Below are 55,736 nucleotides of genomic sequence, written 5' to 3'. Positions count from 1 at the left end.
GGAAAAGACAATTGGACCGGTCCCGTCCCGGCCGGCATCGTTGGCGCACGGCAATCGCCGCGTCAGGCCGTCCGCTCCCCGCACGACGGCCTGCGGAAGGACGGACGGGCGCAGAATCCCCCCACCCCCGCGCCCGTCCGCACCCCCCGGCCTTGAGCGTTATCGCTCAAGTGTGATATCCATCGCTCATGAAGATGGTCACGCCCGAACAGATCCGCGCCGCCCGCGCGCTGCTCCGCCTCGAGCAGCGGGAGTTGGCGGCGCGTGCGCACGTCTCCGTCGCCACGCTGCGCCGGCTGGAGTCCGAGCATGGGATGTCGGCGGTCACCCCCTCGACCTTCGCCCAGGTTCGCGCGGCGCTGGAGGAGGCGGGCGTGGAGTTCATCTACGGCGGCGTCCGGCACCTGAAGAAGCGGAGCCCGGAGGAGGTGGCGGAGCGGCTGCGCTCCATCCGGGAAGCGGTCGACGAATTCAACAGGAAGTATCCGGTGGTCAATCCCGATTTCTCGGAAGACGACCTGTATGATGAGAACGGGCTGCCGGCGTGATTGTCATTGATACCTCAGCCCTGATCGCCATTCTGAGGGCAGAACCCGAAAAGGCGCACTTCGAACAGGTCATAGCCAATGCGAATGGCCGGCTCGTCTGTGCCGTGAGCGTGTTCGAAGCGGCTATGGTGACCATCGGGCGCAGTGCGACTGATACTGGCGACGGCCTTGATGCCGTTCTCGAGGCCATGGGCGTCGAGATCGCCCCCTTCGACGCCGATCTCGCCGCCATCGCCCGCGACGCCTTCATCCGCTTCGGCAAGGGCAGCCACCCCGCCGGCCTGAACATGGGCGACTGCGCCTCCTACGCGCTGGCCAAATCGTTGGACCTGCCGCTGCTGTTCAAGGGCGACGACTTCTCCCGCACCGACGTCACGCCGGCCCTCGCCTGAGGCCCTCGGGAACCCGCACCCATCGGGTTTGTTGCTCCTTCGCCGGACAAGCGGAGATTGGCATGACCGAGTGGCTGGTCGATGTGATGCACTCGATGGGGTACGTGGGGATCTTCCTGCTCCTGGTGCTGGCCCGCGTCGTGCCGCCGGTTCCGGCCGAGACGGTGATCCCGCTGGCCGGCCTGGGCGCCGCCACCGGCGAGTACAACCTGTTCGCCGTGGCGCTGGCCGGCGGGCTGGGCTCGGTGGCCGGGCAGCTGGTCTGGTACCTGCCCAGCCGGCTGATGCCGGCCGACAGGTTCGAGCGCTTCCTCAAGCGCTACGGCCACTGGCTGACCGTGCGGCCGAAGCAGGTGAAGCGCGCCACCGCGTGGTTCGCCAAGCGCGGCGACCTCGCCGTGCTGTTCTGCCAGCCCATCCCGGGCCTGCGCACGCTGATCTCCATCCCCGCCGGCGCCTGCAACATGCCGGTGTGGCGCTACGGCCTGGCCTCGGGCGTCGGGTCGGTCGCGTGGACCTTCGTGCTGGCGTGGAGCGGCTACATGCTGTCCACCTGGCCGCGCATCACCGACCTGGTGGGGTGGTTCACCATCGGCCTGGTGGTCCTGCTGGTCGGGATCTACGTGGTCCGGCTGGCGATGCACTTCCATGCGCTGCGCGGCGGCCGCCTGGGCGAGGAGATCTTCACCACCCAGCCGACCCAATGCCGGTGAACGCCGTCCCCAGCGCCCACAGGCCGAAGCACGCCAGTCCCACCCCGGTGCAGTGGTTGAGCACCGTCAGCCCGTGATCGGTGATGCGGTGGCGCACCGCCGCCACGCCGGACGACAGCGCCAGCCACCAGCTGCTCGCCCCCAGGAACACGCCCAGAACCATGGTGGCGGCGTCGAACTTGCCGAGGTTGGCGCCCAGCCCGAATCCGGCGAACACCGCGATGAAGGCCAGGATGGTCGCCGGGTTGGTCAGCGTCAGCGACAGCCCGGTGATGAAGCCGGCGATGGCGGTGCGGCTGTCCGGCACCTTGGAGACCTCCTGCTCCTCCGCCGACGGCTGCTGGCGGAAGGTGCGCACGGCCACGGCCAGCATGAAGACGCCGCCGACGATGCGGAACCAGAACTGGTGCCCCTCCAGGAAGGCCAGCGCCGCCGACACGCCGAACGCAGCGATGCCGCCGTAGATGGTGTCGGCCACCGCCGCCCCCATGCCGGTGGAGAAGCCCATGAAGACGCCGTGCTGGATGGTGCGGCGGATGCACAGCAGGCCGATGGGGCCGACGGGCGCTGCGATGGCGATGCCCAGCACGTATCCCTGCACCAGCACCACCAGCAGTTCCTGGACCACCAACGTCCTCCCCGAGGCTACAGGGTCCGCGCGGGCGGAACCGTGCCCGCGTGATATCCGCCCGATGGGGGCGAGTCAACCAACCGCGGTCACGCGCCCCCTGTCCCGGCGCCTCGGCCGCCGCTATTCTCTTCCTCAAACCGAGGAGGAACGGTTGTCATGACGCGGTTCACGCTGACGCTGGCGGCGCTGCTCGCCTGGATCCCCGCCGCCGCCGCGCAGGAGTTCGCGCCGGCCGTCGTCTACGACATGGGGGGCAAGTTCGACAAATCCTTCAACGAGGCGGCCTATGTCGGCGCCGAAAAGTTCAGGAAGGACACCGGCGTCGCCTACCGCGACTTCGAGGTGACCAACGAGGCGCAGCGCGAGCAGGCCCTGCGCACCATGGCGCGGCGCGGCGCGACCGTCGTGGTCGGCCTCGGCTTCGCCCAGGCGGCCCCCATGGAAAAGGTCGCGCGCGAGTTCCCCAACACCAAGTTCTGCCTGATCGACGAGAAGCTCGACGCCCCCAACGTGCAGTCCGTCACCTTCAAGGAGGAGGAGGGCTCGTTCCTCGTCGGCCTGCTGGCGGCGATGGCCTCGAAGACCGGCAAGGTCGGCTTCGTCGGCGGCATGGACGTGCCGCTGATCCGCAACTTCCTCACCGGCTACGAGCAGGGGGTGAGGCACGCCAACGCCAAGGCGGAGGTGTTCGTCAACATGACCGGCACCACGCCCGCCGCCTGGAACGACCCGACGCGCGGCGCCGAGCTGGCCAGGAGCCAGTTCGGCCGCGGCGCCGACGTGGTCTACGCCGCCGCTGGCGCCACCGGCCTGGGCGTGCTGCAGGCTGCCGCCGACGCCGGCAAGCTGGGCGTCGGCGTGGACTCCAACCAGAACCACCTGCATCCGGGCAAGGTGCTGACCTCCATGGTCAAGCGCGTGGACGGCGCGGTCTACGCCTGCTTCAAGGACGCCCGCGAGGGCACCTGGAAGCCGGGGCACCGCGTGCTCGGCCTCAAGGAGGACGGCGTGGCCTGGGCGCTCGACGACCACAACCGGGCGCTGATCACGCCGGAGATGCAGAAGGCGGTGGACGAGGCGCGGGCGCAGATCGTCGCCGGTTCGCTGGCCGTGAAGCCGTACAAGCCGTGATGCCGTTCGCCCCCTCCCTGACCCTCCCCCTCTTCGAGGTGGAGGGAACTCCGCCGTTGCGTCGGCAGCCCCCTCTCCCGCAAAGCTCTCGCGCAAGCTTCGCTTGCGCTGACGCGACAGGCGGATCTTCCGGATCCGCCGAGAGCGGGGGAGGGATGGGGAGGGGGCATCGCGCGTGACCGCCCCCGCCCTCGAAGTCCTCTCCATCGACAAATGGTTCGGCGCCAACCACGCCAACCGCGCGGTGTCGTTCGCGGTGGCGAAGGGGACGATCCACGGCATCGTCGGCGAGAACGGCGCCGGCAAGTCCACCATCATGAACATCGTCTACGGCACGCTGGCGCCCGACGCCGGCACGGTGCGCCTGGACGGCCGCGACGCCCGGCTGTCCAGCCCGCACGACGCCATCGCGCTGGGCGTCGGCATGGTGCACCAGCACTTCATGCTGGTGGAGCCCTTCACCGCGCTGGAGAACGTGCTGCTGGGCTTCGAGGGCGGCGCCACGCTCGCCCCCGGTCTTCGCCGCGCCCGCGCCGGGCTGGAGCGGCTGGCCCGCGAGTACGGCCTGGAGGTCGACCTCGACCGCCCGGTCGGCGAACTGCCGGTGGGGGCGCAGCAGCGCGTCGAGATCCTCAAGGCGCTGCACCGCGGCGCCGACCTGCTGATCCTCGACGAGCCGACCGGCGTGCTGACCCCGCAGGAGACCGCGCACCTCTTCCGCATCCTGCGGGCGCTGGCGGCGCAGGGCAAGACGGTGGTGATCATCACCCACAAGCTGCGCGAGATCATGGAGCTGACCGACGCGGTCACCGTGATGCGCCGCGGTGCGGTGGTCGCCACGCTCCCGACCTCCGAAACCGACGCCGCCGGCCTCGCCGAACGGATGGTCGGCCGCCCGGTGCTGCTGCGCGTCGACAAGCCTCCCGCCACCCCCGGCGCGCCGGTGCTGGAGGTCTCCGGCCTGCGCGTCGGCGGCGCGGTCAAGGGCGTGGACCTCGCCGTCCGCGCCGGCGAGATCGTCGGCATCGCCGGCGTCTCCGGCAACGGCCAGTCGGAGCTGCTGGAGGCGCTGGCCGGCACCCGCCCGTTCGAGGGCCGCGTGCGCCTGTCCGGCCGCGGCCTCGGCCACGTGCCGGAGGACCGCCAGAAGGTCGGCCTCGTCACCGGCTTCGCCGCCTACGAGAACGCCGTGCTCGGCCAGCAGTCCGACCCGGCGCTCACCCGCCGCGGCCTGTTCGACTGGCGCGAGGCCCGCGCCCGCTGTGTGCGCGCCATGGCCGCCTACGACATCCGCCCCGCCGACCCGGAGCTGCGCACCGCGGGCTTCTCCGGCGGCAACCAGCAGAAGCTGGTGCTGGCCCGCGAGATCGAGGGCGACCCCGACCTGCTGCTGGTCGGCCAGCCGACCCGCGGCGTCGACATCGGCGCCATCGAATTCATCCACCGCCGCCTCGTGGCGCTGCGCGACGCCGGCACGGCGATCCTGCTGGTCTCGGCCGAGCTGGACGAGATCCGCGCACTGTCCGACCGCGTCCTGGTGATGTGCGCCGGCCGCATCGTCGGCGAGGTGCCGCCCGACACCGACGAGCGCACGCTGGGCCTGATGATGGCGGGGGTTGACCCGAGCGGAGAACCCCACCCCTCCGATCGGTCGGCTTGACGTTTGCGTCACCCGCGACAGCTCCCTTACGGGCAACCGGGAGGCACGCATGCGGGCACTGCGGGAACGGCGGGTGGACCTGACCATCCAGACCAGCGGCTTGGCGGCCAGCATCGTGGCCGGGGCCATCCTGATCACCTGGACGGTCCAGGCCGGCAGCGCCGGGGCCGCGGTGGCCGTGGGGGTGTACGGGGCGTCGCTGGTGGCGATGTTCGCCTGCTCGACGCTGTACGCCGCGGCGACGGCGCCGCGCCGCAAGGCGGTGCTGCGCGTCTTCGACCATTCCGCCATCTTTCTGCTGATCGCCGGCACCTACACGCCGTTCTGCGCGCTGGTGGTCGGCGGCTGGCGCGGCTTCGGCCTGCTCGCGGCGATCTGGCTGGTCGCGGCGGCGGGCATCCTGCTGAAGATCCTGTTCCGCCACCGGCCGGAGGCGGTGACGGTGGCGCTCTACGTGGCGCTGGGCTGGGCTGGGGTGGTGCAGCTCGACGCCGTCATCGAGCGGCTGTCGCCGGGCGCGCTGACGCTGCTGATGGCCGGCGGGGTGATCTACACCGCCGGCGTGCCGGTGCACCTGCGCGACTCGATCCCCTACAACCAGGCTATCTGGCACGGCTGCGTCTTCGCCGCCGCCGCCTGCCACTACGCCGCGGTGGTGCTGGTGCTCTCCGCCGCCTGAGGAGTCCGCCGGCCGCGGCTCGCCGCTTGCCTTGTGCACCGCGGCGGGGCACCTTCCGGAGCGGGGACTTGGCCGTGGGGATGGCATGGTGGGCGAAGCGCGGGGGAGCGGCGGACGGCCGCCCGGCACGGTGCCGGGCTGGGTCGGCCATGCCCTGCTGCCGGGGCTGAACCTCGCCGCCGCGCTGCTGCTCTCCGGCCTCGTGGTCGCCGGCATCGGCGAGAGCCCGCTGGCGGCGCTGAAGGTGCTGGCCTACGGCGCCCTGGGCTATCCCGAGGCGGTCGGCTTCACCCTGTACTACGCCACCAACTTCATCTTCACCGGGCTGGCGGTGGCGGTCGCCTTCCACGCCGGGCTGTTCAACATTGGCGGCGAGGGGCAGGCGACGCTGGGCGGCCTCGGCGCCGGGCTGGTCGGGCTGGCGCTGACCGGCTGGCCGTGGCCGGTGGCGGCGCTGCTGGGCGTCGCCGCGTCGGCGGGGTTCGGCGCCGCCTGGGCGTTCCTGCCCGGCTGGCTGCAGGCGAAGCGCGGCAGCCACATCGTCATCACCACCATCATGTTCAACGTCATCGCCGCCTCGCTGATGACCTGGCTGATGGTCGATGTCCTCATCAAGCCCGGCCAGCAGAGCCCCGAATCGCGCGACTTCGCGCCCGAGACGTGGCTGCCCGCCATGGACGCGATGCTGGCCCCGCTCGGGCTGGCGCTGCCGTCCTCGCCGCTCAACCTGTCCTTCCCCTGGGCGCTGGTCTGCTGCGGGATCGTGTACGTCCTGGTCTGGCACACAAGCTGGGGCTTCGAGCTGCGCGTCGTCGGCCAGAACGAGCGCGCCGCGGTCTACGCCGGCATCCGGCCCGCCCGCATCGTCGTCACGGCGATGCTGCTGTCCGGCGCGCTGGCCGGCTTCGTCGGCCTCAACGAGATCCTCGGCGTGCAGCACCGCCTGCTGCTGAACTTCACCGGCGGCGTCGGCTTCGTCGGCATCGCGGTGGCGCTGATGGGGCGCAACCACCCGGTGGGCATCGTGTTGGCGGCGCTGCTGTTCGGCGCGCTGTACCAGGGCGGCACCGAGCTGTCCTTCGAGTTCCAGACCATCACGCGCGAGCTGGTGGTGGTCATCCAGGGCCTCGTCATCCTGTTCGCCGGCGCGCTGGAGCACCTGTTCCGCCGCCGCGCCGAGGCGCTGTTCCGCAGCCGGGCGGGCGCGGCATGAGCGAGGCCCTGACCCTGCTGCTGCTGCTGATCGATTCCACGGTCCGGCTGGCGACGCCGCTGGTGCTGGCGGCCTTCGCCGGTCTGTACTGCGAGCGCGCCGGGGTGGTGGACGTCGGCCTGGAGGGCAAGATGCTGGCCGGCGCCTTCGCCGCCGCCGCCGCCGCCTACGCCACCGGCAGCCCGTGGCTCGGCCTGCTCGCCGCCGTCGGCGCCGGGATCGCGCTGGCGCTGCTGCACGGCTTCGCCTGCGTGACGCACGCCGGCAACCAGGTGGTGTCCGGCATGGCGATCAACATCCTGGTCGCCGGCCTGGCGCCCACGCTGGCCTACGCGTGGTTCCGCCAGGGCGGGCAGACGCCGCTGCTCCCCGCCTCGGCCCGGCTGCCGGGCGTCCACCTGCCGGTGCCGCTGCTCGACGACCTCAACGTGCTGATCTGGCTGACCGCGGCCGTGGTGGCGTTCACCGCCTGGATGCTCCACCGCACCCGCTTCGGCCTGCGCCTGCGCGCGGTGGGGGAGAATCCGGCCGCGGTGGACAGCGCCGGCCTGTCGGTGGCCCGCCTGCGCTATCAGGCGCTGCTGGTCACCGGGGCGCTGACCGGCATGGCCGGGGCCTACCTGTCGATCGCGCACGGCGCCGGCTTCGTGCGCGACATGTCGGCGGGAAAGGGGTACCTCGCCTTGGCCGCGCTGGTGTTCGGCAAGTGGCGGCCCTGGCCGACGCTGGGCGCCTGCCTGCTGTTCGCCTTCACCGACGCCGTGCAGGTGCGCCTGCAGGGCGTCGCGCTGCCGCTGATCGGCACGATTCCGGTGCAGTTCATCCAGGCGCTGCCGTATGTCCTGACCGTGCTGCTGCTCGCCGGCTTCGTCGGCCGCGCGGTGGCGCCGAAGGCGAGCGGCGTTCCCTATCTGAAGGAGCGGTGATGACTCCACTGAACCGAGGGACCACCCTGTCCGTTCTTCCTCCACTGTCCCCCCTGAAGGACGCCCGCGCATGACCGCCGCCAAGGCCGCCGCCGAGATCCTGGCCCGCGCCCCCGGCGTGCGCCCGCGCGTCGGCATCGTGCTCGGCTCCGGCCTCGGCGGCGTCGCCGACCGGGTCGCGGGCGCCACCGCCGTCCCCTACGCCGAGCTGCCCGGCTTCCCCGTCCCGGCGGTGGAGGGCCACGCCGGCCGCCTCGTGCTCGGCACGCTGGCCGGCTGCCCGGTCGCCGTCATGCAGGGCCGCGTGCACGCCTACGAGGGCAGCGGCTTCGCCGCGCTGAAGACCGCCGTCCGCGCGCTCAAGCTCGCCGGCTGCGAGGCGCTGGTGCTGACCTGCGCCGCCGGCTCGCTGCGGCGCGACGTCGGCCCCGGCCGGCTGATGCTGATATCCGACCACATCAACCTGCTGGGGTCCAACCCGCTGGCCGGCCCGAACGACGACGCCTTCGGCCCGCGCTTTCCCAGCCTGACCGACGCCTGGGACCCCGCTCTCCGGGCCCGCCTCAAGGCCCGCGCCGCCGATCTCGGCATCCCGCTCGCCGAGGGAGTCTACGCCGCCTGCCTCGGCCCCAGCTTCGAGACGCCGGCCGAGGTGCGGATGTTGTCGGTCCTGGGGGCGGACGCCGTGGGCATGTCCACGGTTCCGGAGTGCATCGTGGCGCGGCATTGCGGGCTGCGGGTCGCCGGGGTGGCGGTGATCACCAACCTCGGCGTGGGCTTGAGCGACGAGCCGGTGGACCACGACCACACATTGCGCAACGCCGCATCCGCTGCGGCCGACCTGGAGCGGCTGTTGACGGCTTTTCTTGCCGATTTTTCGTCTAGGGGATGGACCGCAGGGGACGAGGCCCAGCCATGAAACTGCTTGCCGAATTGCAGCTTGCCGTCGACTCCGCCAAGGAGGCGAAGCCGACTCCCGCCCTGGCGCGCCGCGCCGTGGCGCTCCTCGACCTCACCAGCCTGAACGACGACGACACCGAGAAGTCGGTCGCCGCGCTGTGCAAGCGCGCGGTGACGCCGGCCGGCCCGGTGGCCGCGGTGTGCGTCTGGCCGCGCTTCGTGAAGACCGCGCGCAAGGCGCTGAAGGGCACGCCGGTGAAGGTCGCCACCGTGGTCAACTTCCCGGCGGGCGAGGACGACGGCGCCACCGTCGCCGCCGACACCCGCGCCGCGCTGAAGGCCGGGGCGGACGAGATCGACGTGGTGCTGCCCTACCGCTCCTTCATCGAGGGCGCGCGCACGATGCCGAACAAGATCCTGCACGCCTGCCGCGAGGCCTGCGGCGACGGCGTCACCATGAAGGTGATCCTGGAGTCCGGCGCCTTCCCCGACCCCGACCTGCTGGCCTGGGCCGGCCGCGACGCCATCGCCGCGGGGGCGGACTTCCTCAAGACCTCCACCGGCAAGACCAACCCGGCGGCGACGCTGGAAGCGGCGGCGCTGATGCTGCACACCATCGGGCAGACGGGGCGCCCGGTGGGCTTCAAGGCGGCCGGCGGCATCCGCGACGCCGCGACCGCGGCCACCTACCTGCACCTCGCCGACGCGCTGATGGGCAAGGGCTGGGCGAAGCCCGGCTGCTTCCGCTTCGGCGCGTCGGGCCTGCTCGACTCGCTGCTGGCCGAGTTGGGCGAGGCGCCCGCGGTGGCTCCTGCCGAAGGGTACTGAGCGCCGATGCTGCCGCAGGAGATCATCCGCCGCAAACGCGACGGCTATCCGCTGGACGACACCGAGATCTTCGCCTTCGTGCGGGGGCTCACCGACGGCACGGTCAGCGAGGGGCAGGCCGCCGCCTTCGCCATGGCGGTGTATTTCCGCGGCATGGGCCTGGGTGAGCGGGTGGCGCTGACCCGCGCCATGACGCGCTCCGGCCGGGTGCTCGACTGGAAGCCGCTGGACCTGCCCGGCCCGGTGCTCGACAAGCACTCCACCGGCGGCGTCGGCGACAAGGTCAGCCTGATCCTGGCGCCGGCGGTGGCGGCCTGCGGCGGCTTCGTGCCGATGGTGTCCGGGCGCGGCCTGGGGCACACCGGCGGCACGCTGGACAAGTGCGAGAGCATCCCCGGCTACACCGCCAAGCCCGACGTGGCGACGCTGCAGCGCGTGGTGCGCGAGGTCGGCTGCGCCGTGGTCGGCGCCACCGACGACGTGGCGCCCGCCGACCGCCGGCTCTACGCGGTGCGCGACGTGACGGCGACGGTCGAGTCGCTCGACCTCATCACCGCCTCGATCCTGTCGAAGAAGCTGGCCGCCGGGCTGGACGGGCTGGTGATGGACGTGAAGTGGGGCTCCGGCGCCTTCATGACGACGCTGGACGACGCCGAGGCCCTGGCCGAGAGCATCGTCACCGTGGCGACCGGCGCCGAGCTGGTGGCGCGCGCGCTGCTGACCGACATGAACGAGGTGCTCGGCCGCACCGCCGGCAACGCGCTGGAGGTGCGCGAGGCGCTGGCTTTCCTGCGCGGCGATCCGGTGGATCCGCGCCTGTACGGGGTCACCGCCGAACTGACCGCCGAACTCCTGAAGGTCGGCGACCTCGTGCCCGACGTGGCGGAGGGCCGCCGCCGCTTCGACGCGGCCATCCGCAGCGGCGGCGCCGCCGAGCGCTTCGCCCGCATGGTCCGCGCGCTGGGCGGTCCCGCCGACCTGCTGGAGGCGCCGGACCGGCACCTCGCCACGGCCCCGGTGGTGCGCGCCGTGCCGCCGCCTCGCCGCGGCGTGGTGGCCGCCATCGACACGCGCGCGCTGGGCGTCGCGGTCGTCGCGCTGGGCGGCGGCCGCACCCGCGTGACCGACCCGGTGGACCCGGCGGTCGGCCTGGACGGCGTCGCCGGCCTCGGCGACGCGGTGGACGCCGACCGCCCGCTCGCCGTCGTGCACGCCCGCACCGGCTCCGACGCCGACCGCGCCGCCGCCGCGGTCCAGGCCGCCTTCACCGTCGCCGACACCGCCCCGGAGCGCGGCCCGCTGGTGGCCATGAGGGTCTGACCGGTGTGGAAGGGCCTCAAAGCCCTCTCCCCTCTGGGGAGAGGGTTGGGTGAGGGGGCGCGCGGGGGACCGGAAGCGGACGCCACGCAGGACCCCCTCACCCGGCCCTCCGGGTCACCCTCTCCCCGGAGGGGAGAGGGAAACAACCTCCGCGGCATCGCGCTCATCGTCGTCGCCTTCGCGCTGTTCTCGCTGGTCGATGTGCTGATGAAGCACCTCACGGCCACCTATCCGCTGCCGCAGGCGCTGTTCTTCAACGCCTGCGTCTCGCTGATCCCGATCACCGGCTACGCGCTGGTCCGCGGCGGCCCGCGCATGCTGGCGACCGCGCGGCCGGGCATCCAGATCCTGCGCGGTCTCGTCGGCGCCACCGCCGGGGCCGGGGCGTTCTTCGCCTTCCAGCGCATGCCGATGGCCGACGTCTACGCCATCCTGTTCGCCGCCCCCCTGGTCATCACCGCGCTGGCCCGCCCGCTGCTCGGCGAACCGGTGTGCGCCCGGCGCTGGGCGGCGGTGCTGGCGGGGTTCGCCGGCGTGCTGTTCATGCTGCGCCCGACCGAGGCGGTGGTCGGCGTCGGCGCGCTGGGCGCGCTGCTCAGCGCCGTGTGCTTCGCGCTGTCGGCGGTGATCGTCCGCCGCTACGGCACCAGCGAGACGGCGCCGTCCTGGCCGTTCTACGGCAACCTGCTGGTCAGCGCGCTGCTGGCCCCGGTGCAGCCCTTCGTCTGGGTGACGCCGGCCTTGCCCGACCTGCCGCTGCTGCTGTCGGTGGGGCTGGTCGCCGGCACCGCGCTGCTCTGCCTGATCGCCGCCTTCCGCATGGCGCCGGGGCCGGTGGTGGCGCCATTCCAGTACACGCAGATGCTCTGGGGCGTGCTGTACGGCGCGCTGATCTTCGGCGACGTGCCCGACCCGTCGCTGGCGCTGGGCGCCTGCATCGTCATCGCCAGCGGCCTGTACGTTCTGCGGCGCGAGGCGCGGCCGGCGTGCTAGAGTCGGCCGTCCCTGCGGAGCGCGTCATGACCGGCCTCAAGCTCAACCTCGGCTGCGGCGACACCCGGCTCGCCGGCTACGTTAATGTCGACAAGTACGACACCTTCGCTCCCGACATGGTCGCCGACCTGGAGGCCGTGCCCTGGCCCTGGCCCGACGACAGCGTCGGGGAGATCCAACTCATCCACGTGCTGGAGCATCTGGGCCAGTCCACCGGGACGTTCCTCGGCATCATGACGGAGATGCACCGCGTGTGCCGCCATGGCGCCCGCATCCACATCCGCGTGCCGCACCCGCGCAGCGACGGGTTCCTGGGCGACCCGACGCACGTGCGCCCGATCACGCCGGACGTGCTGTCGCTGTTCTCGCTGGAGGCCAACCGGCTGTTCATGGCGCGGCGCTGGCCGAACACGCGTCTGGCCATGCACCTGGGCGTGGACTTCCGCACGGTGGCGGTGACCTACAAGCTGACCCCGCGCTGGCAGCAGAAGCTGGCGTCGGGCGCGATCACCCACGACGAGCTGGCCGAGGCGGCGGAGACCCACAACAACGTCATCGACGAGATCGCCATCGAGCTGGAGGCGCTCAAGGACGCGGCTTGACAAGCCGGCCCGGCGCCGTACTCTCGCCCGCGAACGGCTGGGGTGCCTGCTCCGTGCGGGGCGGGCTGAGACACTACCCATCGAACCTGATCTGGGTCATGCCAGCGAAGGGAGCCGACCGTCGAGGACCGCGGCCCGCGCGCCGCCCTTCGAGCGGCGATCCCCTCCGGCACGGAGGAGAGGCCATGCGTCGATTTGCGTTTCCCATCCTGTTGAGCCTGCTCGCGGCCGGTGCCGCGCACGCGCAGTCGGTCAACGTGCCCGTCCTGGTGCCGCTGACCGGCTTCCTGTCGCTGGAGGGCACCAGCCAGCGCAACGGCGCGCTGCTGGCCCTCAAGCAGGCGCCGGCCGGGCTGAGCGTCACCGCCGACGTGGTGGACACCGGCACCTCGCCGGAGGCCGCGGTGACCGCGCTGGAGCGCGCCGCCGGCAAGCCGGTGACCGCGGTGGTCGCCTCGATGCTCGGCACGCAGATGCTGGCGATGCTGCCGCTGGCGAAGGACTACGGGCTGCCGCTGGTCACCGTGTCCGGCACCGCGTCGATCACCGAGCAGGGCAACCCCTGGGTCTTCCGCTTCTTCCCCGGCGACGCCGTGACCAAGGCGGCGCACGCCCGCTACGTGGTGGAGGAGCTGGGCAAGCGGCGCCCCGCGGTGATCTACCAGACCACCGCCTACGGCCAGGGCGGCAAGGCGCAGCTGATGGAGCAGTTCCGGGCGCTCGGCGCCACGCCGGTGTTCGAGGAGGGCGTGGACACCTCGGCCAAGGACCTGCTGCCGGTGATCACCAAGGCGCTGGCGGCGAAGCCCGACGTGCTGGTGCTGCACCTGCACTCCGCCCCCACCGCGCTGTTCATCCGCCAGGCGGCGGCGCACGGGGTGGACATTCCCATCGTCGCCGGCTCCGCCATGCACCAGCCGAGCACCGCGGCGCTGCTGGAGCCCGCCGAGCTGAAGGGCGTGTGCGCCGAGACCGCGGCCTCCCCGGTGTCCGGCGGCTCGCCGGAGGTGGAGGCGTTCACCGCCGCCTACCGCAGCGCCTTCAACGCCGAGCCCGACGCCTTCGCGCTCGCCCAGTACGACGGCGTGCGGATGGTGCTGGACGCCGCCGCCAAGGGCGCGCGCACGGCCGGGCAGGTGCGGGACGCGCTGGCCAGGGGCACGCACAAGGGCCTCGCCATGACCTACGCCTCGGACGGCAAGGGCAACATGGCGCACTCGGCGGTGATCGTCTGCTACGACGGCAAGACGCGGGTGCCGGTGCTGGTCAAGCGCTACGACAACCTGACGGGCGTGGTGAAGTGAGGCTGGCGTGTTGCCCCCTCCCTAACCCTCCCCCGCCCTTGGCGGTGGAGGGAACTCCGCCGCTCGGCTCCCTCCACCGCGCAAGCGGGGGAGGGACGGGGAGGGGGCCTGCGGCATGATCCTCCTCCAGCTCACCCTCAACGGCCTCGCGCTCGGCGCCGCCTACGCGCTGGTGGCGCTGGGCTTCGTGCTGGTGCTGAACGCCGCCGGGGCGGTGAACTTTGCGCACGGCGACCTCGTCATGGCCGGCGGCATGCTGGCCGTGGCGCTGGCCCAGCTGATCCCCGCCCCGGGCCTCGCCCTGCTGCCGCTGGTGCTGGTCCTGATGGCCGCCCTCGGCCTGGCCGTCTCGTGGCTCGCCTACCTGCCGCTGCGCGGGCGGCCGCACGTGTCGGTGTTCATCAGCACCATCGCCGTCGGCATCATCCTGCAGAACGGCGCCAACGCCCTGTTCGGCGGCGAGCCGCGCGCCGCCCCGCCGCTGCTGTGGGGCGGCACGGTGGCGCTCGGCCCGCTGGTGGTGTCGGTGCAGTCGCTGGCGATCCTCGCCGTCGCGGCGCTGCTGATCGGCGCGCAGCAGTGGGTGTTCGCCCGCACCCAGCTCGGCCGCCGCCTGCGCGCCACCGCGCAGGACCCGGAGATGGCGCGCGCCTGCGGCATTCCGGTGACCGCGATGATCCTCGCCACCTTCGCGCTGGGCACGGCGTACGCCGGGGCGGCGGGGCTGCTGCTCGCCAACCAGTTCTTCGTGACGCCGACGGCCGGCGGCGACCTGATCCTCAAGGCCTACATCGCGGTGACCATCGGCGGCTGGGGCTCGGTGCCCGGCGCGGTGGTGGGCGCGCTGCTGATCGCGCTGTTCGAGGTCGGCGTCTCGGCGGTGCTGTCCTACCCGGTGGCGCTGGGCGCGCTGTACGCCACGCTGCTGGTCATCCTGGTCGCCCGCCCGCAGGGCCTGTTCGGCGAGGCGGCGCGGCGCCGTGCGTAGCGTCCTCGCCCTCGGCGCCGCCGCCCTGGTTGCGTACGCGCTGCTGTACGCCTCGCCGTACGGCCTGCGCGTGCTGACCGTGGCCGGGGTGTACGCGCTGGCGGCCATCGGCTTCCAGCTGGTGTTCGGGCTGGCCGGCGCGCTCTCATTGGCGCACGGGGCGTTCTTCGGCGTGGGGGCGTACGCCACGGGCATCCTCGGCAGCCAGCTGGGCTGGAGCTTCCCGGCCACCTTCCCGGTCTCCCTGGTCCTGCCGGTGCTGCTGGCGCTGCTGGTCGGGCTGCCGGTGCTGCGGCTGGAATCGCATTACTTCGCCCTGGCGACGCTGGGCATCGCCCAGGTGGTCCTGCTGCTGGCGGTCAACGCGCCGGACCTCACCGGCGGCGCCAACGGGCTGGCCGGCGTGCCGGGCATCGCCGCCTTCGGCATGACCGTGTCGCGCGGCCTGCCGCTGGCCGCCATGGTGTGGGGCGTCGTCGCGCTGGGCGGGCTGCTGGCGTGGCGCCTGGCGCGCGGGCGCTGGGGCCGGGCGCTGACCCTGCTGCGCGACGACCCGCTGGCGGCGGCGACCCTCGGCCTCGACGTCGGCCGGTTGCGGCTGCAGGCCTTCGCGCTCAGCGCGCTCTACGCCGGGGCGGCGGGGGCGCTGGCGGTGCACACGCAGCGCGTGGTGTCGCCGGAGGTGCTGGAGTTCCCGGTCATGGTGTCGATCCTCACCATCGCGGTGGTCGGCGGCCGGGGCCGGGTGGCCGGCGCGGTGCTGGGCGCGCTGCTGCTGATCCACCTGCCGGAGTGGTTCCGCTTCCTGGAGCGCAGCTACCTGATCCTCTACGGCGGCGCGCTGCTGGCCGCCATCGTGCTGGCGCCGCACGGCCTGACCGGCCTGCTGGAGCGCCTGCTGCCGCCGACGCCCCGCCCGCCGCCCGCCCCGCTGCCGCTGCCGGCGCCCGCCGCCGCGCCCGGCCCGGTTCTGCGCGTCGAGGGCCTTACCAAGGCGTTCGGCGGCGTGCGTGCGGTGGACGGCGTCTCCTTCACGCTGGACGCCGCCCGCATCACCGGCCTGATCGGCCCGAACGGCTCCGGCAAGACGACGGTCATCAACCTGCTGAGCGGCCTGGAGCGGCCCGACGCCGGCCGCATCGACCTGCACGGCCGCGCCCTGTCCGGTGCGCGCGCCGACCGCATCGCCCGCGCCGGCATCGCCCGCACCTTCCAGTCCGCCGGCCTGCCGGAGGACTCCACCGTCCTCGCTGCCGTCGCCGCCGCCCGCCTGGAGCGCGACGCCACCATCGTCCTGGCCGAGGCGCACGCGCTGTCGGCGCTGACCCGCCTCGGCGTGGCCGACCGCGCCCTCGATCGCTGCGGCGCCCTGCCGGCCGGCCTGCGCCGCCGGGTCGAGCTGGCCCGCGCGCTGGCCCGCCAGCCGCGCGTCCTGCTGCTCGACGAGCCCGCCGCCGGCCTCACCGACGCCGAGAAGGCGGAGCTGTCCGCCCACCTGCGCGCCGTCGCGGCGGACGGCGTCGCGGTGCTGGTGGTCGAGCACGACATGGGCTTCCTGCTGCCGCTCGCCGACCGCGTGCTCGCCCTCGACCAGGGCCGGGTGCTCTACGACGGCGCCCCCGCCGGCGTGCCGCACGACCCCGCGGTGGTCGAGGCCTACCTGGGAGCGCCGGCATGACCGCCCTGCTGCGCCTCGACTCCGTCACCGCCGGCTACGGCGGCGCCACCGCGCTGGACGGCGTGTCGCTGGCGCTCGCGCCCGGCGAGGCGGTGGCCCTGCTCGGCGCCAACGGGGCGGGCAAGACGACGCTGCTGAAGGCGATCCTCGGTCTGGTGCCCGCCACCGGCCGCGTCGCGTTCGCCGGCGCCGACCTCGCCGGCCTGCCCACCGAGCGCCGCGTCCGCCTCGGCCTCGGCTACGTGCCGGAGGGGCGGCGGGTCTTCGCGGGCATGAGCGTGCGCGACAACCTGGAGGTCGCCAGCTTCGCCCCCGCCGCCCGCCGCCGCGACCTCCTGGAGCGCGTCTTCGCCCTGTTCCCGCAGCTGCGCGTCAAGGCCGCCGACACCGCGTGGCGGCTGTCCGGCGGGCAGCAGCAGATGCTCGCCATCGGCCGGGCGCTGATGGGGGAGCCGCGCCTGCTGCTGCTCGACGAGCCGTCGCTCGGCCTGTCGCCGAAGCTGGCGGCCGAGGTGTTCGCCGCCGTCCGGGCGATCGCCGACGCCGGCACCGCCGTGCTGGTGGCCGAGCAGAGCACGGCCCGCGCGCTGGCCGCCGCCCACCGGGTCGCGCTGCTGCGCCTCGGCACCCTCCTGCACGATGGCCCGGCCGATGCGCTGCCGACGGACGCGCTGAGGGCCGCGTTTCTCGGGGATCCCCTTGCCGACGCCCAAGCGGGTGGCTAGGGTCGCCGCCATGACCGCCAAAGCCCCGCTCCTCGCCGTCCTCGCCGCCCTGCTGGCGGTTCCCGCGCTCGCCCCCGCCGTCGCCAAGGACCCGCCGCGCGCCCCGCTGCCGCAGCGCAAGCCCGGCGCCGCGGCGCCCCCCGCCGAACCGGCCAAGGCGGAGCCGCCGAAGGCCGCCGAGCAGACGTCCGCCGCCCTGGCGTCGCAGGGGGAGTGGCGGGTCGGCCCGGTCAACGCGCTGGACGGCACGTTCGCCTATTGCGTGGCGGAGAACCGCTTCACCAGCGGCCACGGCCTGATCATCGCGCGCAACACGCCGGGCGAGTTGAACATCGCGGTCGCCATCCCCGGCGCCCAACTGCCGCAGGACCAGCGCTGGGACGTCAAGGTGCAGGTGGACGAGGCGGTGCGCGAGAAGGTCGCGGTGGCCATGCAGCCCGACCTGCTGGTGGTCCCGCAGGGCAAGGACGAGGAGCTGTTCGGCCTGCTCCAGCGCGGCCGGCAGCTGACGGTGCTGTCGGCCACGGACCGCGTCGCCTTCCAGCTGAAGGGAACCGGCAAGGCGCTGGCCGACCTGAAGACCTGCGCCGAGAAGGCGGAGCCCGCGCCCACCAAGAAGGCGGCCAAGGACAAGCCGCAAACCCCGTCCAAGACGCCGTTCCCCGACGCGCTCGGCGAGATCCTCGCCCAGGCCGGCCTGCGCGAGGTGGAGCCGGTCAGCTTCACCGACGTGCCGGAGGAGAAGCGCCCGGCCGACTACGCGTGGCGCCTCGGCCGCGTGTTCGGCGGCGTGCGCGAGCGCACGGTGGGCGACGACGCCACCCTGGCGGCGCTGACCGACGAGTACGTGGGCACCCTGAAGGCCAAGTGCCCCGGCAAGGCCAGCGCCACCCTGTCCGCCGCCGAATCCCTGCAGGGCGTGGAGATCCGCACCGGCAGCGTCGATTGCGAGTCGAAGGAGGAGTCGGTGCACGTGGCGCTGACCTTCTACCTGACCGCGTCGCGCCTGTTCACCACCTTCTTCCACGAGGGGCCGGCCGCCGACGCCGCCACCTCCAACAAGGCGCGCGACAACATCACCACGGTGATCCGCCGCCTCGCCGGCGCGCCGCCGCCCCGCCCCTGAGGGCCCCATAGGGGCGCTCCATCCGGGCGAATTGACCGGCCGCCGCGGGACTCCAGATTCCCCGCATGCCGGACACCGCCCGTTCCCTCGACGATGCCCGCGCGGCGCAGGCCGTGTGCGAGGACGCCGCCCCCGCCGCGCCGACGCAGGCGCGCCGCGCCGTGCGCGACAGCGCGCTGGCGCTGGTGGTGCTGGCGGCGCTGCTCGGCGGCGTGGTGGGGTTCGGCGTCGGGCTGCTGCACCAGGCCGTGGTGGTGATCCAGGAATTGGCGTTCGCCCTGCCGCCCGGCACGCACCTCGGCGACCCGCTGGACCTGCCGGCGTGGCGCGTGGTCGCGGTGCCGGCGCTGGGCGGGCTGCTGCTGGGGGTGCTGGTGGCGGTGGTGCGCCGCTTCCGCCGCAACGAGATCGTCGATCCCGTGGAGGCCAACGCCCTGTTCGGCGGCAAGATGTCGCTGATCGACAGCCTGCGCCTGACGCTGGCCACCGTCCTGTCGAACGGGGCCGGCGCGTCGGTGGGGATGGAGGCGGCGTACACCCAGGCGGGGTCCGGCCTCGTCTCCGTCGTCGGGCAGCGGCTGCGCCTGCGCCGCGGCGACCTGCGCACGCTGGTCGGCTGCGGGGCGGCGGCGGCCATCGCCGCGGCCTACGGCGCGCCGCTGGCCGGCGCCTTCTACGCGTTCGAACTGGTGCTGGGCGGCTACACGCTGGCGACGCTGGCGCCCGTCGGCGCGGCGGCGGGTGTGGCGGTTGCGGTCACCACCTGGGTCGCCGGCCCGATCCCGGCCGTCATCGGCGGCCCCGGCGTGGACATCAACGGCTGGGACTACGCGGCCTACGGCGTCGTCGGCTTCCTCGCCGGCTGGCTCAGCATCGCCACCATGCAGCTGGTCACCGTGTCGGAGCGGGCGTTCCGCGCGCTGCCGATCCCCGCGTGGCTGCGTCCGGCGCTGGGCGGCGTGGCGGTCGGCGCGCTGGCGTTGTGGGTGCCGGACGTGCTGGGGGCGGGCCGGGGGGCGGAGCCGCCGGACCTGTCCGTCGGTGTGACCGGGCTGGCGCTGCTGATCGGCGCCAAGATGCTGGCCTCGGCACTGTCGCTGGGGTCGGGGTTCCGGGGCGGGCTGTTCAGCGCCTCGCTGTTCCTCGGCGGGCTGTTCGGCGGGTTGCTGGCGCTGCTGGCGGCCCGGTACGCGCCGGGCCTGGGGCTGGACGCCAAGGCGCTGGTGCTGGTCGCCATGGGCTCGGTCGCCGCGGGCATCGTCGGCGGGCCGGTGACCATGGTGCTGCTGGTGCTGGAGGCGACCAGCGACCTGTGGGCGGCGGCCGGCGTGCTGACCGGCGTGGTGGTGTCGACCACGGTGGTGCGGCAGGCCTTCGGCTACAGCTTCACCACGTGGCGCTTCCACCTGCGCGGCGTGCCGATCCGCGGCGCGCAGGACGTCGGCTGGATGGGCGACCTGCGCGCCGGCCGCCTGATGCGCCGCGACGCCAAGACGGTGCGCGCCGACCTGCCGCTGCCCGACCTCCGCACGCTCTACCCGCTGGGCAGCGCCAAGACGGTGTTCGTGGTGGACGGGGAGGGGCACTATTGCGGCGTGGTCGACATGACGGCGGTGCACGACCCGTCGCGCGACACCGCGCTGGAGGGCGGCACCGCCGCCGACATCGCCGGCCACCGCGAGGCGATCCTGCTGCTCGGCGACGACATCCGCACCACGCTGGCGCGCTTCTGCGAGACCGAGGCCGAGGCGCTGCCGGTGGTCGCCACCACCACCGACCGCCGCGTCCTCGGCTACCTGACGGAGGCCTTCGCGCTGCGCCGCTACAGCCAGGAGCTGGAACGGCTGCGCGGCGAGGAGATGGGCCAGCAGGGGCTGTACGGGCGGGACTGACCGCGCCGCCCGCGGCACCCGTGGCTCAGTGGTGCAGGCCCTGCAGCGCCTTGCGGCAGGAGTCCTCGCAACTGCGGCACTCCTCGGCGCAGATGCGGCAGTGCTCGTGCATCCTGGCGTGCTTCTCGCATTCCTCCGCGCACAGCCGGCAGGCGGTGGCGCAGGCTTCCAGCATGGCGCGGATGACCGCCTCGTTGGAGCCGCTGCGCCGCGTGGCGATGGCGCCGGTGGCGGTGCAGACGTCGGCGCAGTCCATGTTCAGGCGGATGCACTGCACCAGCTCGGCCACCATGCCCTCGCCCAGGCAGGCGTCGGCGCAGGTGGTGCAGGTCTGGGCGCAGTCGTAGCAGTCCTCGATGCAGCGGATCAGCGCGTCGTTGGTCTGGCCGCGGACGTGCGGGTGCGTGCTGATCATGGCGCGGGCGTGCATGGCGGGCCTCTGGTGCTGTGGGTGGGGGAGGGCGCGTATGAGGGCGCCCTGATGCACACCAACAGCGGGGGCGGGGGATGGTTCGGGGTGTGCGCTGGATCGAGCGGCGGCGGTTCTGAGATAGATTCCCGGTATGGCCGGTGTCGATCCCGTCCTGACAGTCCCCCTGGGGCCGAAACGCTCGAACCTCACTTTGCCGCCGGAGGACAGCCCCCGACCGCCATAACGTCATGCTTGTGTGACCGCTACGGCTGTTATGCATTGCACCACACTATTCCAGTCAAATATGCTAACAATCTTGCTGTCGCATCTGCGTTGGGGATAACATGGATTGCTCGAAGAGAATAGAAGAGGCGTTTCGCCACCAAGTTAGTGGGAAAATCCAAGAGGCCATAGCGCTTTATGAAATAGCGCATAAAGGGGGCAATGGAAGCTGGGAGTCTTATTTTAATCTCGGTAGTTGCTACTATCATGTGAAAAATTATCTATCAGCAGCAAAGTGCTATGCTGTTGCTATGGAGCACAAAAAGAACGATGACGTCATAAGAAATAACTTAGCTCACTCTATGATTCAGGCAATTCGTTTGGGGCAACTTCAGCCTTACGAAGGTATTTTTGTTGATGACGCCGCGTCTGCGATAGCTTCCGTCAACTCGTTAGAAGAACAAATAAGAAATTTTGTATTCGACAAAATAACTTGCTCTAAAAAAGAAGTGGTATTTGCGCAAGTTGGCGCCAATGACGGCGTTTCTCACAATCCTATTTGCAGACATGTCTTTAATGGGGGATGGAAAGGAGTGATGATTGAGCCGACGCCGCGCTTATTTGAAATTTTAAAATATAATTATAGAAATACAGATGTCGCATGTTTAAACTTGTGTGTTGGTCAAGAAAGTGGGCGAGTGAAATTTTACGCCGTGAAGCATTCGCCCGACATTAAAAACAATATCGTTTACCAAATAAACTCATTGGACCGTTCTTTTATCATAAAAAATAAACATCTGTTCCCAAGTGACGTAGATATCGACGAACTAATTGAGGAAATACCTGTTGATATGCGCCGACTTGATGATGTCCTGCGGGATTTGGGATTCGCGCACTTAGACATCCTGGTGGTTGATGCGGAAAGTTATGATTACCAGGTGCTTGCGAGTGCATGCCTTGAAAAATACAAACCAGAGGCCATTCTTTATGAAGCAAAAAATCTTTCCGAAAACGATAGGATTTCAGCCGAAGAAATGTTGAAGTCCCTTGACTACTCGATTGTCGAGTTGGAGGCTGATAGCCTTGCTTTAAGATGTGGACTTATGACGCAGAATGAAATCGCCTTTATTTCTAGCGTCGCGGCTCACAGCAAGCGTGAGCTACACAGGGCTTCTGTCATGCAAATATGGAAAGAGGCATCGCTGATGATTTCCGAAAAAGGCTGAATAAAAGCCAAAGCGTAACTACTCACGAGGCTGGTCAGCTGGCGAAGATGGGCTGACCGGCGAGCGCGCGTGAGATGGCCTGATGAGCGGAGAGGCCGTTGAGGCGGCCAGTGCCGATCACGTCACGGAGCGGGTTTGGGCGTGGCCATCAGAAGCAAGCGCGGCAGGAACGGCGGTCGCCGCGGTATCCGACGGATCTGACGGACACGGAGTGGATCCTGATCGAGCCCTGGCTGCCACGCCCGGCCAAGCACGGCCGGCGGCGCAGCGTCGATTTCCGGGAGGTCCTGAACGCCATCCGCTGCCTGGCCCGCACGGGCTGCGGCTGGCGCATGCTGCCCAAGGACTTCCCGCCCTGGCAGACGGTCTACTGGTGGTTCCGCCGTCGGCTGCGGCGCCTGCTGCTCCGCACGATCCTCGATCTCGCCCTCATGCTCGACCGCGAGATCGAAGGCCGGGCGGTCAGCCCGACCGCGGCGATGCCCCAGGGCTCTCACACCTCCACCTTTACCCCCAGCACCTCCGCCGCCGCCTTGACCATGTCCTTGTCCACCGGCGGCGGCGCCACGTTCACGTCCTTCTTCAGCGCCTCGGTCACGATCTCCAGCACCCGGGTCCGCGCGTACCACTTGGCGTTCCCCGCCACCGCGTGCCACGGGGCGTTCTCCCGGGAGGTCTCGTCGAACATGTCCTCGATGGCCTCTTCGTAGTCGCCCCACTTCTCGCGGTTGCGCAGATCCTCGGCGGTCAGCTTCCAGCGCTTGTAGGGGTTGGTCAGGCGCTCCTGGAAGCGCTTCAGCTGCTCGTCGGGCGTGATGTGCAGGAACAGCTTGACGATGCGGGCGCCGTCGTCGGTCAGCATCTTTTCGAAGTCGCGGATCTCGCCGTAGGCGCGCTTCCACTGCTCCTTGTCGGCGAAGCCCTCCACCCGCTCGACCAGCACGCGGCCGTACCAGGAACGGTCGAAGATGGCGAGGCCGCCCGGCGTCGGCAGGCGCTTCCAGAAGCGGTAGAGGTAGTGCCGGCCCTGCTCGTCGGGACGGGGCGCCGAGATCGGCCAGACGTGGAAGCCGCGGGGGTCGAGCGGCTCGGTCAGGCGGCGGATGGCGCCGCCCTTGCCGCCGGCGTCCCAGCCCTCGAACACGATGATGGCGCGGCGCTTCTCGTGCCAGTAGGTCTGCTGGATGTGCAGCAGCTCGGTCTGGAGATCCTTCAGCCGCTTCTCGTAGGTGTCCTTGTCGGCCAGCCGCGCCGCGTCCATGTCGAGCTTCGACAGGCGGATCTTGCCGTTCTTGTTCAGGCCGTTCTTGTTCAGGCCATTCTCGCCCTTGGGCATGCGTGCCACTCCCTCGTGCAACCGGGAACTTCTCCGTGACGCCGGGGTTGAGCGCGACGACACAGGAGCGAGGGGTAACATGGTCGCCGCCGGGCCGCGCATCTACAACCTGTTTCCGACTTTGGCCGGTCCCATGCGGGATTGGGCCGGCCACCTGCCGCGCATCCAGGGCATGGGGTTCGACTGGGTCTACCTGAACCCGATCCATTATCCGGGCTTCTCCGGCTCGCTGTACGCGGTGAAGGACCCGTACCGGCTGCACGACGTGATCCAGGGCGGCTCGCCCGACTCCCCCGACGACCTCGTGCGCGGCTTCGTCCAGCGGGCCCGCGAGCACGGCCTGTCGGTGATGCTCGACCTCGTGGTCAACCACACCTCCAAGGACGCGCTGCTCGCCGGCGAGCACCCGGACTGGTACCGCCGCGAGGCGAACGGCGAGATCTACAGCCCGCGCGCCGTCGATCCGGTGGACCCGCAGCTGGTCACCGTGTGGGGCGACCTCGCCGAGCTGGATTACGGCAACGCGCCGGCCCGCGCCGGCCTGGTCGAGCACTGGAGCCGCTACCTGCGCCACTACACCGGGCTGGGCATCAAGGGCTTCCGCTGCGACGCCGCCTACCAGGTCCCGGCCGAGGTCTGGCGCGCGCTCATCGGCGCCGCCCGCGAGGTCGACCCGGAGGTCAGCTTCTTTGCCGAGACGCTCGGCTGCACCGTGGAGCAGGTGAAGGACCTGTGCGGTGCCGGCTTCGACTTCCTCTACAACTCGGCCAAGTGGTGGGACTTCAAGGCCGACTGGCTGCTGGAGCAGTACGAGATCTACCGCCGCATCGCCCCCACCATCGCCTTCCCGGAGAGCCACGACACCGACCGCCTCGCCGCGGAGGTCGGCAGCCAGGACACCGAGCGGCTCGCCCGCCAGCTCAAGATGCACTACCTGTTTGCGGCGTGCTTCTCGACCGGCGTGATGGTGCCGGTGGGGTACGAGTACGGCTTCACCCGCAAGCTGGACGTGGTGAAGACCCGTCCCGAGGACTGGGAGGACCCGAAGCTCGACCTCACCCACTTCATCGGCGCGGTCAACGCCATGAAGCGCGATACCCCATCGCTCAACGTCGAGGGGCCGCAGTGGCGCGCCACCGCGCCGCACAGCCCGGTGCTGGGGCTGGTGCGCACGGTGAACGGCTCGGCCGAGGGCTGCTCGGTGGTGCTGCTGAATCCCGACGAGACCGGCGCGCACCGCATCGACCCCGGCCCGGTGCTGGCCTCCACCGGCGGCGACTTCGCCGGCTTCGACGACGTGACGCCGGAGGCGCAGGCCAAGCCCTTCGAGCCCGGCACCGACCTCGTCCTCAACCCGCTGGAACTTCGCGTCTTCCGCGGCCGGGCGGAGCAGACCCGGCCCATCGTCGTGCGCGGCCACGACCCCGACGCCGTCGCCCAGGCGCGCATGGACGAGCTGGCGAAGCGCCGCGTCACCATCGAGAACGTCTACCCGGAGATCGACAGCGGCCGCTTCCCGGTGCGCCGCGTCGCCGGCGACGTGATGGAGGTGTGGGCGGACATCTTCACCGACGGCACCTTCGTGCTGGGTGCCGAAGTGCTCTACAAGGCGGTGGACGAGCCGGAATGGCGCGCCGCCCCCATGGCCTTCCACGAGAACGACCGCTGGGTCGGCCGCGTGCCGCTGGTCCGCAACACGCGCTACGTCTACACCATCCAGGCGTGGCGCGACGTGTGGGAGAGCTGGCGCGCCGACTTCAAGAAGAAGCACGACGCCGGCCTCGACGTGTCGCTGGAACTGGTCGAGGGCCGCCGCTTCGTCGAGCAGGCGGCGGCGATGGCGCACGACGAGGGCCGCGCCATGCTGCAGCAGGTCATCGACCGCATGAACGCGCTGCAGGGCGACGAGCTGGTCCACTACGCCCTGTCCGACGGCCCGCGCCACACCATGCGCCACTTCGGCGAGCGGCAGTACCTCTCGCGCTACGGCTGCGAGCTGGAGGTGTGGGTGGACCGCACCCGCGCCCGTTACTCCTCGTGGTTCGAGATCTTCCCGCGCTCCGCCTCGCCGGACCCGAGCCGTCCCGGGACTTTCGACGACGTGATCGACATGCTGCCCATGGTGCGCGACATGGGCTTCGACGTGCTGTACTTCCCGCCGATCCACCCGATCGGGCGCAGCTTCCGCAAGGGCCGGAACAACACCCTCAACCCCGGCCCGGACGATCCCGGCGTGCCCTACGCCATCGGCGCCGACGAGGGCGGGCACGACGCCATCGACCCGATGATCGGCGACTTCGAGGGCTTCCGCCGGCTGGTGGAGGAGGCGCACCACCACGGCCTGGAGATCGCGCTGGACTTCGCCGTGCAGTGCTCCCCCGACCATCCCTGGATCAAGCAGCATCCGGAGTGGTTCTACTGGCGCCCCGACGGCACCATCCGCTACGCCGAGAACCCGCCGAAGAAGTACCAGGACATCGTCAACGTCAGCTTCTACCGCGACTCCTATCCGGGCCTGTGGTACGCGCTGCGCGACGTGGTGCTGTTCTGGTGCGACCAGGGTGTCCGCATCTTCCGCGTCGACAACCCGCACACCAAGCCCTTCCCGTTCTGGGAGTGGCTGATCGCCGAGGTGCGCGACCGCCACCCCGGCGCCATCTTCCTGGCCGAGGCCTTCACCCGGCCGAAGCTGATGCGGCGGCTGGCCAAGATCGGCTACCAGCAGTCCTACAGCTACTTCACCTGGCGCAACACCAAGCAGGAACTGACCGAGTACCTGACGGAACTGACCCAGGGCGAGTCCAAGGAGTACATGCTGCCCAACTTCTTCGCCAACACGCCGGACATCCTTCCCCCCATCCTGGTGCACGGCGGCCGGCCGGCGCACATGATGCGCGCGGTGCTGGCGGCGACGCTGTCGCCCAGCTACGGCCTCTACGGCCCCTACATCGTCTGCGAGGCCGACCCCTATCCGGGCAAGGAGGAATACAACCACTCGGAGAAGTACGAGATCCGCCACTGGAACTACGACGCGCCCGGCAACATCAAGGACTACGTCACCCGGATCAACCGCATCCGCCGCGAGAACCCGGCGCTGCACGAGTTCACCAACCTGAAATTCCACAACGCCTTCGACGACAACGTCCTGCTCTACAGCAAGATGACGCGGGCGAAGGACAACGTGATCCTGGTGGCGGTGAACGTCGATCCGCACAACGGGCACGGCGGCACCATCGAGGTCCCGCTGTGGGAACTCGGCCTGCCCGACGGCGCGCACGTGGAGGTGGAGGACCTGTTCACCGGCCAGCGCTTCCGCTGGATCGGCAAGTTCCAGCACGTCTGGCTCGACCCGCAGCAGAACCCGGCGGCGATCTGGCGCATCCGGCCGCCGGGGGCGTGACCCAGCCGGTCATGTACCATTCCATGGTACGATCCCCGGCGCACCCTTCCGGAGCCACCGATGAGCGACCCGCAGCGCACCCCGCCCCGCATGACCATCGAGGAGTTCCTCGTCTGGGACGACGGAAGCGGCATCAGCTACGAGCTGTTCGAGGGCCGCCCGATCCCGCGCCATGTCGAGTTCGTCAACGGCCGCCCGGTCGCCCAGGCGGCGCCGGCGGCCGAGCACGCGGCCATCGTCGCCAACATAAGTGGCGAACTGCGCAACCGTCTGCGCCCACCGTGCCGGCCGTTCTCCGAAGTCGGCATCGCGGTTTCCGACCGCGACGACACCTGGTATCAGGCGGACATCGCCGTTTTCTGTGCCGAGGGGCGCATTGCCGGGTCGATGCTGCCCAACCCGGTGCTGGTGGTCGAGGGCTCGTCCCCCGGCACGGCCGGGAAGGACGAAGGGCTGAAGCTGACCGACTATTGCGCCATTCCCAGCGTGCAGGCCGTCCTGTTCGTCGCGGTCGACCGCCCCGAGGCGCGGCTCATCCGCCGCGTCGCCGACCATTGGGAGATCGAGTTCCTGCGTGGTCCCGATGCCACGGCGCGCCTGCCATTCCTCGACGTCGAGCTGCCGCTGTCCGAGATTTACCGCGGCGTCGCCTTCGACTGACCCCGCTCCGCGCAACTTCCGTCCTCCCCCCGCGTTGCACAGCTTGCGCTCGGGAGGGAAAGCATGGACGACGCACTGCGCCTGCTGATCGGCAGCGGGCTTGAGAGCAAGGAGATCGGCGTGGCGCAGATGATGCTGCGCGCGGCGATCGTCTACCTGGCGACCGTGCTCATGGTCCGCATGGGCAAGAAGCGGTTCATGGGCAAGACCTCGGCGTTTGACGTGATCCTCGGCATCACGCTGGGGTCGGTGGTCAGCCGCGCGGTGACCGGCAACGCGCCGATGCTGCCGGCGCTGGCGGCGTCGGCGACGCTGGTGGCGCTGCACTGGGCGGTGTCGGCGGTGGCCTGCCGCTGGCACGGCTTCGGCCACCTGTTCAAGGGCGGCACCCGCATGCTGGTGCGCGACGGAACGGTGGACACAGCGCAGATGCGCGCCGCCCACCTGACCGCCCACGACCTGGAGGAAGACCTGCGCCGCAAGGGCCTGACCGACCCCGCCCAGGTCGCCGAAGCGCGCCTGGAGCGCAACGGCGACATCAGCGTCATCCGCGCGAAGCGCGAACCCAGGGTGGTCGAGGTCCGCGTCGCCGACGGCGTGCAGACGGTGCGGGTGGAACTGGGGTAGGGGAGGGACGGGTGCGGGACGGCCCTCCAGGTACTTTTCTCGGCCGTCATCCCCGCGCAGGCGCATAGGCCCTGACTTTGGGCGTCAAGCACGCTGCTGCCCTTGCAAACCTTTCTTTCATCGTCATCCCCGCGAAGGCGGGGATCCATGACTGGCAGAGCGGACCGCATTGGGACTTATGGATCCCCGCCTTCGCGGGGATGACGGTTTGGAGAAATACCCGAACACCGAAAGTGCCTATGGCGTGTGCCCCGGTGCCGACACGTCTGCCCGCCTACTCCGCCACCCGCTCATCCACCATGTGCACCCGGCAGCGCTTGCCGGTCGCCTGCTCGCAGTAGGCCAGCGCCTCGGCCTCGGCTTCGGCCGCGCTGCGGCGGCCGGTGCGCCAGCCGAAGCCGCCGCCCGGCGACACCGCGAAGGCCTTGTGGTCCGGCCCGGCCAGGAACTTGGCGAACGCCTCGCGGCCCTTCTCGTTCAGCGCCGGCGGCGGCCGCGCGGCCACCCGCGCCACCTCCAGCGGCGCGGCGCGCAGCGTCAGCTCCTGCGCCGCCAGGAAGCGGTCGACCAGCGGCGCCCAGATCGGTGTTCCCTCGCGGGTGAACAGCGCGTGGCCGTCCTCGCCGAACGGCGGCGTCATCACCAGGCTGGCCCGCCCGCCGGCGCCGTTGAACGCGGCGGCGAAGCGGCGTGCCAGCTCCGGCGAGAAGTAGTGGTCGTTCTCGGCGTACACCCACAGCATCGGCACCCGCGAGCGCCGGCCGAACGTGGCGAAGGCGTCGACAAGCCGCCCCTCGGTGCACACCTCGCCGTCGCGCGGCGAGCCGCGCCCGCCGGCGAAGCTGATCGCGGCGACCAGCCCCGGCGGCGGGTCGGCGGTCAGCGCCACCGTGGCGTACCCGCCGGCCGAGATGCCGACGCTGATGATCGTCCGCGCGTCCACGTAGGGCAGGCGGGCCGCGGCGCGGATCGCCCCGCGGACGTCGTCGGCGCTGCGCCGGCCGGAGGTGACGTAGTCCGGCGTTCCGCACGGCCCGCTGCTCTCCGCGTAGGGGCCGTCCGACTGGCCGTAGCCGCGCCGCATCACGATCAGCGCCGCCCAGCCGCGCCGGGCGAACTCCTGCGCCTGCGGCAGCGCCCGGTTGGGCGTGCGCTCGCGCCGCTCCTCGGCCTTGCGCGGGGCGCCGTGGTTGAGCACCGCCAGCGGGAACGGCCCCGGCCCGTCCGGGCGCACCATCAGCGCCTCCAGCGACACGGGCACGTCGCCGGCCTTGCCGGGGACCGTGACGGCGAGCCGCAACGGCTCCTGCACCAGCCCCGCCGCCGTGGCACTCCCGGAAACGGTCAAAAACCCGGCGATCAGCAGCAGGGCGAGCAGCGGGCGTGGCGGCATGGCGTCACCGTGGCGGGAGGCGGAAGCGTGATCGTAGCAGGCCGCGCGCCCGCGCGCAGCACGCCCCTCGCCGTACAAGGGTTCCCCGCCCACGCGGGCGACGGTATAGTCCGCCGCCCGCATCAGCCTCGAAGGATCTCCCATGCCCGTTTCCGACCGCACGGCTCCGGCCCCGGTGGCCGTGTTCACGCACGGCGAGCTGATCGGCGACGCGCTGACCAAGATCCCCTTCGTGCGGGCGCTGCGCGGCGTGTTCCCCGACCGCCGCATCGTCTGGATCTGCACCGAGGAGACGCAGCTCGCCACCACCCTGTGGCCGCTGATGGACGGCCTGATCGACGAGGTGCGCGAGAGCACCGGCATCGGCCGCAGCCCGCTGGAGCTGTTGAAGCCCTTTCCGATCCGCGAGCGCTTCTCGGTGGTCATCGACACCCAGGTGGTGGTGTGGCGCACGCTGCTGGCGCGCCGGCTGAAGCACGAGCTGTTCGTCTCGCCCTGCGCCAAGTACCGCTTCTCCGACCGCAAGCCGCCGGCCGGCTACGTCAAGCCGCGCCACGTGGTGGACCGGCTGTTCGACCTGCTGGAGGTGGCGACCGGCCAGCGTCCGGTGCTCGACAAGGCGGTCGCCGTTCCGGCCGACGCGGAGGCCGAGGCGCGCGTCCTGCTGCCGGACGGTCCGGCCTACGTCGCCATCGCGCCGGGGGCGGGCAAGCGCCACAAGTGCTGGCCGCTGTCCGGCTTCGTCGAGGTGGCGAAGGCGCAGGCCGCGCGCGGCCGGGTGCCGGTGTTCATCCTCGGCCCCGCCGAGACGGAGTGGGTGCCGGAGCTGCGCGCCGCCGTGCCGCAGGCGCTGTTCCCCTTGCAGGACGCGGCGCTGTCCGAGCCGCGCTACACGCCGCTGCGCACCATCGCGCTGAGCCGGTGCTGTTCGGCGGCGCTGGCCAACGACAGCGGCACCAGCCACCTGTTCGGCACCGCCGACGTGCCGCTGCTGGTGCTCTACGGCCCGACCGACGCCCTGAAGCTGATGCCCAAGGTGAAGCGCGGCGGCTTCCTCACCGCGTCGGAGTTCGGCGGCCCGGAGATGGAGCGCATCCCGGTGGATGCCGTGGTCGCGAAACTGGACGCGCTGGTGGAGCCGGCCGTGGTGCCGGCGTAGGTCACAAGACAACGGCACTTTTCCGCCATGCCTGCGAAGGCGCACAGGCGCTAAGTTAAGCGATTGGGGGCCGTCTCCCGGCACCCTTTCCCTTTTTCAGATCGTCATCCCCGCGAAGGCGGGGATCCATAATTCCCGAAGCGGCATGCCGTGGCAGTTATGGATCCCCGCCTTCGCGGGGATGACGTATTGGGAAGGTGGTCGTGTTCCTCCGTGCCTCTGTGTCTCCGTGTTTTTCCTGTCCACCGCGTGGTCCACGGGGCGGCGCATCGCCACCCGCGTTACCCCCACCGTACACGCCGGTATTGACGTACCGCCGCAACCTTGCGGCGTCCTTCTTGTTTCCCCGTGGACTTCCCTCAACCGGAACCGCGGCGACTCTCCATGATCGATCGGCAGGACCCCCTCTGGTACAAGGACGCGGTCATCTACCAGCTGCACATCAAGGCCTTCTTCGATTCCAACAACGACGGGATCGGCGATTTCGACGGCCTGCGGCAGAAGCTGGACTACATCCAGGACCTGGGCGTCACCGCGCTGTGGATCCTGCCCTTCTACCCCTCGCCGCTGCGCGACGACGGCTACGACATCGCCGACTACCGCGAGGTCAACCCGTCCTACGGCAACATGCAGGACTTCCGCCGCTTCCTCCGGGAATGCCACGACCGCGGCCTGCGGGTCATCACCGAGCTGGTGATCAACCACACCTCCGACCAGCATCCCTGGTTCCAGCGCGCCCGGCAGGCCAAGCCCGGCTCGGCGCACCGCAACTACTACGTCTGGTCCGACACCGACCAGAAGTACCAGGGCACCCGCATCATCTTCTGCGACACCGAGAAGTCCAACTGGACCTGGGACCCGGTGGCGCAGGCCTATTACTGGCACCGCTTCTACAGCCACCAGCCCGACCTGAACTTCGAGAACCCGCGGGTGATCCGCGAGGTGCTGAACACCATGCGCTACTGGCTGGACATGGGGGTGGACGGGCTGCGCCTCGACGCCATCCCCTACCTGCGCGAGCGCGAGGGCACCAACAACGAGAACCTGCCCGAGACGCACGAGGTGCTGAAGATCATCCGCGCCGAGGTCGACAAGCACTACGTCGACCGCATGCTGCTGGCTGAGGCCAACCAGTGGCCGGAGGACGTGCTGCCCTATTTCGGCGACCCGGAGAAGGGCGGCGACGAGTGCCACATGTCCTTCCACTTCCCGGTCATGCCGCGCATGTACATGGCGCTGGCCATGGAGGACCGGCACCCGATCGCCGACATCATGCGCCAGACGCCGGAGATCCCCGAGCGCAGCCAGTGGGCCATCTTCCTGCGCAACCACGACGAGCTGACGCTGGAGATGGTCACCAACGACGAGCGCGACTATCTCTGGAACTTCTACGCCACCGACCGGCGCATGCGGATCAACTTAGGCATCCGCCGCCGCCTGGCGCCCCTGCTGGAGAACGACCGCCGCAAGATCGAGCTGCTGAACAGCCTGCTGATGTCCATGCCGGGCACGCCGGTGGTCTACTACGGCGACGAGATCGGCATGGGCGACAACATCTATCTCGGCGACCGCGACGGCGTGCGCACGCCCATGCAGTGGTCGCCCGACCGCAACGGCGGCTTCAGCCGCGCCGACCCCGCGCGCCTCTTCCTGCCGGCCATCCAGGACCCGATCTACGGCTTCCAGGCGGTCAACGTCGAGGCGCAGCAGCGCAACCCGTCCTCGCTGCTGAACTGGACCAAGCGCCTGATCGCCGTGCGCCAGCAGCACAAGGCCTTCGGCCGGGGCGAGTTCCGGCTGCTCTACCCCGGCAACCGCAAGATCCTCGCCTACCTCCGCGTCTTCCGCGACGGCGAGCGCGAGGAGACCATCCTGTGCGTCGCCAACCTGTCGCGCTCGGCGCAGGCCGTCGAGCTGGACCTCAAGCAGTTCAAGGGCCGCATCCCGGTGGAGATGCTGGGCCGCACGGCGTTCCCGCCGATCGGCGACCTGACCTACCTGCTGACCCTGCCGGCCTACGGCTTCTACTGGTTCGCGCTGGCCGCCGAGGCCGAGCTGCCGAGCTGGCACGAGACCCTGCCGGAGCCCAACCCCGACCTCGTCACCCTGGTGGTGCGCGAGGGCTGGTCGATCCCGGCGAACAGCCGCAGCCTGACCGAGTTCGAGGGCTCGGTCCTGCCGACCTTCCTCCCCGCCCAGCGCTGGTTCGCCGCCAAGGACCAGGACATCGCCGGCGCGCGCGTCACCGGGTGGGCGCAGCTTCCCGCCCCCGGCGACGGCTACCTGCTGTCGAGGATCGAGGTGGCCGTGTCCGGCGACGGCGGCCCGCAGCGGTATTTCCTGCCGCTGGGCATGAGCTGGGCGCACGACGCCGGCACCGTCGGCTGGCCCCTGCTGCCCTTCACGCTGGCCAAGGTGCGCCGCGGCCCGCAGCCCGGCGCGCTGTTCGACGCGGCGGCCGAGGAGGGCTTCATCCGCGCGCTGGTCAAGGCGCTGCGCGACGGCCGCGAGCTGAAGGCGAACGACGGCGCGCTGCGCTTCCAGCCCACCTCGCGCCTCTCCGCCATCGACTTCCGCGAGGACGCCGAGATCCGCCGTGTCGGCGTCGAGCAGTCCAACACCTCGGTCCTGATCGGCGACCAGGCGATGGTGAAGGTGCTGCGCCGCCTGTCCCCCGGCATCCATCCGGAGCTGGAGGTCGGCCGCTTCCTCACCGAGGTGGCGGGCTTCGCCAACGCGCCGCCGCTGCTGGGCTCGCTGGAGCACGTGGCGGAGGACGGCACGCCGACCACGCTGGCGGTGGTGCAGGGCTACGTGCGCAACCAGGGCGACGGCTGGACCACCACCATCGCCTACCTGGAGCGCGAGCTGGACGAGCTGACCGTCAACGCCCCGCAGGCCGCCGACGAGACCGCGGAGGGCGAGCCCTTCGCCGTCTACCGCCAGTGGGCGGCGACGCTGGGCCAGCGCACCGCCGAGCTGCACCGCGCCTTCGCCACCCCCGGCGGCGGCCCCGACTTCGACCCCGAGCCGGTCACCGCCGACGACCTGACGGACTGGGCCGACCGCGCCCGCCGGCAGGCCGACAGCGCCTTCGCCTGCCTGTCGGCGGCGCTCGACCGCCTGTCCGGCACCACCCGCGCCGAGGCCGAGTCCCTGCTGTCGCGCAAGCGCGAGGTCTTCGACCGCCTGGACGAGGCCGCCGCCCGCCCGGCCGACGTCGTGAAGACCCGCGTGCACGGCGACTACCACCTGGGTCAGGTCCTCCAGGCGCAGAACGACTTCTACGTCATCGACTTCGAGGGCGAACCCGCCCGCCCACTGTCCGAGCGACGGTCCAAGCGCTCGCCGCTGATCGACGTGGCGGGGATGCTGCGCTCGTTCGACTACGCGGCGTGGGCGGCGATCTTCCGGCTGGAGTCGCGCCTGCCCGACCAGGGCGCCTCGGCCCGCCTTGCCGCGGCGGTGCGCGACTGGCAGGCGCGCACCGAGGCGACGTTCCTGGAGTCCTACCGCGACAACGCGCGCGTCGGCGGCGTGTGGCCGGCCGACGAGGGCGCGGCGCGGCGTCTCCTCACGCTGTTCCTGCTGGAAAAGGCGCTCTACGAGATCGCCTACGAGGCGGCGAACCGCCCGAACTGGCTGTGCATCCCGGTGAAGGGCGTGCTCGGCCTGCTCGACGGCGACGCGCTGCCGGCGTGGGAGTAGGTTCGAAGCTCCGAAAGTCACATTGACCGCAAGCCCCTGTTGAGCCACGAAGTCATTACCGAGAGGGAAGGGACAAGCGATGCCGAACGAGATCAGCACCCGGCTCAAGGCCGACCCGAAGAAGGCGGCCCTGTTCCGCGGCGGCATCGAGGCGATCGTGCGGGCCGACCACGGCGACCCGTTCGCCATTCTCGGCATGCACCAGGACGGCGCCGACGCGCCGGTCGAGGTGCGCGCCTTCTTCCCCGGCGCCGAGCGCGCCTGGGTGATCGACAGCGCGACCGGCGAGCCGGCGGCGGAGATGCACCGCCTGCACGACGACGGCTTCCTCGCCGCCGTCATGCCCGACCGCCGCCAGCGCTTCCGCTACCGCCTGCGCGTCGCGTTCCCGCTGGCCACCCTGGAGTTCGAGGACGCCTACCGCTTCGGCCAGATCCTGGGCGAGCTGGACCTGCACCTGATCGCCGAGGGCAACCACCTGCGCGCCTACGAGCGCCTGGGCGCCCACCCGCGCGAGATCGACGGGGTGGCCGGCGTCGCCTTCGCCGTGTGGGCGCCGAACGCCCGCCGGGTCAGCGTGGTCGGCGACTTCTGCGAGTGGGACGGCCGCCGCCTGCCCATGCGCAAGCGCGTCGAGGCCGGCGTCTGGGAGATCTTCGTCCCGCACGCCGGGGCCGGCGACCGCTACAAGTTCGAGATCAAGGGCCCGGAGGGCGAGATGCTGCCCCTCAAGGCCGACCCCTACGCCTTCGAGGCGGAGATGCGCCCGGCCACCGCGTCGGTGGTGCACGGCCTGCCGTCCTACGGCTGGCAGGACCACAGCTGGATGCACGACCGCGCGCACGCCCAGGACCGCGAGGCGCCGGTGAGCGTCTACGAGGTGCACCTCGGCTCCTGGGCGCGGGTGCCGGAGGAGGACAACCGCTTCCTCACCTACGACGAGCTGGCCGAGCGGCTGATCCCCTACGCCCGCGACCTCGGCTTCACCCACATCGAGCTGCTGCCGATCACCGAGCACCCGTTCGACGGCTCCTGGGGCTACCAGCCCATCGGCCTGTACGCGCCGACCAAGCGGCACGGCGGCCCGGAGGACTTCAAGCGCTTCGTCGACGCGTGCCACCGCGAGGGTCTCGGCGTCATCCTCGACTGGGTGCCCGGCCATTTCCCGACCGACCAGCACGGCCTGGGCCTGTTCGACGGCACGCACCTGTACGAGCATTCCGACCCGCGCCAGGGCTTCCACATGGACTGGAACACCCTGATCTACAATTTCGGCCGGCGCGAGGTGTCGAACTTCCTGCTGGGCAACGCGCTGTTCTGGCTGGAGCAGTACCACCTGGACGGCCTGCGCGTGGACGCGGTGGCCTCCATGCTCTACCTCGACTACAGCCGCAAGGAGGGGGAGTGGATCCCCAATCAGTTCGGCGGCCGCGAGAACCTGGAGTCGATCGCCTTCCTCAAGCGCATGAACGAGCTGACCTTCGGCCGGCACGACGGCGCCACCACCATCGCCGAGGAGTCCACCGCCTGGCCCGGCGTGTCGCGGCCGACCTACCTGGGCGGCCTGGGCTTCGGGTACAAGTGGAACATGGGGTGGATGCACGACACCCTGAACTACATGTCGAAGGACCCGATCCACCGCCGCTACCACCACCACCACCTGACCTTCGGCCTGCTCTACGCCTTCTCCGAGAACTTTGTGCTGCCGCTGAGCCACGACGAGGTGGTGCACGGCAAGGGCTCGCTGATCGAGAAGATGCCGGGCGACGCGTGGCAGAAGTTCGCCAACCTGCGCGCCTACTACGCCTTCATGTGGACGCATCCGGGCAAGAAGCTGCTGTTCATGGGCGGCGAGTTCGCGCAGTGGCGCGAGTGGAACGACGCCGCCAGCCTGGACTGGCACCTGCTGGACGAGCCCCTGCACCGCGGCATGCGCGACCTGATCCGCGAGCTGAACGGCCTGTACCGCGACGAGCCGGCGCTGCACCAGCTCGACACCGACCCGGCCGGCTTCGAGTGGATCGAGGCGAACGACTCCGACAACAGCGTGCTGACCTTCCTGCGCAAGGGGCGCGACCCCGAGCATGTGTTCATCGTGGTGTGCAACTTCACGCCGGTGCCGCGCGAGGGCTACCGCGTCGGCGTGCCGTACGCCGGGCGCTACGTGACGCGGCTGAACACCGACGACACGCGCTTCGGCGGCAGCGGCGTCAGCCCCGGCGAGGCCGTGGACGCCGAGGAGGTGTCGTGGCACGGCCGCCCGTGGTCGCTGAACCTGACGCTGCCGCCGCTGGGGACGGTGGTGTTGGAACGGAGGGAGAGTACCCGATAAGACATTACTCTTGCCTGCCGACACCGATGTGCCGGCAGGTGGGCGCTGTGGCAAATAACTAGATGATATTTCCCCTAACTTCCGTAATTACATCTTCATAGAAGCTCCGGATTACGGGATCGCTCATATCCTCTGCAATTATTTGATCCTTGCGCTTTATGTGGAAAAACTCGGTGGGAGGTCCCGCGGCCCCAATATTGCGCACTACTAATAACTCGTGTTTGTCTAATATGCGCCGAAGTGTTCCCCAATACGGGTCTTGTAAGATGCGCCGAACACTTTTGTCATCGCTGTCTCGAATCCAAAATCGTTTGTGTCTGCTGATGCGCCCTATTAAATAATAAAGTTCATGTTCTCGCACATCGCTAGGTATGGTTGATTCGGCACTCCCCAACTCTCGGTGATCAGGTGAGTGAGCAGTAATCCAGGCTTCAATTTCTGTATTATTATTCAGTATCTTGTCCGGAAGTTGAACGCGCTGGGGCAATGGAAAGTTCCTCGGTAGCGCAGTGCCGGAGTCTGCGAGCAGAGAAACAATATGGCAAGAATTGTCAAACTCAAAAGCCCGTAAATCAGCTTCTCTAGCATCAAGCTGTGTTATCAAGGCTGATCTAAGGCGAAGGCCTCCCGCGGTTTGCGTAACAACAGCTTGGTCGATTGCAATATCAGACAGCACCGGAATGCTTTTTTCGTAGTAACTTCCCATCGCGGCAACCACAAGTGCGGCAAGGTTGCCCCTAGAGCGATCGTAATCTCCAAGTTCGTTTATGCGTGCTACGGCTTCCTTGATGAATGCTGAAATCTTCTTCGGCTTGTAATGGCCAATTACTTCCGCAAAACTGGAAAGTAAATCCGCCCCAAAAATATTCCGTCTAACGAATTTCGGCACTTCCCCATCAGCCACTGCATCTATAGTGATTCGGCTAAGGAAATGATTGAACAGGTGAGAGTGTGAAAATCTTCTGTAATTTGGGCGCTCGTCTGGGATCAGGAAGGCAATTACACCAGCCCGATTCTTTAGAATTCCAGAAAGCGAGTTAGGCACGGTATCGATCGCTACCATCTCTGCTAGCCAGCTTAGGGAATCGCTGGATATCGCGTCGGTCTGATTCTCTGCCAAGTCGCGAGCTACTTCTCCTAAGAAAGTGAGAACGAACTTTTCCCTTTGCTCCTTCTTAGTTGCGGCTTCTACGTCGGTGCCAAATTTATCGGCTTCTCGTTTGATCATGGTTTCAGCCAGAAACCACGTCAAATCGTCCACCTCCCTACGCTCAATCTGTTCCCGAACTCCCTCTCTTGAAAGTTCATTAAGGAAGAATGGGCGCAATGCATATGAACCAGGCTCAAACAGTGGTTCAACGTTATCTTGTTCTAGGGCTTGTGGTGTCCAGCCATTCTTCTTAAGCCATTCTTTTGCATCCTTTGGTGTAATTGGTTGAAGAGTTACAGTGTTTAAAATATCCCGGCTAGGACGATAGCTTTTTAAGGCAGATATCAGTCTGTCTCGTCCAATAAACGTTTCTCGGCCAGAGAGTATCAAAGATCCGCGTCCGCAAACGGATGAAATGAGCGCGTTAACTTGCGCCCAGGCAAGCTCATACCCGTTAGGATCGCCCAGCTCGTCAAATCCATCGATGGCCAAAGTAACTAGTCCGTGGCGCACTAATATGGGGATTTGATCGTAGGTTACGTTTAGCCTTAAGGTTTGCAGGCTAAAGGCCATAAGATCCATTATATTTTGGAGCATGCGCCCGCGGCTTTCGACATGCAAAATAAGCGGATGCCTAAGTACACGGTATTTTACCGCGCGATTATATGCCAGTGATCTTATAAAACTAGTTTTGCCAATGCCCGCCGGCCCGTCAATCAATAGAATGTGTACATTTGCGTCAAGGCTATTTCCTGGATTATCGACAGCGGCGTCAACATGATCAATGCTGGCCGGGCCATTGTGATTAGACAAAATTCCAGTCACTGGAATGGTATTGCCAGCAACTTTTTCTTGTAAAATAAGAGATTGCGCATCAGCCCACCGCCCAATGCCTCCAAAATTATTGGAGGCAAGTAGTGCACGAAAATTTAAATGTTTCTGTTGTCCATCATTTCTTTTTTCATCAATGGTCCCATCTGAATATATTACTAACTCTGTCTCTCGGCCATTCCTTACTAGGCGAACTACAACTTGAGATCCGCTACTTACCGAGCGGGGGGGCTCCGTGCCCAGATCTGCAAAGAAGGCTAGATCTGACAGGAGTGATGCCTGGGTATGCGCAGTGTCGTTGGTCATTTGTACACCTGAAAATCGTCTAATTTCAAAAATGGCCCCGCGGCTCGCTTTCTAATTAGCAGGACACGTCTGTGCCTATTACCTCGGATCGCCTCGATAGTGTAAAGCGGTGGCACAAGGTCATCATCCTCCCCCATGATCAATATCCAACTATCTGAATCTCGGTGAGCTAAATCAACAATATCGGACGCCATGGCCGTATCGACCATTTTTTCCTCAAGTGCGTCTTTTCGGCGTGCGCGCCGGCTGACCGGGCGCAACGTATCTGGCAGATGCACCCCCAGACGTGTATGCAGGCGCGTGTCCAAGGCGGAAATTAGTCGATCCCCAAACGAAATATCTGGCCTAATTATAACATTGCTGTTTGTGGATAAAAGAGAGAAGTTTGTGCCAGCTGAAGCAGTAATTAGTGCTCTCCTATTTTCTGTTGGTTCAAATCCTTTGTGCCAACCATGATATATTCTTAAATTTACACTGAATCTGGCCTCGACGCTAATATGGCGCAATGCGCGTCCTATGATTTTCCCTACATGATTTAGAGTTTGTTCTGCGACAAACGTCGGTACTCCCTTTGGGGGATTCGCGTTATGGATCTGGGAATTCCAGTCAACAAAGGCTACGACGGGTGTTGGGCGTAAATTGGTCATCTGTAAGGTCAATGCTGTGATCGCAACACACTATTAAGTTATAAGCGCCTTGGCAAGCAGGGCGATGCGTTGCGTGATTCCTGAATGAATCGCTTTTGAGCATGCCAAACTCTTCCGTCCAGCGCCTTGTCGTCACCATTGCCCATGCGCCTTGACAACCTCCGTAGTCATATCCTAGGATGAAAATCCGTATATGTGACAACGAGCCCAGCCATGCCCACAGCACCCGTCCGGAACAAGGTGGACTTCACCGAGAACACCGACACCGAAGCGCTCCGCCTCGGCGTCAGGGTGCCCGAGGACGAGCTGCTGCCGGCGTGGCTGAAGGAGCCGCCGACGCCGACGTCCGGTTCGCTGGTGCCGGGCTCGCGGTTTCCGGAGGAGGCGTGGGTGCACGCCGCGTTCATGCTGGCGCGCGGCGCCTCGTTCCTCCAGGTGGCGCGCTCCATGGGGTGCAGCCGCACCACGCTGTGGCGGGCGTACTACGGCTCCATCGACTTCCGCACCCGCATCTGGTGGGAGCGCAAGATCCTAGAGCGCGAGGCGCGGGCGCAGCTCGGCTCGCTGACCGACATGGTGTCGCAGCAGATCCGCCACGCGGTCTCCAGCGGCGACATGGCCACCGTGCGCTGGCTGGCCGACCGGATGGACTTCTTCAACCAGCTCGGCCGCTCCCGTCCGCTGCCGGACTCCCCGGAGCAGGACCGCGAGACGCCCATCGAGCCGATCGCCGGCGCTCTCCCGGCCCCCGCCGCGCACGATCCGCCGGCCGCCCTCATCGCCCACCTGCCGGAGTCCGACGGCCCGCGGGGCCAGTTTCCCTGGACCGCAACCGGCATCGAGGACCAGCCCGACTTCCTCACCGTCGACACCCGCCGCACCCGCTGACCGGCACCCGCCGGGGGATGTGAACTGAACAGCCCCCGCACACTGTTCCATGGTGTTCCACAGCGTTCCATTCCTCCGGGCTTGCGTCGCCGCCGCCGTCCATGGACACTGCCGTTCCCCTGCCGCGCCCCTGCCGAAGAGCGACCGGATGCCCGACACCACGACCCCCAGCATCATGGCGACCGACCTGTGGGCCGAGCATCCGCGCGGCCGGATCTTCGCCCGGGCCTGGACTCCCGGGAGCGGCGCGCCCGCCGCCCCGTCGGCGAGCCCCATCGTGCTCCTCCACGATTCCCTCGGGTCGGTCGAGCTGTGGCGCGACTTTCCCGCCGCCCTCAGCGCCGCCACCGGGCGCCGGGTCATCGCCTACGACCGGCTCGGCTTCGGGCGGTCCGATCCGCGGGCCGACACGCTGGCGCCGGCCGGCTTCATCGGCGACGAGGCGCGGAGCTTCTTTCCGGTCCTGCGCGAGCGGCTCGGCATCCGGCGCTTCGTCGCCTTCGGCCACAGCGTCGGGGGCGGCATGGCCGTGCACTGCGCGGCGGACTTCCCCGACGACTGCGAGGCGCTGATCACCGAATCCGCGCAGGCATTCCCGGAGGACCGGACGCTCGACGCCATCGCGGTGGCGAAGGAGCAGTTCACGGACGAGTCCCAGGTCGGCCGCCTGCGGAAGTACCACGGCGACAAGGCCCGCTGGGTCCTCGACGCCTGGACCGACTCGTGGCTCCATCCGGAATTCGCGCGCTGGACCCTGGCGCCCGTCCTGCCGCGCGTGACCTGCCCGGTGCTCGCCATCCACGGCATCCACGACGAGTACGGCACGATCCGCCACCCGGAGATGATCGGGCAGCTCAGCGGCGGCCCGGCGCGGGTCGAGATCATCCCCGATACCTATCACGTGCCGCACCGCGAACGGCCGGACCTCATCCTCGGTCTGGTGTCCGGGTTCCTCGACCAGCTCCGGTAGGCCGCCCGCGCCGCCCCCGCGCCAGCGGAACCTTTGCGCGGCGGGGTGTGTTGCTCCCCGCAGCGTCAGAGGGAGTTGCACGTCATGAGCCACGCCGTCGACCGTTCCGCCAACACCACGTCCGGCCGCAGCATGGCGGACATCGAAAGCGACATCCGCGGCATCCGCGACCGCATGGACTCGACCCTGAACGAGATCGAGTTCCGCCTGTCGCCGGGGCAGCTCACCGGGCACGTCAGCGAGGTCGTGCGCGACGTGGTCGAGGGGCGGCCGACCCGCGTCGCCACCGCCATCCGCAACAACCCGATCCCGGTGGCGCTGATCGGCATCGGCGCCCTGTGGCTGGCCTGGGCGGTGTCGCGCACCGACCCGCTGGAGGGGGCGACGGCGCCGCACGGCCGGATCTCCGACCAGCGCATCCGCATTCTGCTGGCCGGTCTGGTCGCCGCCTGCCGCCAGGGTGCCGAGGGCTTCCGCGAGGCCGACATGCTGCTGGTCGATGCCCAGCTGTCGTCGCGGCTGGCCGAGGTGTCGAACCAGTTCGAGCGCACCTCCGCCTCGCTGGACCACGAGTTCCGCATGCACGGCGGCGTGCCGGAGCCGGGCGAGCCGGTGCACCCCGCGTGGCTCGACCTGCACGACGAGCTGACCGGCGCGCGCTCGCGCGCGGAGATCCTGGCGGCGCTGCAGGGCGGGCTGGAGAACACCCTCGACCTGTTCCGCGACGCCCTGCAGGAACCGCTGCCGGACGAGCTGCGCGTGGTGGTCGGCGCGCACTTCCACGACCTGGAACGCGTGCAGCACCGCATCGGCGCGCTGCACGAGGCGGTGAGCTGAACCATGCTGGGACTGAGCCGCCGCCACCACTACATGCCGCGCATCGAGATGGGCCACGACGCCCACGCGCGCGGCCGCGCCGCCGACAAGCCGGAGGAGATCCCCGCCAAGGGCTGGAAGGACATCCTCTGGCGCGTCTGGGAGGAGCAGTCGGAGGACAACATCTCGATGATCGCCGCCGGCGTGGCCTACTACGCCATCCTGGCGCTGTTCCCGGCGATCGGCGCCGCGGTGTCGCTCTACGGCCTCGTCGCCGACGGCGGCAGCATCGAGCGGCAGTTCGACACGCTCTCCGGCTTCCTGCCCACCGAGGCGCTGAAGGTTCTCAAGGATCAGGCGCACATGGTCGCCTCGCAGCCCAGCACCGGGTTGAGCATCGGCGTCGTGGTCGGCCTGCTGTTCACGCTGTGGAGCGCGTCGCGCGGCGTCAACGCGCTGATCGAGGCGCTCAACATCGCCTACGAGGAGCGGGAGAAGCGCGGCTACGTCAAGCTGGCGCTGATCTCGGTGGCGATGACGCTGGGCGGCATCCTGTTCCTGATCGTCACGCTGGCCGTCGTCGTCGTCGTGCCGACCATCCTCAACCTCGTGCCGCTGGGGCCGGTGTGGGAGTGGGCGGTGCGCCTGGTGCGCTGGCCGATCCTGGCGGTGGCGATCCTGGCGGCGCTGGCGGTGCTGTACCGCTACGCCCCGTCGCGCAACGAGCCGAAGTGGCGCTGGGTCACCTGGGGCTCGGCGGCGGCGGGCGGCATCTGGCTGCTGGGCTCCATCGGGTTCTCGATCTACGTCTCGAACTTCGGCAACTACAACGAGGCGTACGGGTCGGTCGGCGCGGTGGTGATCCTGCTGCTGTGGCTGAACCTGACCGCCTACGCCATCCTGCTCGGCGCCGAGCTGAACGCCGAGATGGAGCACCAGACCGCCAAGGACACCACCGACGCCCCCGATAAGCCCATGGGGCAGCGCGGCGCCAGGATGGCGGACACCCTCGGCGAGAAGAAGACGGCGTAGCGGGCTGGCAGCGTCACATCGCGCCACTGACGCCGTCCCGGCTTCCCGCTATCCTGCCGGCAGTCCCGTGGGGGAGCCGTCCGGCGATGATCGAGTTCTGGCATTGGTGGGTGATCGCCGTCGCGCTGGCGGTGGTGGAGATCTGGGCGCCCGGCGCGGCGTTCCTGTGGCTGGGCGTCGCCGCCGGCATGGTCGGCGTGGTGCTGCTGGTCTACCCCGGCCTCGGCTGGGAAGGGGAGCTGCTGCTGTTCGCGGTGCTCGCCATCGCCGCGGTGCTGGCCGGGCGCGCCGTCTACCGCCGGGCCGGGCTGCACGCCGCGCCGAACCGCCTGAACCGCCGCGCCGAGCAGTACATCGGCACCCTGCACACGCTGGAGACCGCCATCGTCAACGGGCATGGCCGCGCCCATGTCGGCGACACCTCGTGGAGCGTCCAGGGGCCCGACCTGCCGGCCGGCGCCACCGTGCGCGTGGTCGCCGTGGACGGCGTGATCCTGAAGGTGGAAAAGGCCTGACGGCGCCTCACCCCCGCTTGGCGGTGTCGGTGCGGATCTGGTCGGAACAGCTCTTCAGCCGCTCGGCCAGTGCGGCGAAGCGCGGGTCGCCGTTGCGGCGCGCCATTTCGGCGGCTTCGGCGCTGAGGGCGGCGAGGTGGCGGGCCATGGTGCGGTAGTCGGGCATGCGGTGTCGTCTCTGCTGGTCGTCGCTCATCTCGAACATGGATGCTGCACGGCGAAGCTTCCGAAGCCATGCTGTCACGATGGCGCCGCGGCGGAAATCCGGCCTTGAGTCGAAGCCGCCCAACGCTTTCGGCGCATGCCCCGGGGCATAGTACGGCCGGCCGCCCCGCATGCCTGTGATGCGCCGGCGTATGCTGGGCGGTCGGGCCCCTACGCCCTAGTCTTGTGCTGTGCCGAACCGGGAACCCGACATGAGCGACAACGCCGCCCCCCTGCCGCCGACCGGCCTCGCGCAGGATCGCCCCTCACGCGAGGGGATTCTCCTGCTGGCCAGCCTGACGCTGTTCTGGGGTGTCAACTGGCCGGCGATGAAGCTGGCGGTGACCGACATCGACCCGTGGACCTTCCGCATGCTGTGCCTCGCGGCGGGCGGCGGCGGGCTGCTGCTGATCGCGCGGCTGACCGGGACCGGGCGCATCGCCATCCCGCGCGGCGAGTTCGGGCCGCTGCTGCTGGCCTCGCTGCTGAACGTCACCGGCTGGCACCTGGGCACGGCGTTCGGGCTGACCTTCATGGGGGCGGGGCGGGCGTCGATCATCGCCTTCACCATGCCGGTCTGGGCGTCGCTGTTCGGCGTGGCTCTGCTGGGCGAGCGGCTGACGCGGGCGCGCGTCGCCGGGCTGGCGCTGGGCGTCGGCGGCCTGGGCTTCCTGCTGGTGCCGGAGGTCGGGCGGATCGGCGCCTCGCCGTGGGGAGCCGTCTTCATGCTGGCCGCCGCGGCGAGCTGGGCCGCCGGCACCGTGGTGGTCAAGGCGCGGCGCTGGGGGATGGGCACCGCGGCGCTGTCCGGCTGGCAGATCGTGCTGGGCGGGATCCCGGTGCTGGCCGGCTGGGCGGTGGCGGGACGGCCGGAGACGCTGCTGACCGCCTCCTGGCCGGCCCTGGCCGGCGCGTTCTACGCCATGCTCATTCCGATGGTGTACTGCTACTGGGCGTGGTTCCGGGTGGTCGCCATCTTCCCGGCCAGCCTCGCGTCCATCGGCACGCTGGCGATCCCGGTGATCGGCGTGTTCTCCAGCGCGCTCCTGACCGGCGAGCGCGTCGGCCCCGGCGAGATCGCCGGCCTGACCCTGGTCGTCGCGGCGCTGACGCTGGTGATGCTGGTGCCGGCGAAGCGGTAGAGGCTAGTCGATCAGGTCTTCCAGCGTGGACCGCACCACGCCGACGATCTCCGCCCCGTGCGGGCCGATGTCGAGGTCGCGGCTGCCAACCAGGACGCCCAGCTCGTGCTCGGTGGTGGGGGCGTAGCGGGCGATCTCCGGCACCAGGTCGTCGGGCAGGATCGCGTCGCGCGGCACGCCGTCCCGCGCGGCCACGCGGTCGCGCCAGCCGTTCAGCGCGGCGGCGATGGCCGTCTCGATCTGCAGCGACTCCTCCTTGCGGCGCAGGTCCTGGAACAGCACCAGCACCCGCCACGCGCCGTCGGCGTAGGCGGTGTCGATGCGCTCCACCTCGACCGTGCGCAGGAAGGCCGACAGCTCCGCCTGCGCCGGTTCGGCGTCAGTGTCGGGAATGCGGAAGGTGCGGATTTCCGTGCTCATGCCCTCTATGCCCTTCCTGATCGTTCCTTGCGCGGAGGCTGGTCATAGGGTGGCGGAACGGCATCGGCGATTCAATGGGGAATGCTGCCGCCCGGATGACCCCGACCGGGCCGGGCGACCCCTCCAATGCCGCGTGGCGCGGTGGTGCTGCGGCGCGTTAAGTGCGTCGCAAAACCCTGAATTGAGGAAACGCCGCGCATGCACAGGATTCCCCAGGCCACGGCTCCCGCCTACCGGCGCCCCGCGGAAACCGGCGCACCGGCCGGTGCGGCGGCGCTGGCCGTGCCGGACCTGGACGCGCTCGACCTGCACCAGGGCCGGGCGGGCGGCCGGGACCTGACCGTCCGTCAGGTCGAGATCCTCTACTGGGCGGCGCGCGGCGCCACGCTGGACGACACGGCGGCCCGGCTCGGCCTGTCGCCCGGCGCGGTGCTGGAGGAGGTCGCGCCGCTCAGCGAGGCCGGGCTGGTGGCGTTGCGCCCGGCGCGGCGCGGCGCGGCGCGGCGGGAGTCGTTGGCGCGGGTGTGGGCGGACGCGGTTGCGAAGCACGCCGGCCGGCCGTTCCTGCTGCCCTCCGGCGCGGCGCCGCTGGACTACGCCGAGGCTGGGCGGCGGGTCGAGGCCATCGCGCGCCGCTTGGCCGCCGCCGGCCTGTCCAAGGGCAGCCGCATCGTCGTGCAGGCCGAGCCGTGCGTCGAGGCGGGGCTGCTGTTCTGGGCGGCGGTGCGGCTGGGTATCGTCGTCGCGGTGGTGGACACGGCCTGGAGCGAGGCGGCGCTGCTGCGCGTCCTGCACGCGGTGCGGCCGGCGCTGGTCTTCGCCGACGCCGCGCGCGCCGGCCGGGCGCGCGCCGGGCGGCGGCCGCTGGTGGTGCTGGACGCCCCGCACGGCGCGCCGGACCGCTTCGCGGCGTGGCTGGCCGACGGCGGCACCGATGTGGACGCGCAGGTCGGCGAGGACGACCCGGCGGCGATCCTCTTCACGTCCGGCACCACCGGCGAGCCCAAGGGTGTCGAGCTGACCCACGGTGCGCTGCTCCGCACCGCCCGGCTGCTGGCCGAGACCTACGGCATCCGCGCCGGCGACCGGGTGCTGACGCTGGCCGAGGGGCACAGTGTCAGCGGCCTGCGCAACCCGCTGGTGCTGACCGCGCTGACCGGCGCCGCCGCGGTGCTGCCCGCCGGGGCCGAGCGCCGCCGCCCCGCCGCCGCGGCCGAGCTGTGCCGGCGCGCCGGCGTGAGCGTGCTGAGCACCGTTCCCGCCTGTCTGAAGGCGCTGGCCGCGGCCGGGCAGCCGCTGGAGGGGCTGCGGCTGATCCTCTGCACCGGCGCGCCGCTGCCGGCGGCGGCGCTGGAACGGCTGCGCGCCCTCACCCCGGCGCCGGTGCGCGGCTACTACGGCCTGACCGAGACCACCGGCGTCTGCGTGGTGGAGCCGCCCGGCGGCGCGGCCGAGGGCGCGCTCGGCGTGCCGCGCGGCGTGGTGGCGCAGGTGGTGGACGGCGAGGGGCAGGTGCTGCCGCCCGGCGAGGTGGGCGAGCTGCGGATCTACGGCGCCAACGTCGCCACCCGCTTCGTCGGCTCGGCGGAGGCGCTGCGCGGTGGCTGGCTCCACACCGGCGACCTGGCGTGCTGGCGCGACGGGCAGCTGGCGCTGCTCGGCCGCGTGCGCGAGGCGGTGAAGACACCGCGCGGCGACCTGCTGGCCTTCGCCGAGATCGAACGCGTGCTGGAGCGCGACCCGGCGGTCGCCGAGGCCGCCGTCCGCGCCGTGCGCGACGCCGACGGCGGGGAGCGCACGCTGGCTTTCCTGCGCCTCGTGCCCGGCGTGGCGGAGGAGGGGGTGATCGTTCGCGTCATGCAGCGGGTGCTGGAGACCTTCGGTCCGCAGGGCGCGCCGGCCGCGGTGCGCGTCGTCGCCGACTTCCCGCGGGCCAGCAACGGCAAGGTGCGGCGCGACGCGCTGCCCGGCGACGTGGCCTGAAGGTTCGGCCGGAAATGGCGGCGTCGCCCCTCGCCGAGGCCCTGGACCGCGTCGAGCGCACGGTGCCGGCGCACCGGCCGGCCCTGCTCGGCCCGCGGACGCTGCGCTATGGGGAGCTGTTCGAGCGCGCGCGCCGGCTGGCCGCCTTCCTCCAGGCCTCGGGGTTGGGTCCGGGCGACCGGGTGCTGGCCGCCGATGCCGACGCGCTCGCGCTGCCGGAGTTGCTGGTCGCCGGCCTGCGCTGCGGCGTCGGCGTGGTGTCGGTCGATCCGGCGTGCGACGTGGCGGCCCTGGCGCGTGAGCACGGTGCCTGCATGGTGTTCGCCGACGGCCCGGCGGTGCCCGACCGCCCGGTGGTGGCGCTGCGGCCGCCCGGCTGGCTCGACCGCCTGCTGCGCCCGCCCGCGGCACCGACGCTCGCCGAGGTGCTGGACGGCTACGCACCGCTCGCGGAGTGGCCGGAGCCGCCGGGAGCGGAGCGCACCGCCTGCGTGCTGTTCACCGCCGGCACGCACGGCGCGCCGCGGGCGCTGGCGGTGCCGCACGGTGCGATGGCGGCTGGGGCGGAGGCGGTGGCGGACGCGCTGCTGATCGACGGGCGGGCGCGGCTGCTCAACCCGCTGCCGCTGCACCACGCGGGCGGGCTGGCGCATGGGCTGCTGGCGGCGCTGCTGGCCGGGGGGACGCTGGTGCGCCCGCCGCCGCTGGCGCTGCCGGCCGACTGGGTGCGGCGGCACGGCGCCAGCCACCTGATCGCCGCGCCGGCGCAACTGGCGCGCCTGACCGCCGCCGACCCCAACCTGTTCCGCACCGGCGCCTTCCGGTTCGTGGTGTCGCTGGGCGGCGCGCTGGACGAGACGCGCTGGCGGGCGCTGGAGGCGCGCTTCGGCGTGCGGGTGGTGACGCTGTACGGACCGGCCGAGGCGCTGGCCGCCGCCTTCGCCGCCGGACCGGGCAACAGTCACCGGTTTGCCACAGTCGGACGGTCGTTGGGGTGCGAGCACCGCATCGTCGATGAACAAGGGCGCCCCTGCGCTGTTGGAGCCGTCGGAGAGTTGCAGCTCAAGGGCGGGCATGTGATGGCGGAGCAGGGCGGCTGGCTGGCCACCGGCGATCTGGCGACGGTCGACGCGGACGGGTTCGTCACGCTGGTCGGCCGGCGCGACGCGGCATTGCGCCGCGGCCGGGTCCGCGTCCATCCCGAGCGCACCGCCGCCGCGCTGCGCAGCCACCCCGACGTCGAGGAGGCGGTGGCGTACGCTGCCGACGGCCGCCTCGCCGCCGCGGTGACGTTGCGCCGGGCGCTGCGCAGCGAGGTTCTGCTCGGCCATCTGCGCGACCGGCTGCCGCCGCTGGGGCTGCCGGACACGCTGAGCGTGCTGGACGCCCTGCCGCGCGACTCCCTGGGCGCGCCGTCGCCGCACGCCCTGCGGGCCGCCCGCCGCGGACCCGCCGCGGACAGGGCGGCGATCCGGGGGGAGGGCATGCTCGATGACCGATTCGTCCGCTGACGAGGGGGCCGTTCCGTACGGACCGCCGATGCCGCCTCCGCGCCGCAGGCGTTTCCGCGCGCCGGTGATCCTGCTGCTGGCCGTCCTGGTGATGGTCGGAGCCATGGGCGGTGCCAGCTGGACCGGTTACCGCTACGCCGACGACGGGTTCGTTCGCTACAACCTCAACCGCATCGCCGCGGTGTACGACCGGGTGTGGCGGAACCCGAAGGCGGTGGCGGTGGTGGCGCTGGGCTCCTCGCCGCTGCGGGACGCCACGCTGGACGAGACGGCGATGGGCCGGCTGGCGGCGCGGCACGGCGTGCCGGGGCTGCACTTCCTGCGCATCGTCAACGACCCGGCGCAGTTTGGCGATTTCGAACCGCTGCTGGCGAGCATCCTGAAGCTGCGCCCGGCGCTGGTGCTGCTCGACCGCGACCTGCTGTTCGCTGAGCGGCGCGACACCTACTTCTACCCCGCCTATCTGAGCCGGCTGGGCGAGATGGTGGAGCGGGCGCGCCCCATGCTGCGCGACGAGGTGGCGCTGCAGTACGGCCGGTCCTGCGCCCGGCGGGAGTCGCCGGACTGGGCGGGAGATCCCGGCCTGTACGTGGAGGACCTCCTGGCGATGCTCGACCTGCGCGCCGACTCGCCGGCGTATGCGCGGGTGCGCGACTTCGTGGAGGCGGCGCAGGCGGCGGGGATCCGCGTGGCGCTGCTGGCCCTGCCGCGGCCGGAGGCGGTGGAGGACCGGCTGGAGGCGGCCCTGCGCACCTCGTTGGACGACTTTGCGGAGTTGCCGCGGGTGCCGGTCTGGCACTACCCGCGTGCGCTGGACGACCGGCGGGATTTCTGCGACTTCGCGCACATGGCGCCGGAGACGCGCAACCTCTACGCCGCCTGGCTCGCCGGCCAGATCGCCGAGGCGCTGGCCAAGCCGGCGGCGGAGGAGGTGTCGGTGCTGCCGCGGTAGCGACTATTAGGCCCTTTCCCTCGACGGGGAGGGGCTTTTATTCCGCCACCACCCGGTTCCGCCCGCCCTCCTTCGCGCAGTACAGCCTTCGGTCCGCCCGCGCGTACAGCTGATGGAACGGCGCGCCGGGCTCCGCCGCGGCGACGCCGACGCTGATCGTCAGCGCGAGCGGCCCGTCCGGGCCGGGGAAGGGCGTCTCCGCGATGCGACGGCGCAGGCGCTCGGCGGCCTCCGCGGCGGCGGCGGGCTCGGCGTCCACGAGCAGCAGGCCGAACTCCTCGCCCCCCAGGCGGCCGGGGATGTCGAACCGGCGCGTGTTGCCGGCCAGCAGCCCCGCCACGTGCCGGATCGCCGCGTCGCCGACGTCGTGGCCCCAGCGGTCGTTGATCCGCTTGAAGTGATCCACGTCGATCAGCGCCAGCGACAGGTGGCTGCCGCGCGTGGCGCGGGCCAGCTCGCGCTCCGCCTCGGCCTCGAAGCTGCGGCGGTTGTGGATCCCGGTCAGGAAGTCGGTCAGCGCCGCCTCGCGCAGGTGCCGGCGCGCCTCGGCGCGGCTGAACTCGCAGTAGTAGACGACCAGGGCGACCGCCACGGTGGCGCCGACGGCGTTGACCGCCGCCGCACCGGTCAGCCCGGTCACCGCACCGGACGCCGCGGCGACACCCAGCCCGGCAACCAGGATCGCGTCGTAGACGATGATCCAGCACAGCCCGCCGCGCACGCCGAACAGGAAGATCGGCATGGCGGCGAAGGCCGGTGCCCAGACGAGCACCGCGTCCTCCATGCGGCCGGTGAAGATCTTGTAGAGGAACAGCACCCCGGCGACGCCAATGGCCAGCAGCATGGCCCGCGCGGTCGGCAGCCGGCTGCGCAGCAACAGGAGCGACGCGCCAAAGCCCACCAGCGCCGCCGCCTCGGCTGCGGCGTGGTGGGTGTAGCCGGTGACCGTCAGGTCGAAGACCGCGAAGCCGCCGACCAGCAGGCACGCCACCACCAGCATGCCGGTGAACAGCGCCACGCGCTGCCGGCGGGCGGAGGAGGGGAGCGCTGGAGCGGCGGAGTGCATGGCGCGGCTGTTGCCCCCTCCCTGACCCTCCCCCGCTCTCGCGGTGGAGGGGATTGAGCATCGCGTCGGCAAGCCACCCTCTCCCGCGCCGGCGGGGAGGGGCGGGGAGGGGGCGACAGCCCCGCTCACTTCAGCAGGTAGACCACGTCGTAGCCGCTGCGCTTGAACTGCGCCTTCAGCAGCGTGCCGTCGGCGGCGTACCACAGGTCGCGGTCGACCCCGCCGCTGATGCGGTGGTGCTGCGCCTCGACCTTGCGGGTGCCGAGGTCCACCGTGGCGGTCCCCAGGGCCTGCGAGGTCACCGAGTAGGGCTGGGCGTCGATGACGCTGAGCAGCGTCGGGCGTTTCAGCACCTCCGGCGTCCACAGCGTCAGCGGCAGCGCCGTGGGGACGGCCGTCGCGGCCTTGCCGTCCACCGTCAGCGCCCAGGCGTCGCCCTTGCGGGCCATCTCGATGCTGTGCGGCTTGCCGTCGTCGTCGGTGCGCGCCTGCATCGACTCGAGCTTGCCGCCGCGCCAGACCTCCTGCCGCTCGTGGTCGTAGCGGAAGTTGAGGAACAGCACCTTCACCCGCGTTGAGGCGGTGACGTCCACCTTCACGGTGTCGCCCTGCGGCTGGACGCGGACCTGCTCCTGCCCGACCGGGCTGCCGTCCATCAAAATGCTGTAGGTGAGAACCTTGGGCTCCGCCGCCTGGGGGGAACCGGCGAACCAGAAGCTCGCGATCAGAAGCGCCACGCCGGCGGCGCGTGAAACCACGCGGCCGCCGGACACGGCTGTCTCCACGGCGCCTGCACCCTGAGGCATACCGTCAACCCTCCCCAAAATACTCGGCTGTCGCGGCCGCCGGGGTTTGCCCCGGATTGCTGCACCGCCGCCGCGGACGCCCGTCTCTAAAAAAGCGCCCGATTGGTAAGACCAACGCTAGCGTGCGCTGACGAATGCGTCAAGGGCATGCCGCGTGCGCGAATCGCTCTCAACCGTCCAGCATCGAGGACAGCTTCATGGCCACGGCGGTGGACCCCTCCACCTTCAGCTTGCCCATGGTGTAGGCCAGCACCGGGTTGAGCTTGCCGTTGATCAGCTTGCCCAGGTTCTCCGGCGTGATGCGCAGCGTGCAGTCCGCCTCTCCGTCGGCGCGGGAGACGCTGACGTTCGCCGTGGTGGCGTCCACCAGGATGACGTCGCCGGCGCCGCCGAGCACGAAGCGCACCCGGGCGTTCAGGCCGCGCAGCTGCGCCGAGCGGGCCTGGATGTCGCGGACGAGTTCATCGACCATGAAGAGCTTCTCCGATTCTGTGTGCGGACTGTTGGTGTGCAACGCGCTTGACAGTACTTGCGCTTTACGTTTACGTCAACGTCATAAAGAGCGCGTTGGGCCTAACCCCAGCCGCGCAAGAAAGACATTGGGGAGTGACGTATGCAGATGCCCGAGACGCGCCCCGAGACGCGTGAGGTGGAGCGCCCCTGGCTGGCGCATTACCCCGCCGGGATCGACTGGTCCATGCCGATCGCGCCGCAGACGCTGGGGGACCTGTTCGACGCCGCGGCGGCGCGATTCGCCGGACGCCCGTGCCTCGACTTCCTCGGCCGCCGCTATACCTACGCCGAGGTGGCGGACCTCGTGAACCGCGCGGCCAAGGGCTTCCAGGCGCTGGGCGTCGGGCCGGGCAGCAAGGTCGGGCTGTGCCTGCCGAACACGCCCTACTACGTCGTCTGCTATTTCGCCGTGCTGAAGGCCGGCGGCACGGTGGTCAACTACAACCCGCTCTACGTCGAGCGCGAACTCGCCCACCAGATCGAGGATTCCGAGACCGACCTGATGGTCACGCTGGACGTGAAGCAGGTCTATCCGCGCGTCGGCGCCATGCTGGGCACCACCCGGCTGAAGCGCATCGTGGTCTGCCGCATGGACGGCATCCTGCCGACCGTGAAGAGCTGGCTGTTCAAGGTGCTGAAGCGCTCCGAGTTGGCGGACATCCCGGTGGACGACACGCACGTGCCGTTCGACGCGCTGCTCGCCAACGACGGCCGGTACAGGCCGGTGGCGGTGGACCCACGCTCCGCCGTCGCGGTGCTGCAGTACACCGGCGGCACCACCGGCGTGCCGAAGGGCGCCATGCTGACGCACGCCAACCTGACCGCCAACGTGCAGCAGGTGTCCGCGTGGTTCACCGGCGTGCAGGTCGGCGAGGAGCGGATGATGGCGGCGCTGCCGTTCTTCCACGTCTTCGCCATGACGGTGGTGATGAACCTCGGCCTCGCGGCGGGGGCGGAGCTGATCCTGCTGCCGCGCTTCGAGGTGAAGCAGGTGCTGAAGACCATCGCCAAGCGCCGGCCGACCCTCTTCCCCGGCGTGCCCACCATGTACAAGGCGCTGCTGGGCCATCCGGACGTCGCCAAGTATTCCCTGACCTCGATCCGCTATTGCATCTCCGGCGGCGCGCCGCTGCCGCTGGAACTGAAGCGGCAGTTCGAGGCGGTCACCGGCTGCGTGCTGGTCGAGGGCTACGGGCTCAGCGAATGCTCGCCGGTGTCCTCGGCCAACCCGCTGACCGGGGAGAACAAGGAGGGCTCCATCGGCATGCCGCTGCCCGGCGCCGTCATGGAGATCCGCTCGCTGGAGGACCCGTCCAGGCCGCTGCCCATCGGCGAGAAGGGCGAGGTGGTGATCGCCGGGCCGCACGTCATGGCCGGCTACTGGAAGCGGCCGGACGACACCGCGCAGACCGTCGTCGGCGGGTACCTCCGCACCGGCGACGTCGGCATCATGGACAAGGACGGCTACATCTTCCTGATGGACCGCCTGAAGGACCTGATCATCTGCGGCGGCTACAACGTCTACCCGCGCGTCATCGAGGAGGCCATCTACCTCCATCCGGAGGTCGAGGCGGTGACCGTCATCGGCGTGCCCGACGACTACCGCGGCCAGAGCCCCAAGGCCTTCGTGCAGCGCCGCAAGGGCTCCGCCCTGACCGCCGAAGGGTTGAAGGAGTTCCTGGCCGACAAGCTGTCGCGCATCGAGATGCCCAAGCACATCGAATTCCGCGACGAACTGCCCAAGACCGCCATCGGCAAGCTGTCCAAGAAGGAGCTGATCGCCGAGGAGAAGCAGAAACGGGAGGGATAAGCGGGACGCGCACTTTGTCGCAGGCCCTTCCTGTGCTAGGAAGGGACAAACCGGCGGATCGGACGTTTACGAGAGCGTCACGTCCATGACCTGGACGTCAACGACAAGCCGGCGCAACGGGAGACGAAGGTGCGCGCGCCCATGGATGAGCTCTACACGGTGAACCAGCTGGCCGAGGAACTGGGGATCACGCCCCGGACCCTGCGGTTCTACGAGGCCAAGGGCCTGCTCTCGCCGCGGCGCGTCGGCAACAACCGGGTCTATTCCAAGCGCGACCGCGCCCGGCTGAAGCTGATCCTGCGCGGCAAGCGCCTGGGCTTCTCGCTGGAGGAGATCAAGGAGTACCTGGATCTCTACAACGTGGACCCCAGCCAGCAGGAGCAGATGCGCGTCCTGCTCGCCCGCATCCGCGAGCGTCTGGACGCCCTGGCCCAGCAGCGCCAGGACCTGGAGGCCACCGTGTCGGAGCTGAAGGACATCGAAACGCAGGTGGTGAACACGCTCAAGGAGCGCGGCACCCCGCTGGAGGCCTGACGCCGGCTCCGCGCCGCCCGGGCCTCCGCCATGGAGGGTTGGGAGGCGCGGTATGAACCTGCTGTTCCGTCTGGTGCTGGTGATCGTCGCGTCGCTGCTGCGCAAGCGGCTGGCGCCGATGGAGAAGTCGTGCGTCGCGTTCCGCGTGTGGCCGACCGACCTCGACCTCAACATGCACATGACCAACGCGCGCTATTTCAGCGTGATGGACCTCGGCCGCCTGGACCTCGTCGTGCGGTCCGGGCTGGCCGGGACGATGCTGCGCAATCGCTGGCAGCCGGTGCTGGGCGCGACGACGGTGCGCTTCCGCCGGCCGCTGAAGCCGTTCCAGCGCTACGAGGTGGTCAGCCGGGTGCTGTGTTGGGACGACCGCTGGTTCTACATGGAGCAGCGCGCCGAGACGCCGCAGGGGACCGCGGCGGTGGCGGTGATGCAGGGCGCGTTCGTCGGCAAGGGCGGAATCGTCGCGCCGGCGGCGATGCTGCGCGAGGCCGGCATGCCGCACGAGAGCCCGCCGATGCCGGACTTCGTGGCGTCCTGGCGGCCGCAGAGCCTCCCGGTGGAGCAGGCGGCGTAGCGGGCTCCACGTTGCAAAAGAACAAGTGAGGGGAAGAGACGATGAAGGTGCTGGTGCCCGTGAAGCGGGTGGTGGACTACAACGTGAAGATCCGCGTCAAGGCGGACGGCTCGGGTGTGGAGACCGCCAACGTCAAGATGTCGATGAACCCCTTCGACGAGATCGCCGTCGAAGAAGCGGTTCGCCTCAAGGAAACCGGCAAGGCCACCGAGGTGGTCGCCGTCTCCATCGGCCCGGCCGGTGCCCAGGAGACGCTGCGCACCGCGCTCGCCATGGGCGCGGATCGCGCCATCCTGGTGCAGACCGACGCCGAGGTGCAGCCGCTGGCCGTCGCCAAGG

Annotated in this window: 50 protein-coding genes, 1 pseudogene and 1 riboswitch; of the genes and pseudogenes, 40 read left to right on the top strand and 11 right to left on the bottom strand. The window is 70.1% G+C overall.

The annotated features are described in order from the left end of the window. Window positions 1–188 precede the first annotated feature (188 nt). From ACRWK7_RS29900 to ACRWK7_RS29890, 3 genes are all read left to right on the top strand, one after another. Entirely contained in the window at window positions 189–548 is a 360-nt protein-coding gene (locus tag ACRWK7_RS29900; RefSeq protein WP_431860635.1) for a helix-turn-helix domain-containing protein, read from the top strand. Next, window positions 545–940, top strand: coding sequence for a type II toxin-antitoxin system VapC family toxin (locus tag ACRWK7_RS29895; protein ID WP_431860633.1), 396 nt, complete (start codon window positions 545–547; stop codon window positions 938–940). Before ACRWK7_RS29900 ends, ACRWK7_RS29895 begins: the two co-directional genes overlap by 4 nt. 62 nt (window positions 941–1,002) lie before the next feature. Next, on the top strand, window positions 1,003–1,653 hold the full coding sequence (locus tag ACRWK7_RS29890; protein ID WP_431860632.1) for a DedA family protein: 651 nt from the start codon (window positions 1,003–1,005) through the stop codon (window positions 1,651–1,653). Here ACRWK7_RS29890 and ACRWK7_RS29885 read toward each other — a convergent pair. Then, on the bottom strand, window positions 1,625–2,281 hold the full coding sequence (locus ACRWK7_RS29885) for a LysE family translocator (protein ID WP_431860630.1): 657 nt from the start codon (window positions 2,279–2,281) through the stop codon (window positions 1,625–1,627). The two genes, ACRWK7_RS29890 and ACRWK7_RS29885, sit on opposite strands and share 29 nt — an antisense overlap. Window positions 2,282–2,440: 159 nt before the next feature. On the opposite strand from ACRWK7_RS29885, the gene ACRWK7_RS29880 reads away from it, so the two are divergent. The 16 genes from ACRWK7_RS29880 to ACRWK7_RS29805 all read left to right on the top strand — a co-directional run bounded on the left by ACRWK7_RS29880 (window position 2,441) and on the right by ACRWK7_RS29805 (window position 20,249). Continuing rightward, window positions 2,441–3,415 carry a BMP family lipoprotein gene (locus tag ACRWK7_RS29880; protein WP_431860628.1) on the top strand — a complete coding sequence of 325 codons (975 nt, stop codon included), beginning with the start codon at window positions 2,441–2,443 and terminating at the stop codon, window positions 3,413–3,415. A 175-nt stretch (window positions 3,416–3,590) separates the two neighbouring features. Continuing rightward, window positions 3,591–5,075, top strand: coding sequence for an ABC transporter ATP-binding protein (locus tag ACRWK7_RS29875; protein ID WP_431860626.1), 1,485 nt, complete (start codon window positions 3,591–3,593; stop codon window positions 5,073–5,075). A 49-nt stretch (window positions 5,076–5,124) separates the two neighbouring features. Further along, complete coding sequence (gene trhA, locus ACRWK7_RS29870; protein WP_431860624.1) at window positions 5,125–5,754, top strand: PAQR family membrane homeostasis protein TrhA; 630 nt, start codon at window positions 5,125–5,127, stop codon at window positions 5,752–5,754. 85 nt (window positions 5,755–5,839) lie between these two features. Continuing rightward, window positions 5,840–6,967, top strand: coding sequence for an ABC transporter permease (locus ACRWK7_RS29865; RefSeq protein ID WP_431860622.1), 1,128 nt, complete (start codon window positions 5,840–5,842; stop codon window positions 6,965–6,967). Continuing rightward, window positions 6,964–7,893 (top strand): ABC transporter permease, encoded by a 930-nt coding sequence (locus ACRWK7_RS29860; RefSeq protein WP_431860620.1) that lies wholly within the window; start codon window positions 6,964–6,966, stop codon window positions 7,891–7,893. Before ACRWK7_RS29865 ends, ACRWK7_RS29860 begins: the two co-directional genes overlap by 4 nt. A 70-nt stretch (window positions 7,894–7,963) precedes the next feature. After that, complete coding sequence (locus tag ACRWK7_RS29855; RefSeq protein ID WP_431860618.1) at window positions 7,964–8,812, top strand: purine-nucleoside phosphorylase; 849 nt, start codon at window positions 7,964–7,966, stop codon at window positions 8,810–8,812. Further along, the gene (deoC, locus tag ACRWK7_RS29850; RefSeq protein WP_431860616.1) at window positions 8,809–9,621 is read left to right on the top strand and encodes a deoxyribose-phosphate aldolase; all 813 of its coding nucleotides are present in this window, start codon (window positions 8,809–8,811) and stop codon (window positions 9,619–9,621) included. Before ACRWK7_RS29855 ends, deoC begins: the two co-directional genes overlap by 4 nt. A 6-nt stretch (window positions 9,622–9,627) precedes the next feature. After that, on the top strand, window positions 9,628–10,941 hold the full coding sequence (gene deoA, locus ACRWK7_RS29845) for a thymidine phosphorylase (protein ID WP_431860614.1): 1,314 nt from the start codon (window positions 9,628–9,630) through the stop codon (window positions 10,939–10,941). A 3-nt stretch (window positions 10,942–10,944) separates the two neighbouring features. Beyond that, entirely contained in the window at window positions 10,945–11,934 is a 990-nt protein-coding gene (locus tag ACRWK7_RS29840) for a DMT family transporter (protein WP_431860612.1), read from the top strand. A 26-nt stretch (window positions 11,935–11,960) separates the two neighbouring features. After that, the gene (locus tag ACRWK7_RS29835) at window positions 11,961–12,536 is read left to right on the top strand and encodes a class I SAM-dependent methyltransferase (protein WP_431860611.1); all 576 of its coding nucleotides are present in this window, start codon (window positions 11,961–11,963) and stop codon (window positions 12,534–12,536) included. A 28-nt stretch (window positions 12,537–12,564) separates the two neighbouring features. Beyond that, window positions 12,565–12,666, top strand: a riboswitch (TPP riboswitch). Between the two features lie 55 nt (window positions 12,667–12,721). Beyond that, window positions 12,722–13,840 (top strand): ABC transporter substrate-binding protein, encoded by a 1,119-nt coding sequence (locus tag ACRWK7_RS29830; RefSeq protein WP_431860609.1) that lies wholly within the window; start codon window positions 12,722–12,724, stop codon window positions 13,838–13,840. Between the two features lie 115 nt (window positions 13,841–13,955). Next, window positions 13,956–14,828, top strand: a complete 873-nt coding sequence (locus ACRWK7_RS29825; protein WP_431860607.1) for a branched-chain amino acid ABC transporter permease — start codon at window positions 13,956–13,958, stop codon at window positions 14,826–14,828. Next, complete coding sequence (locus ACRWK7_RS29820; protein WP_431860605.1) at window positions 14,821–16,506, top strand: branched-chain amino acid ABC transporter ATP-binding protein/permease; 1,686 nt, start codon at window positions 14,821–14,823, stop codon at window positions 16,504–16,506. Before ACRWK7_RS29825 ends, ACRWK7_RS29820 begins: the two co-directional genes overlap by 8 nt. After that, a complete protein-coding gene (locus tag ACRWK7_RS29815; protein WP_431860604.1) occupies window positions 16,503–17,231 on the top strand; it encodes an ABC transporter ATP-binding protein in 729 nt (242 codons plus the stop codon). The genes ACRWK7_RS29820 and ACRWK7_RS29815 overlap by 4 nt, the downstream gene beginning before the upstream one ends. Window positions 17,232–17,241: 10 nt before the next feature. Further along, complete coding sequence (locus tag ACRWK7_RS29810) at window positions 17,242–18,357, top strand: hypothetical protein (RefSeq protein ID WP_431860602.1); 1,116 nt, start codon at window positions 17,242–17,244, stop codon at window positions 18,355–18,357. Window positions 18,358–18,422: 65 nt separating this feature from the next. Next, window positions 18,423–20,249 carry a chloride channel protein gene (locus ACRWK7_RS29805; protein WP_431860600.1) on the top strand — a complete coding sequence of 609 codons (1,827 nt, stop codon included), beginning with the start codon at window positions 18,423–18,425 and terminating at the stop codon, window positions 20,247–20,249. A gap of 25 nt (window positions 20,250–20,274) precedes the next feature. Here ACRWK7_RS29805 and ACRWK7_RS29800 read toward each other — a convergent pair whose 3' ends face one another. Further along, window positions 20,275–20,679 carry a four-helix bundle copper-binding protein gene (locus ACRWK7_RS29800; protein ID WP_431860599.1) on the bottom strand — a complete coding sequence of 135 codons (405 nt, stop codon included), beginning with the start codon at window positions 20,677–20,679 and terminating at the stop codon, window positions 20,275–20,277. A 326-nt stretch (window positions 20,680–21,005) separates the two neighbouring features. Here ACRWK7_RS29800 and ACRWK7_RS29795 point away from each other — a divergent pair, with 326 nt between their 5' ends. Further along, the gene (locus tag ACRWK7_RS29795; protein ID WP_431860597.1) at window positions 21,006–22,109 is read left to right on the top strand and encodes an FkbM family methyltransferase; all 1,104 of its coding nucleotides are present in this window, start codon (window positions 21,006–21,008) and stop codon (window positions 22,107–22,109) included. 116 nt (window positions 22,110–22,225) lie between these two features. Continuing rightward, window positions 22,226–22,591 (top strand): annotated as a pseudogene (locus ACRWK7_RS29790) (transposase); the annotation flags it as partial. A gap of 11 nt (window positions 22,592–22,602) precedes the next feature. Here the strand turns inward: ACRWK7_RS29790 and ACRWK7_RS29785 are convergent. Continuing rightward, the gene (locus tag ACRWK7_RS29785; protein WP_431860595.1) at window positions 22,603–23,445 is read right to left on the bottom strand and encodes a polyphosphate kinase 2 family protein; all 843 of its coding nucleotides are present in this window, start codon (window positions 23,443–23,445) and stop codon (window positions 22,603–22,605) included. A gap of 79 nt (window positions 23,446–23,524) precedes the next feature. On the opposite strand from ACRWK7_RS29785, the gene ACRWK7_RS29780 reads away from it, so the two are divergent. The 3 genes from ACRWK7_RS29780 (at window position 23,525) to ACRWK7_RS29770 (ending at window position 28,132) form a co-directional block, all read left to right on the top strand. Next, window positions 23,525–26,845: a maltotransferase domain-containing protein gene (locus ACRWK7_RS29780; RefSeq protein ID WP_431860593.1), complete on the top strand. Its 3,321-nt coding sequence runs from the start codon at window positions 23,525–23,527 to the stop codon at window positions 26,843–26,845. A gap of 60 nt (window positions 26,846–26,905) precedes the next feature. Continuing rightward, on the top strand, window positions 26,906–27,505 hold the full coding sequence (locus ACRWK7_RS29775; protein ID WP_431860591.1) for a Uma2 family endonuclease: 600 nt from the start codon (window positions 26,906–26,908) through the stop codon (window positions 27,503–27,505). Window positions 27,506–27,568: 63 nt separating this feature from the next. After that, window positions 27,569–28,132 (top strand): DUF421 domain-containing protein, encoded by a 564-nt coding sequence (locus ACRWK7_RS29770; protein ID WP_431860590.1) that lies wholly within the window; start codon window positions 27,569–27,571, stop codon window positions 28,130–28,132. A 274-nt stretch (window positions 28,133–28,406) separates the two neighbouring features. Here ACRWK7_RS29770 and ACRWK7_RS29765 read toward each other — a convergent pair whose 3' ends face one another. Continuing rightward, window positions 28,407–29,525, bottom strand: a complete 1,119-nt coding sequence (locus ACRWK7_RS29765; RefSeq protein WP_431860588.1) for an alpha/beta hydrolase family protein — start codon at window positions 29,523–29,525, stop codon at window positions 28,407–28,409. A 142-nt stretch (window positions 29,526–29,667) separates the two neighbouring features. On the opposite strand from ACRWK7_RS29765, the gene ACRWK7_RS29760 reads away from it, so the two are divergent. From ACRWK7_RS29760 to glgB, 3 genes are all read left to right on the top strand, one after another. Beyond that, entirely contained in the window at window positions 29,668–30,684 is a 1,017-nt protein-coding gene (locus ACRWK7_RS29760; RefSeq protein ID WP_431860587.1) for a glycosyltransferase family 9 protein, read from the top strand. Between the two features lie 384 nt (window positions 30,685–31,068). After that, window positions 31,069–34,392 (top strand): maltose alpha-D-glucosyltransferase, encoded by a 3,324-nt coding sequence (treS, locus tag ACRWK7_RS29755; protein WP_431860585.1) that lies wholly within the window; start codon window positions 31,069–31,071, stop codon window positions 34,390–34,392. Window positions 34,393–34,471: 79 nt separating this feature from the next. Further along, window positions 34,472–36,724: a 1,4-alpha-glucan branching protein GlgB gene (glgB, locus tag ACRWK7_RS29750; RefSeq protein ID WP_431860583.1), complete on the top strand. Its 2,253-nt coding sequence runs from the start codon at window positions 34,472–34,474 to the stop codon at window positions 36,722–36,724. A 58-nt stretch (window positions 36,725–36,782) separates the two neighbouring features. Here glgB and ACRWK7_RS29745 read toward each other — a convergent pair whose 3' ends face one another. Together ACRWK7_RS29745 and ACRWK7_RS29740 are read right to left on the bottom strand one after the other, a co-directional pair. Continuing rightward, entirely contained in the window at window positions 36,783–39,011 is a 2,229-nt protein-coding gene (locus tag ACRWK7_RS29745; RefSeq protein WP_431860581.1) for a hypothetical protein, read from the bottom strand. Next, window positions 39,008–39,658, bottom strand: a complete 651-nt coding sequence (locus ACRWK7_RS29740; RefSeq protein ID WP_431860579.1) for a hypothetical protein — start codon at window positions 39,656–39,658, stop codon at window positions 39,008–39,010. Before ACRWK7_RS29740 ends, ACRWK7_RS29745 begins: the two co-directional genes overlap by 4 nt. Window positions 39,659–39,871: 213 nt before the next feature. On the opposite strand from ACRWK7_RS29740, the gene ACRWK7_RS29735 reads away from it, so the two are divergent. From ACRWK7_RS29735 to ACRWK7_RS29715, 5 genes are all read left to right on the top strand, one after another. Beyond that, the gene (locus ACRWK7_RS29735) at window positions 39,872–40,546 is read left to right on the top strand and encodes a hypothetical protein (protein WP_431860577.1); all 675 of its coding nucleotides are present in this window, start codon (window positions 39,872–39,874) and stop codon (window positions 40,544–40,546) included. 148 nt (window positions 40,547–40,694) lie between these two features. Then, entirely contained in the window at window positions 40,695–41,516 is an 822-nt protein-coding gene (locus ACRWK7_RS29730) for an alpha/beta fold hydrolase (protein WP_431860575.1), read from the top strand. An 84-nt stretch (window positions 41,517–41,600) separates the two neighbouring features. Next, window positions 41,601–42,353: a hypothetical protein gene (locus ACRWK7_RS29725; RefSeq protein WP_431860573.1), complete on the top strand. Its 753-nt coding sequence runs from the start codon at window positions 41,601–41,603 to the stop codon at window positions 42,351–42,353. A gap of 3 nt (window positions 42,354–42,356) precedes the next feature. Then, window positions 42,357–43,364 (top strand): YihY/virulence factor BrkB family protein, encoded by a 1,008-nt coding sequence (locus tag ACRWK7_RS29720; RefSeq protein ID WP_431860572.1) that lies wholly within the window; start codon window positions 42,357–42,359, stop codon window positions 43,362–43,364. Window positions 43,365–43,450: 86 nt separating this feature from the next. Next, entirely contained in the window at window positions 43,451–43,879 is a 429-nt protein-coding gene (locus tag ACRWK7_RS29715; RefSeq protein WP_431860570.1) for an NfeD family protein, read from the top strand. Window positions 43,880–43,886: 7 nt separating this feature from the next. Here the strand turns inward: ACRWK7_RS29715 and ACRWK7_RS29710 are convergent, their stop codons facing one another. Next, window positions 43,887–44,084 carry a hypothetical protein gene (locus tag ACRWK7_RS29710; RefSeq protein ID WP_431860568.1) on the bottom strand — a complete coding sequence of 66 codons (198 nt, stop codon included), beginning with the start codon at window positions 44,082–44,084 and terminating at the stop codon, window positions 43,887–43,889. Between the two features lie 211 nt (window positions 44,085–44,295). Between ACRWK7_RS29710 and ACRWK7_RS29705 the strand changes: the two genes are divergently transcribed. Continuing rightward, complete coding sequence (locus ACRWK7_RS29705; protein WP_431860567.1) at window positions 44,296–45,225, top strand: DMT family transporter; 930 nt, start codon at window positions 44,296–44,298, stop codon at window positions 45,223–45,225. A gap of 3 nt (window positions 45,226–45,228) precedes the next feature. Here ACRWK7_RS29705 and ACRWK7_RS29700 read toward each other — a convergent pair whose 3' ends face one another. Next, window positions 45,229–45,645, bottom strand: coding sequence for an HRDC domain-containing protein (locus ACRWK7_RS29700; RefSeq protein WP_431860565.1), 417 nt, complete (start codon window positions 45,643–45,645; stop codon window positions 45,229–45,231). Between the two features lie 198 nt (window positions 45,646–45,843). On the opposite strand from ACRWK7_RS29700, the gene ACRWK7_RS29695 reads away from it, so the two are divergent. Genes ACRWK7_RS29695 through ACRWK7_RS29685 form a run of 3 tightly spaced genes read left to right on the top strand, consistent with a single transcriptional unit; the run spans window position 45,844 to window position 50,091 of the window. Then, window positions 45,844–47,628, top strand: a complete 1,785-nt coding sequence (locus tag ACRWK7_RS29695) for an AMP-binding protein (RefSeq protein WP_431860563.1) — start codon at window positions 45,844–45,846, stop codon at window positions 47,626–47,628. A gap of 14 nt (window positions 47,629–47,642) precedes the next feature. Then, complete coding sequence (locus tag ACRWK7_RS29690) at window positions 47,643–49,139, top strand: class I adenylate-forming enzyme family protein (RefSeq protein WP_431860561.1); 1,497 nt, start codon at window positions 47,643–47,645, stop codon at window positions 49,137–49,139. Beyond that, entirely contained in the window at window positions 49,120–50,091 is a 972-nt protein-coding gene (locus ACRWK7_RS29685) for a hypothetical protein (protein ID WP_431860559.1), read from the top strand. The genes ACRWK7_RS29690 and ACRWK7_RS29685 overlap by 20 nt, the downstream gene beginning before the upstream one ends. A 37-nt stretch (window positions 50,092–50,128) precedes the next feature. On the opposite strand, the gene ACRWK7_RS29680 is transcribed toward ACRWK7_RS29685, so the two are convergent. The 3 genes from ACRWK7_RS29680 to ACRWK7_RS29670 form a co-directional block, all read right to left on the bottom strand. Then, a complete protein-coding gene (locus tag ACRWK7_RS29680) occupies window positions 50,129–51,157 on the bottom strand; it encodes a GGDEF domain-containing protein (protein ID WP_431860557.1) in 1,029 nt (342 codons plus the stop codon). Between the two features lie 125 nt (window positions 51,158–51,282). Beyond that, on the bottom strand, window positions 51,283–51,963 hold the full coding sequence (locus ACRWK7_RS29675) for a DUF6134 family protein (protein WP_431860556.1): 681 nt from the start codon (window positions 51,961–51,963) through the stop codon (window positions 51,283–51,285). Between the two features lie 169 nt (window positions 51,964–52,132). Beyond that, window positions 52,133–52,435 (bottom strand): SCP2 sterol-binding domain-containing protein, encoded by a 303-nt coding sequence (locus tag ACRWK7_RS29670; protein ID WP_431860554.1) that lies wholly within the window; start codon window positions 52,433–52,435, stop codon window positions 52,133–52,135. Between the two features lie 141 nt (window positions 52,436–52,576). Here ACRWK7_RS29670 and ACRWK7_RS29665 point away from each other — a divergent pair, with 141 nt between their 5' ends. From ACRWK7_RS29665 to ACRWK7_RS29650, 4 genes are all read left to right on the top strand, one after another. Beyond that, entirely contained in the window at window positions 52,577–54,286 is a 1,710-nt protein-coding gene (locus ACRWK7_RS29665; RefSeq protein WP_431860552.1) for a long-chain-fatty-acid--CoA ligase, read from the top strand. A 141-nt stretch (window positions 54,287–54,427) separates the two neighbouring features. Continuing rightward, window positions 54,428–54,820 carry a MerR family transcriptional regulator gene (locus tag ACRWK7_RS29660; protein ID WP_109119351.1) on the top strand — a complete coding sequence of 131 codons (393 nt, stop codon included), beginning with the start codon at window positions 54,428–54,430 and terminating at the stop codon, window positions 54,818–54,820. 52 nt (window positions 54,821–54,872) lie between these two features. Beyond that, complete coding sequence (locus ACRWK7_RS29655; protein WP_431860550.1) at window positions 54,873–55,397, top strand: thioesterase family protein; 525 nt, start codon at window positions 54,873–54,875, stop codon at window positions 55,395–55,397. A gap of 41 nt (window positions 55,398–55,438) precedes the next feature. Beyond that, on the top strand, window positions 55,439–55,736 hold a 298-nt coding region (locus tag ACRWK7_RS29650), incomplete at its 3' end, for an electron transfer flavoprotein subunit beta/FixA family protein (RefSeq protein WP_431860548.1).

The organism is Azospirillum sp., from assembly GCF_050789165.1.
The sequence above is the reverse complement of the archived record's forward strand: the minus strand, read 5'-3'. Positions and strand labels throughout refer to the sequence as shown.

Excerpts from the sequence above, each read along its gene's own strand:
- ACRWK7_RS29900 (WP_431860635.1), top strand. The coding sequence starts at position 189 with ATGAAGATGGTCACGCCCGAACAGATCCGCGCCGCCCGCGCGCTGCTC.
- ACRWK7_RS29890 (WP_431860632.1), top strand. The coding sequence starts at position 1,003 with ATGACCGAGTGGCTGGTCGATGTGATGCACTCGATGGGGTACGTGGGG.
- ACRWK7_RS29880 (WP_431860628.1), top strand. The coding sequence starts at position 2,441 with ATGACGCGGTTCACGCTGACGCTGGCGGCGCTGCTCGCCTGGATCCCC.
- trhA (WP_431860624.1), top strand. The coding sequence starts at position 5,125 with ATGCGGGCACTGCGGGAACGGCGGGTGGACCTGACCATCCAGACCAGC.
- ACRWK7_RS29865 (WP_431860622.1), top strand. The coding sequence starts at position 5,840 with ATGGTGGGCGAAGCGCGGGGGAGCGGCGGACGGCCGCCCGGCACGGTG.
- ACRWK7_RS29860 (WP_431860620.1), top strand. The coding sequence starts at position 6,964 with ATGAGCGAGGCCCTGACCCTGCTGCTGCTGCTGATCGATTCCACGGTC.
- ACRWK7_RS29855 (WP_431860618.1), top strand. The coding sequence starts at position 7,964 with ATGACCGCCGCCAAGGCCGCCGCCGAGATCCTGGCCCGCGCCCCCGGC.
- deoC (WP_431860616.1), top strand. The coding sequence starts at position 8,809 with ATGAAACTGCTTGCCGAATTGCAGCTTGCCGTCGACTCCGCCAAGGAG.
- deoA (WP_431860614.1), top strand. The coding sequence starts at position 9,628 with ATGCTGCCGCAGGAGATCATCCGCCGCAAACGCGACGGCTATCCGCTG.
- ACRWK7_RS29835 (WP_431860611.1), top strand. The coding sequence starts at position 11,961 with ATGACCGGCCTCAAGCTCAACCTCGGCTGCGGCGACACCCGGCTCGCC.
- ACRWK7_RS29830 (WP_431860609.1), top strand. The coding sequence starts at position 12,722 with ATGCGTCGATTTGCGTTTCCCATCCTGTTGAGCCTGCTCGCGGCCGGT.
- ACRWK7_RS29825 (WP_431860607.1), top strand. The coding sequence starts at position 13,956 with ATGATCCTCCTCCAGCTCACCCTCAACGGCCTCGCGCTCGGCGCCGCC.
- ACRWK7_RS29815 (WP_431860604.1), top strand. The coding sequence starts at position 16,503 with ATGACCGCCCTGCTGCGCCTCGACTCCGTCACCGCCGGCTACGGCGGC.
- ACRWK7_RS29810 (WP_431860602.1), top strand. The coding sequence starts at position 17,242 with ATGACCGCCAAAGCCCCGCTCCTCGCCGTCCTCGCCGCCCTGCTGGCG.
- ACRWK7_RS29805 (WP_431860600.1), top strand. The coding sequence starts at position 18,423 with ATGCCGGACACCGCCCGTTCCCTCGACGATGCCCGCGCGGCGCAGGCC.
- ACRWK7_RS29800 (WP_431860599.1), bottom strand. The coding sequence starts at position 20,679 with ATGCACGCCCGCGCCATGATCAGCACGCACCCGCACGTCCGCGGCCAG.
- ACRWK7_RS29795 (WP_431860597.1), top strand. The coding sequence starts at position 21,006 with ATGGATTGCTCGAAGAGAATAGAAGAGGCGTTTCGCCACCAAGTTAGT.
- ACRWK7_RS29785 (WP_431860595.1), bottom strand. The coding sequence starts at position 23,445 with ATGCCCAAGGGCGAGAATGGCCTGAACAAGAACGGCCTGAACAAGAAC.
- ACRWK7_RS29780 (WP_431860593.1), top strand. The coding sequence starts at position 23,525 with ATGGTCGCCGCCGGGCCGCGCATCTACAACCTGTTTCCGACTTTGGCC.
- ACRWK7_RS29775 (WP_431860591.1), top strand. The coding sequence starts at position 26,906 with ATGAGCGACCCGCAGCGCACCCCGCCCCGCATGACCATCGAGGAGTTC.
- ACRWK7_RS29770 (WP_431860590.1), top strand. The coding sequence starts at position 27,569 with ATGGACGACGCACTGCGCCTGCTGATCGGCAGCGGGCTTGAGAGCAAG.
- ACRWK7_RS29765 (WP_431860588.1), bottom strand. The coding sequence starts at position 29,525 with ATGCCGCCACGCCCGCTGCTCGCCCTGCTGCTGATCGCCGGGTTTTTG.
- ACRWK7_RS29760 (WP_431860587.1), top strand. The coding sequence starts at position 29,668 with ATGCCCGTTTCCGACCGCACGGCTCCGGCCCCGGTGGCCGTGTTCACG.
- treS (WP_431860585.1), top strand. The coding sequence starts at position 31,069 with ATGATCGATCGGCAGGACCCCCTCTGGTACAAGGACGCGGTCATCTAC.
- glgB (WP_431860583.1), top strand. The coding sequence starts at position 34,472 with ATGCCGAACGAGATCAGCACCCGGCTCAAGGCCGACCCGAAGAAGGCG.
- ACRWK7_RS29745 (WP_431860581.1), bottom strand. The coding sequence starts at position 39,011 with ATGACCAACGACACTGCGCATACCCAGGCATCACTCCTGTCAGATCTA.
- ACRWK7_RS29740 (WP_431860579.1), bottom strand. The coding sequence starts at position 39,658 with ATGACCAATTTACGCCCAACACCCGTCGTAGCCTTTGTTGACTGGAAT.
- ACRWK7_RS29735 (WP_431860577.1), top strand. The coding sequence starts at position 39,872 with ATGCCCACAGCACCCGTCCGGAACAAGGTGGACTTCACCGAGAACACC.
- ACRWK7_RS29730 (WP_431860575.1), top strand. The coding sequence starts at position 40,695 with ATGCCCGACACCACGACCCCCAGCATCATGGCGACCGACCTGTGGGCC.
- ACRWK7_RS29725 (WP_431860573.1), top strand. The coding sequence starts at position 41,601 with ATGAGCCACGCCGTCGACCGTTCCGCCAACACCACGTCCGGCCGCAGC.
- ACRWK7_RS29720 (WP_431860572.1), top strand. The coding sequence starts at position 42,357 with ATGCTGGGACTGAGCCGCCGCCACCACTACATGCCGCGCATCGAGATG.
- ACRWK7_RS29715 (WP_431860570.1), top strand. The coding sequence starts at position 43,451 with ATGATCGAGTTCTGGCATTGGTGGGTGATCGCCGTCGCGCTGGCGGTG.
- ACRWK7_RS29710 (WP_431860568.1), bottom strand. The coding sequence starts at position 44,084 with ATGTTCGAGATGAGCGACGACCAGCAGAGACGACACCGCATGCCCGAC.
- ACRWK7_RS29705 (WP_431860567.1), top strand. The coding sequence starts at position 44,296 with ATGAGCGACAACGCCGCCCCCCTGCCGCCGACCGGCCTCGCGCAGGAT.
- ACRWK7_RS29700 (WP_431860565.1), bottom strand. The coding sequence starts at position 45,645 with ATGAGCACGGAAATCCGCACCTTCCGCATTCCCGACACTGACGCCGAA.
- ACRWK7_RS29695 (WP_431860563.1), top strand. The coding sequence starts at position 45,844 with ATGCACAGGATTCCCCAGGCCACGGCTCCCGCCTACCGGCGCCCCGCG.
- ACRWK7_RS29690 (WP_431860561.1), top strand. The coding sequence starts at position 47,643 with ATGGCGGCGTCGCCCCTCGCCGAGGCCCTGGACCGCGTCGAGCGCACG.
- ACRWK7_RS29685 (WP_431860559.1), top strand. The coding sequence starts at position 49,120 with ATGACCGATTCGTCCGCTGACGAGGGGGCCGTTCCGTACGGACCGCCG.
- ACRWK7_RS29680 (WP_431860557.1), bottom strand. The coding sequence starts at position 51,157 with ATGCACTCCGCCGCTCCAGCGCTCCCCTCCTCCGCCCGCCGGCAGCGC.
- ACRWK7_RS29675 (WP_431860556.1), bottom strand. The coding sequence starts at position 51,963 with ATGCCTCAGGGTGCAGGCGCCGTGGAGACAGCCGTGTCCGGCGGCCGC.
- ACRWK7_RS29670 (WP_431860554.1), bottom strand. The coding sequence starts at position 52,435 with ATGGTCGATGAACTCGTCCGCGACATCCAGGCCCGCTCGGCGCAGCTG.
- ACRWK7_RS29665 (WP_431860552.1), top strand. The coding sequence starts at position 52,577 with ATGCAGATGCCCGAGACGCGCCCCGAGACGCGTGAGGTGGAGCGCCCC.
- ACRWK7_RS29660 (WP_109119351.1), top strand. The coding sequence starts at position 54,428 with ATGGATGAGCTCTACACGGTGAACCAGCTGGCCGAGGAACTGGGGATC.
- ACRWK7_RS29655 (WP_431860550.1), top strand. The coding sequence starts at position 54,873 with ATGAACCTGCTGTTCCGTCTGGTGCTGGTGATCGTCGCGTCGCTGCTG.